The sequence below is a fragment of the Sandarakinorhabdus glacialis genome (assembly GCF_014643455.1).
Lineage (GTDB): Bacteria > Pseudomonadota > Alphaproteobacteria > Sphingomonadales > Sphingomonadaceae > Sandarakinorhabdus > Sandarakinorhabdus glacialis.
In genome coordinates this window covers 1-55251 of the sequence record NZ_BMJM01000014.1, presented here as the reverse complement: position 1 = coordinate 55251, position 55251 = coordinate 1, and the positions used below count along the sequence as shown (strand labels likewise).

General features: G+C 65.1%; 59 protein-coding genes, 1 tRNA gene and 3 pseudogenes. 26 read left to right on the top strand and 37 right to left on the bottom strand.

Annotation, left to right across the window (positions count from 1 at the left end):
* Positions 1–163: 163 nt before the first annotated feature.
* The 9 genes from IEW98_RS14675 to mnmA all read right to left on the bottom strand — a co-directional run bounded on the left by IEW98_RS14675 (position 164) and on the right by mnmA (position 9564).
* Entirely contained in the window at positions 164–2035 is a 1872-nt protein-coding gene (locus tag IEW98_RS14675) for a hypothetical protein (RefSeq protein ID WP_188764026.1), read from the bottom strand.
* The gene (locus tag IEW98_RS14670) at positions 2032–2382 is read right to left on the bottom strand and encodes a hypothetical protein (RefSeq protein WP_188764025.1); all 351 of its coding nucleotides are present in this window, start codon (positions 2380–2382) and stop codon (positions 2032–2034) included. Before IEW98_RS14670 ends, IEW98_RS14675 begins: the two co-directional genes overlap by 4 nt.
* A complete protein-coding gene (locus IEW98_RS14665) occupies positions 2379–3701 on the bottom strand; it encodes a FliI/YscN family ATPase (RefSeq protein ID WP_243450800.1) in 1323 nt (440 codons plus the stop codon). Before IEW98_RS14665 ends, IEW98_RS14670 begins: the two co-directional genes overlap by 4 nt.
* Positions 3698–4156, bottom strand: a complete 459-nt coding sequence (locus IEW98_RS14660) for a FliH/SctL family protein (protein ID WP_188764023.1) — start codon at positions 4154–4156, stop codon at positions 3698–3700. Before IEW98_RS14660 ends, IEW98_RS14665 begins: the two co-directional genes overlap by 4 nt.
* 43 nt (positions 4157–4199) lie before the next feature.
* On the bottom strand, positions 4200–5192 hold the full coding sequence (locus IEW98_RS14655; RefSeq protein WP_188764021.1) for a flagellar motor switch protein FliG: 993 nt from the start codon (positions 5190–5192) through the stop codon (positions 4200–4202).
* Positions 5189–6751, bottom strand: coding sequence for a flagellar basal-body MS-ring/collar protein FliF (gene fliF / locus IEW98_RS14650; protein WP_188764019.1), 1563 nt, complete (start codon positions 6749–6751; stop codon positions 5189–5191). The genes IEW98_RS14655 and fliF overlap by 4 nt, the downstream gene beginning before the upstream one ends.
* A 13-nt stretch (positions 6752–6764) precedes the next feature.
* The gene (gene fliE, locus IEW98_RS14645; protein WP_188764017.1) at positions 6765–7094 is read right to left on the bottom strand and encodes a flagellar hook-basal body complex protein FliE; all 330 of its coding nucleotides are present in this window, start codon (positions 7092–7094) and stop codon (positions 6765–6767) included.
* Positions 7095–8318, bottom strand: coding sequence for a sigma-54 interaction domain-containing protein (locus IEW98_RS14640; protein WP_188764015.1), 1224 nt, complete (start codon positions 8316–8318; stop codon positions 7095–7097). It lies immediately after the preceding gene.
* A 145-nt stretch (positions 8319–8463) separates the two neighbouring features.
* Complete coding sequence (gene mnmA / locus IEW98_RS14635) at positions 8464–9564, bottom strand: tRNA 2-thiouridine(34) synthase MnmA (protein ID WP_279380381.1); 1101 nt, start codon at positions 9562–9564, stop codon at positions 8464–8466.
* Between the two features lie 168 nt (positions 9565–9732).
* On the opposite strand from mnmA, the gene IEW98_RS14630 reads away from it, so the two are divergent.
* Complete coding sequence (locus tag IEW98_RS14630; RefSeq protein ID WP_243450799.1) at positions 9733–10023, top strand: DUF1153 domain-containing protein; 291 nt, start codon at positions 9733–9735, stop codon at positions 10021–10023.
* A 161-nt stretch (positions 10024–10184) separates the two neighbouring features.
* Entirely contained in the window at positions 10185–10889 is a 705-nt protein-coding gene (locus tag IEW98_RS14625) for a response regulator transcription factor (protein WP_188764062.1), read from the top strand.
* Positions 10890–10954: 65 nt separating this feature from the next.
* On the opposite strand, the gene IEW98_RS14620 is transcribed toward IEW98_RS14625, so the two are convergent.
* The 9 genes from IEW98_RS14620 to murI all read right to left on the bottom strand — a co-directional run bounded on the left by IEW98_RS14620 (position 10955) and on the right by murI (position 17793).
* Positions 10955–11689 carry an RNA methyltransferase gene (locus IEW98_RS14620; protein WP_188764013.1) on the bottom strand — a complete coding sequence of 245 codons (735 nt, stop codon included), beginning with the start codon at positions 11687–11689 and terminating at the stop codon, positions 10955–10957.
* A complete protein-coding gene (gene nrdR, locus IEW98_RS14615) occupies positions 11686–12186 on the bottom strand; it encodes a transcriptional regulator NrdR (RefSeq protein ID WP_188764011.1) in 501 nt (166 codons plus the stop codon). Before nrdR ends, IEW98_RS14620 begins: the two co-directional genes overlap by 4 nt.
* Positions 12187–12615, bottom strand: a complete 429-nt coding sequence (locus tag IEW98_RS14610) for a hypothetical protein (protein WP_188764072.1) — start codon at positions 12613–12615, stop codon at positions 12187–12189.
* A 20-nt stretch (positions 12616–12635) separates the two neighbouring features.
* Positions 12636–13949 carry a serine hydroxymethyltransferase gene (gene glyA, locus IEW98_RS14605; RefSeq protein WP_188764009.1) on the bottom strand — a complete coding sequence of 438 codons (1314 nt, stop codon included), beginning with the start codon at positions 13947–13949 and terminating at the stop codon, positions 12636–12638.
* Complete coding sequence (gene rpiB, locus IEW98_RS14600; protein ID WP_188764007.1) at positions 13946–14404, bottom strand: ribose 5-phosphate isomerase B; 459 nt, start codon at positions 14402–14404, stop codon at positions 13946–13948. The genes glyA and rpiB overlap by 4 nt, the downstream gene beginning before the upstream one ends.
* 154 nt (positions 14405–14558) lie before the next feature.
* Entirely contained in the window at positions 14559–15116 is a 558-nt protein-coding gene (locus IEW98_RS14595; RefSeq protein WP_188764005.1) for a PEPxxWA-CTERM sorting domain-containing protein, read from the bottom strand.
* A gap of 350 nt (positions 15117–15466) precedes the next feature.
* Entirely contained in the window at positions 15467–16528 is a 1062-nt protein-coding gene (locus IEW98_RS14590) for an enoyl-CoA hydratase/isomerase family protein (RefSeq protein WP_243450798.1), read from the bottom strand.
* Positions 16525–16971, bottom strand: coding sequence for a PaaI family thioesterase (locus IEW98_RS14585; protein WP_243450797.1), 447 nt, complete (start codon positions 16969–16971; stop codon positions 16525–16527). The genes IEW98_RS14590 and IEW98_RS14585 overlap by 4 nt, the downstream gene beginning before the upstream one ends.
* Positions 16972–16977: 6 nt before the next feature.
* On the bottom strand, positions 16978–17793 hold the full coding sequence (gene murI, locus IEW98_RS14580; protein ID WP_188764001.1) for a glutamate racemase: 816 nt from the start codon (positions 17791–17793) through the stop codon (positions 16978–16980).
* A gap of 294 nt (positions 17794–18087) precedes the next feature.
* Between murI and IEW98_RS16580 the strand changes: the two genes are divergently transcribed.
* The 7 genes from IEW98_RS16580 (at position 18088) to IEW98_RS14545 (ending at position 24419) form a co-directional block, all read left to right on the top strand.
* Positions 18088–18924, top strand: a complete 837-nt coding sequence (locus IEW98_RS16580) for a PEPxxWA-CTERM sorting domain-containing protein (RefSeq protein ID WP_188763999.1) — start codon at positions 18088–18090, stop codon at positions 18922–18924.
* Between the two features lie 126 nt (positions 18925–19050).
* Entirely contained in the window at positions 19051–20043 is a 993-nt protein-coding gene (hemB, locus tag IEW98_RS14570; protein WP_188763997.1) for a porphobilinogen synthase, read from the top strand.
* A gap of 39 nt (positions 20044–20082) precedes the next feature.
* Entirely contained in the window at positions 20083–21363 is a 1281-nt protein-coding gene (locus IEW98_RS14565) for an acetamidase/formamidase family protein (protein WP_188763995.1), read from the top strand.
* 39 nt (positions 21364–21402) lie between these two features.
* A complete protein-coding gene (argC, locus tag IEW98_RS14560; RefSeq protein ID WP_188763992.1) occupies positions 21403–22440 on the top strand; it encodes an N-acetyl-gamma-glutamyl-phosphate reductase in 1038 nt (345 codons plus the stop codon).
* A complete protein-coding gene (locus tag IEW98_RS14555) occupies positions 22437–22970 on the top strand; it encodes a GNAT family N-acetyltransferase (RefSeq protein ID WP_188763991.1) in 534 nt (177 codons plus the stop codon). The genes argC and IEW98_RS14555 overlap by 4 nt, the downstream gene beginning before the upstream one ends.
* Complete coding sequence (locus IEW98_RS14550; RefSeq protein WP_188763989.1) at positions 22967–23485, top strand: gamma carbonic anhydrase family protein; 519 nt, start codon at positions 22967–22969, stop codon at positions 23483–23485. Before IEW98_RS14555 ends, IEW98_RS14550 begins: the two co-directional genes overlap by 4 nt.
* A gap of 148 nt (positions 23486–23633) precedes the next feature.
* Positions 23634–24419, top strand: coding sequence for an SDR family NAD(P)-dependent oxidoreductase (locus IEW98_RS14545; RefSeq protein WP_188763987.1), 786 nt, complete (start codon positions 23634–23636; stop codon positions 24417–24419).
* A gap of 125 nt (positions 24420–24544) precedes the next feature.
* On the opposite strand, the gene IEW98_RS14540 is transcribed toward IEW98_RS14545, so the two are convergent.
* The 6 genes from IEW98_RS14540 to prsK form a co-directional block, all read right to left on the bottom strand.
* Entirely contained in the window at positions 24545–25078 is a 534-nt protein-coding gene (locus tag IEW98_RS14540; RefSeq protein ID WP_188763985.1) for a hypothetical protein, read from the bottom strand.
* Positions 25075–25383: a hypothetical protein gene (locus tag IEW98_RS14535; RefSeq protein WP_188763984.1), complete on the bottom strand. Its 309-nt coding sequence runs from the start codon at positions 25381–25383 to the stop codon at positions 25075–25077. The genes IEW98_RS14540 and IEW98_RS14535 overlap by 4 nt, the downstream gene beginning before the upstream one ends.
* Positions 25380–25925: a glycoside hydrolase family 108 protein gene (locus IEW98_RS14530; protein ID WP_188763982.1), complete on the bottom strand. Its 546-nt coding sequence runs from the start codon at positions 25923–25925 to the stop codon at positions 25380–25382. The genes IEW98_RS14535 and IEW98_RS14530 overlap by 4 nt, the downstream gene beginning before the upstream one ends.
* 208 nt (positions 25926–26133) lie before the next feature.
* Positions 26134–26210, bottom strand: a tRNA-Pro gene (locus IEW98_RS14525).
* A 54-nt stretch (positions 26211–26264) separates the two neighbouring features.
* Complete coding sequence (gene prsR, locus IEW98_RS14520) at positions 26265–27629, bottom strand: PEP-CTERM-box response regulator transcription factor (protein ID WP_188763980.1); 1365 nt, start codon at positions 27627–27629, stop codon at positions 26265–26267.
* Entirely contained in the window at positions 27626–29746 is a 2121-nt protein-coding gene (gene prsK / locus IEW98_RS14515; RefSeq protein ID WP_188763978.1) for an XrtA/PEP-CTERM system histidine kinase PrsK, read from the bottom strand. Before prsK ends, prsR begins: the two co-directional genes overlap by 4 nt.
* A gap of 265 nt (positions 29747–30011) precedes the next feature.
* Here prsK and IEW98_RS14510 point away from each other — a divergent pair, with 265 nt between their 5' ends.
* The 3 genes from IEW98_RS14510 (at position 30012) to IEW98_RS14500 (ending at position 33295) form a co-directional block, all read left to right on the top strand.
* Complete coding sequence (locus tag IEW98_RS14510) at positions 30012–30494, top strand: MarR family winged helix-turn-helix transcriptional regulator (protein ID WP_188763975.1); 483 nt, start codon at positions 30012–30014, stop codon at positions 30492–30494.
* Entirely contained in the window at positions 30494–31531 is a 1038-nt protein-coding gene (locus IEW98_RS14505) for an HlyD family secretion protein (RefSeq protein ID WP_188763973.1), read from the top strand. The genes IEW98_RS14510 and IEW98_RS14505 overlap by 1 nt, the downstream gene beginning before the upstream one ends.
* A gap of 240 nt (positions 31532–31771) precedes the next feature.
* A complete protein-coding gene (locus IEW98_RS14500) occupies positions 31772–33295 on the top strand; it encodes a DHA2 family efflux MFS transporter permease subunit (RefSeq protein WP_188764058.1) in 1524 nt (507 codons plus the stop codon).
* A 137-nt stretch (positions 33296–33432) separates the two neighbouring features.
* Here IEW98_RS14500 and IEW98_RS14495 read toward each other — a convergent pair whose 3' ends face one another.
* Positions 33433–34164: a Crp/Fnr family transcriptional regulator gene (locus IEW98_RS14495; protein WP_188763971.1), complete on the bottom strand. Its 732-nt coding sequence runs from the start codon at positions 34162–34164 to the stop codon at positions 33433–33435.
* A 285-nt stretch (positions 34165–34449) separates the two neighbouring features.
* Between IEW98_RS14495 and IEW98_RS14490 the strand changes: the two genes are divergently transcribed.
* Both IEW98_RS14490 and mce read left to right on the top strand, forming a co-directional pair.
* Positions 34450–34770, top strand: a complete 321-nt coding sequence (locus IEW98_RS14490; RefSeq protein WP_188763969.1) for a hypothetical protein — start codon at positions 34450–34452, stop codon at positions 34768–34770.
* 73 nt (positions 34771–34843) lie between these two features.
* Positions 34844–35293 (top strand): methylmalonyl-CoA epimerase, encoded by a 450-nt coding sequence (mce, locus tag IEW98_RS14485; RefSeq protein WP_243450796.1) that lies wholly within the window; start codon positions 34844–34846, stop codon positions 35291–35293.
* A gap of 98 nt (positions 35294–35391) precedes the next feature.
* Here mce and IEW98_RS14480 read toward each other — a convergent pair whose 3' ends face one another.
* Together IEW98_RS14480 and arfB are read right to left on the bottom strand one after the other, a co-directional pair.
* Positions 35392–35763, bottom strand: a complete 372-nt coding sequence (locus IEW98_RS14480) for an ElaB/YgaM/YqjD family protein (RefSeq protein ID WP_188763967.1) — start codon at positions 35761–35763, stop codon at positions 35392–35394.
* 110 nt (positions 35764–35873) lie between these two features.
* On the bottom strand, positions 35874–36281 hold the full coding sequence (gene arfB / locus IEW98_RS14475; protein ID WP_188763965.1) for an alternative ribosome rescue aminoacyl-tRNA hydrolase ArfB: 408 nt from the start codon (positions 36279–36281) through the stop codon (positions 35874–35876).
* A gap of 73 nt (positions 36282–36354) precedes the next feature.
* Here arfB and IEW98_RS14470 point away from each other — a divergent pair, with 73 nt between their 5' ends.
* Positions 36355–36984, top strand: a complete 630-nt coding sequence (locus IEW98_RS14470) for a glutathione S-transferase family protein (protein ID WP_188763963.1) — start codon at positions 36355–36357, stop codon at positions 36982–36984.
* Here IEW98_RS14470 and IEW98_RS14465 read toward each other — a convergent pair.
* Both IEW98_RS14465 and IEW98_RS14460 read right to left on the bottom strand, forming a co-directional pair.
* Positions 36981–37886: an EamA family transporter gene (locus IEW98_RS14465; protein WP_188763961.1), complete on the bottom strand. Its 906-nt coding sequence runs from the start codon at positions 37884–37886 to the stop codon at positions 36981–36983. The genes IEW98_RS14470 and IEW98_RS14465 overlap by 4 nt on opposite strands.
* Positions 37883–39097 (bottom strand): multidrug effflux MFS transporter, encoded by a 1215-nt coding sequence (locus IEW98_RS14460; RefSeq protein WP_243450795.1) that lies wholly within the window; start codon positions 39095–39097, stop codon positions 37883–37885. The genes IEW98_RS14465 and IEW98_RS14460 overlap by 4 nt, the downstream gene beginning before the upstream one ends.
* Before the next feature lie 158 nt (positions 39098–39255).
* Here IEW98_RS14460 and IEW98_RS14455 point away from each other — a divergent pair, with 158 nt between their 5' ends.
* The 5 genes from IEW98_RS14455 to IEW98_RS14435 all read left to right on the top strand — a co-directional run bounded on the left by IEW98_RS14455 (position 39256) and on the right by IEW98_RS14435 (position 43411).
* Positions 39256–39750: a glycine zipper 2TM domain-containing protein gene (locus tag IEW98_RS14455; protein ID WP_188763959.1), complete on the top strand. Its 495-nt coding sequence runs from the start codon at positions 39256–39258 to the stop codon at positions 39748–39750.
* 683 nt (positions 39751–40433) lie between these two features.
* On the top strand, positions 40434–41144 hold the full coding sequence (locus IEW98_RS14450) for a superoxide dismutase (protein WP_188763958.1): 711 nt from the start codon (positions 40434–40436) through the stop codon (positions 41142–41144).
* A gap of 10 nt (positions 41145–41154) precedes the next feature.
* Positions 41155–41553 (top strand): hypothetical protein, encoded by a 399-nt coding sequence (locus IEW98_RS14445; RefSeq protein ID WP_188763956.1) that lies wholly within the window; start codon positions 41155–41157, stop codon positions 41551–41553.
* 71 nt (positions 41554–41624) lie between these two features.
* On the top strand, positions 41625–42068 hold the full coding sequence (locus tag IEW98_RS14440; protein WP_188763953.1) for a DUF305 domain-containing protein: 444 nt from the start codon (positions 41625–41627) through the stop codon (positions 42066–42068).
* Between the two features lie 131 nt (positions 42069–42199).
* Positions 42200–43411: an MFS transporter gene (locus tag IEW98_RS14435; RefSeq protein ID WP_188763952.1), complete on the top strand. Its 1212-nt coding sequence runs from the start codon at positions 42200–42202 to the stop codon at positions 43409–43411.
* 747 nt (positions 43412–44158) lie between these two features.
* Here the strand turns inward: IEW98_RS14435 and IEW98_RS14430 are convergent.
* From IEW98_RS14430 to IEW98_RS14415, 4 genes and pseudogenes are all read right to left on the bottom strand, one after another.
* A pseudogene (locus tag IEW98_RS14430) lies at positions 44159–44281 on the bottom strand (IS5 family transposase); the annotation flags it as partial.
* A 123-nt stretch (positions 44282–44404) separates the two neighbouring features.
* The gene (locus tag IEW98_RS14425) at positions 44405–46570 is read right to left on the bottom strand and encodes a TonB-dependent receptor (RefSeq protein ID WP_243450794.1); all 2166 of its coding nucleotides are present in this window, start codon (positions 46568–46570) and stop codon (positions 44405–44407) included.
* A gap of 266 nt (positions 46571–46836) precedes the next feature.
* Positions 46837–47839: pseudogene (locus IEW98_RS14420) on the bottom strand (IS701 family transposase).
* A gap of 115 nt (positions 47840–47954) precedes the next feature.
* Positions 47955–48116, bottom strand: coding sequence for a hypothetical protein (locus tag IEW98_RS14415; protein WP_188763950.1), 162 nt, complete (start codon positions 48114–48116; stop codon positions 47955–47957).
* A 159-nt stretch (positions 48117–48275) separates the two neighbouring features.
* On the opposite strand from IEW98_RS14415, the gene IEW98_RS14410 reads away from it, so the two are divergent.
* The 5 genes and pseudogenes from IEW98_RS14410 to IEW98_RS16575 all read left to right on the top strand — a co-directional run.
* Entirely contained in the window at positions 48276–49715 is a 1440-nt protein-coding gene (locus IEW98_RS14410) for a dihydrolipoyl dehydrogenase family protein (RefSeq protein WP_308785509.1), read from the top strand.
* On the top strand, positions 49712–50662 hold the full coding sequence (locus IEW98_RS14405; protein WP_188763947.1) for a radical SAM protein: 951 nt from the start codon (positions 49712–49714) through the stop codon (positions 50660–50662). Before IEW98_RS14410 ends, IEW98_RS14405 begins: the two co-directional genes overlap by 4 nt.
* On the top strand, positions 50659–50988 hold the full coding sequence (locus IEW98_RS14400; RefSeq protein ID WP_243450793.1) for a hypothetical protein: 330 nt from the start codon (positions 50659–50661) through the stop codon (positions 50986–50988). The genes IEW98_RS14405 and IEW98_RS14400 overlap by 4 nt, the downstream gene beginning before the upstream one ends.
* Positions 50985–51746 carry a sterol desaturase family protein gene (locus IEW98_RS14395; RefSeq protein ID WP_188763945.1) on the top strand — a complete coding sequence of 254 codons (762 nt, stop codon included), beginning with the start codon at positions 50985–50987 and terminating at the stop codon, positions 51744–51746. Before IEW98_RS14400 ends, IEW98_RS14395 begins: the two co-directional genes overlap by 4 nt.
* Positions 51746–52405: pseudogene (locus IEW98_RS16575) on the top strand (SDR family oxidoreductase); the annotation flags it as partial. The gene IEW98_RS14395 and the pseudogene IEW98_RS16575, both read left to right, overlap by 1 nt.
* Positions 52406–52732: 327 nt before the next feature.
* On the opposite strand, the gene IEW98_RS14385 reads toward IEW98_RS16575, so the two are convergent.
* Genes IEW98_RS14385 through IEW98_RS14370 form a run of 4 tightly spaced genes read right to left on the bottom strand, consistent with a single transcriptional unit; the run spans position 52733 to position 54810 of the window.
* Positions 52733–53500, bottom strand: a complete 768-nt coding sequence (locus IEW98_RS14385; protein WP_243450792.1) for a glycosyltransferase — start codon at positions 53498–53500, stop codon at positions 52733–52735.
* Entirely contained in the window at positions 53485–54036 is a 552-nt protein-coding gene (locus IEW98_RS14380) for a TIGR04282 family arsenosugar biosynthesis glycosyltransferase (protein ID WP_243450791.1), read from the bottom strand. The genes IEW98_RS14385 and IEW98_RS14380 overlap by 16 nt, the downstream gene beginning before the upstream one ends.
* 5 nt (positions 54037–54041) lie before the next feature.
* Positions 54042–54485, bottom strand: a complete 444-nt coding sequence (locus IEW98_RS14375; RefSeq protein ID WP_188763941.1) for a Rieske (2Fe-2S) protein — start codon at positions 54483–54485, stop codon at positions 54042–54044.
* 10 nt (positions 54486–54495) lie between these two features.
* Complete coding sequence (locus IEW98_RS14370; protein ID WP_188763939.1) at positions 54496–54810, bottom strand: hypothetical protein; 315 nt, start codon at positions 54808–54810, stop codon at positions 54496–54498.
* Between the two features lie 135 nt (positions 54811–54945).
* On the opposite strand from IEW98_RS14370, the gene IEW98_RS14365 reads away from it, so the two are divergent.
* A partial coding sequence (locus tag IEW98_RS14365) for a transposase (protein ID WP_243450790.1) occupies positions 54946–55251 on the top strand: 306 nt, incomplete at its 3' end.

The following is a 55251-nucleotide window of genomic DNA, read 5'->3' as shown; positions in this document are numbered from 1 at the left end:
AGAGGCGAGAGACGCCCAATTTCGTCACCCCGGCGAAGGCCGGGGCCGATTTCCCGGACAGAGGCGGGTGATGTTCAATTTCGTCACCCCGGCGAAGGCCGGGGCCCATCTCCCGCTCTCCCAGAAATCAGCACCAGGCCCGATCTGCCAAGCATTCCCCCGCTCAAGCATAACGATCCGCCCCCCGCGCCCGCAGCACAGCCGGCATCGAAGCGATCGCATCGACAGCAGGTGCGCTGGCCGACACGCGCTGCCCACCATCCCGCATCGATCCACCGGCCGCCCCCCCGCCTGCACCCCCGCCCGCACCCCCGCCTGTCTGGCCGCTCGCCACCCCGCCGCCAAACCCGGCTCCGCCCCCGCCGCCAGACGCAGCGCCCGAACCGCCAGCCGACCCATCGCGAAAATCAGCCCGCACCCCGCCGATATCGAGCGACTGCAACCGCAGTCCCGCCGCCGCCAGTTCGGCCGCCAGCCGCGGCGCCTCCCCCGCCAGCAAACCCGCCGCCGCTGCCGAAGCCGACACCGAAACCCGCAAGTCCCGCGGCCCGCCTTCCAACCCGATCGCCACGTCGCCCAAAGCCTCGGTCGCCACCAGTACCGGCGCGCTCTCGGCCCCGCTCGCGCCGAGGCTTACCCCAGCCGAAAAATTGCCTGCGGCACCCGCCGCCAAAACCGCCGCCGACCCGAACACTGGCAATCCCCGTGGCCCCGCATCCACCGATCCTGGTGCCGCATCGCCAAAACCGCTCAGCCCGGCCAATTCCAGTTCCAGACCAGGCGCCGCGCCGTCCGCAGCTTGCGCCCCCGGTCCGGCAAAGCCACGGCCGCCGGCCCCCGCACCGCCACTCGCGCCACCACCGCCGGCGACCTCGATCCGGCCCGCAACCCCGCCAACGACCGTGCCCCCACTGCTGGCCGCGCCATCGCCGGAAGCCACCCCCACAGCCGGCTTCGCGGCGATCTCGCCACCTTCCTCATAAGAAACCGAAATGCGTCCAATCCCAGCCCCAGTCGGCGCTGCAAATCCAGTCGGCGCTGCAAATCCAGTCGGCGCTGCAAACCCGGTCGGCGCAGCCGCCGCACTCCCAGGCATTCCACTGTCAGCGCCGGTCCGCGGCGCTTCGCGAACGCTCTCAAGCGTGCCACCGCGTGCCGCACCGCCGCCCGAAATCCCCGCACTAATCGGCCCAGAGCCGGCAACGCCACGACCCTCACCCCCAACCGGAATCCCACCCAGAAACCCCGACCCACCGAGCCCAAACCCAAGCCCCCCACCCGCATCGGCAGAACCGGTCCCGTCTCGCCCCTGCACCCCGGCACCCGCCGAAAGCGCCCCCGCCCCGACAACGATCTTTGCACCCGATACGACGCCCCCGCGCCCGTCACGCCCCCGCGCCAAAGTCAGGCTCAGATCCGCACGATCCTCAATCGCCCATTCACTCAAAACCGGGCGCGAACCGCCAGTCTCCCCGACAATACCCGCCCCGGGATCACTGCCGCCCTTCTGCGCCAACAACGGCGTCTTCGCCGACAACGCCGTCTTCACCAACAAAGGCGTCCTTGCCGACAAACCCATCCTCGCCAACAAAGCCGGCTCCGCCGACAAACCTACCTCCCTCAAGCCGCCCGCGCCTGCCAGGTCACCCACCCCAACCGCCGCCGCCCCACTTTCCCCGTCACCCCGGCGAAGGCCGGGGCCCATCTCCCGCCCGACCAATAAAGCGCCACCCCCCGGAATCGACCCCGCCACGAACTCCATCCCGCTCGCACCCACGCCGACACCCTCCCCCGACACACCCGAACCAATCACGTCCTCGTCATCGTCTCCCGCACCCGCCAAAGACGGCCCATCAATCACCCGCCACAGCATCGCCGCTGCCACTGCCCGCCCCTCGGCGGGCTCCTCCCGCGCCGTCGCCATCGCTAGGGAAAATCCCGCACCGCTCCCGGCACCGCCCGGCGCGCGCACCGCCGCCGGCACGGCAACCGCCACCGCCACCCCCCCGCCCGGCAACCCCAGCATATCGCTCACAATTCATCTCCCGAACCAGACCGCCGCGCCACCGCCGCATCGACCGCCGCCCGCGCCCGCGCCAACCCCTGCGCCAGTCGCTGCTGGTCCTCCCGCGTCACCGCCAGCCGCTGCCCGACATCGTCCGCCAACCTCCCCAGCACCGCATCGGCCCGCGCCCGCGCCGAAGCCGCATCGGCCGCCATCAATCCTGCTGCCACGCCGCCGAGCAACGACCCGACCCGTGCCAGCAACGCCGCCTCCGCGACCTGCCGCGACTGGACCCGCCCCAGCGCCGCCAGCGCCAACCGCTCCCGTACCCGCCGCACCCGGATCACCCGGTCCATCATCTCCTCGCGCCTGCTCATGCGACGAGCTGCACCAGCGCATCCCGCGCCGCCTCAAAGCCGATCCGATCGGCACGCGGCTGCACGAGGTAGCGCTCAAGGGGGCCAGCCAACGCCAGCGCCGCATCGAGCTCGGCATCGGCGCCGGGCGAATAGGCCCCCATCAGAACCAGGTCGCGATTGTCCTCGACAAGCGAAGCCAGCCGCCGAAACCGCGCCGCCGCCGCCAGATGCTCGGGCGTACAGACGTCGGCCATCACCCGGCTCGCCGAGGCCCCCAGGTCGATCGCCGGAAACTGCCCCCGCCCCGCCAGCCGCCGGCTGAGCAATATATGCCCGTCGAGAACCCCGCGCGCCGCGTCGACGACCGGGTCATTGCCGCCATCCTCCGACAAAACCGTCACGATCGCGGTAATGGCCCCGCCGCTGCGCCGGTCACCCCCGGCACGCTCCGCAAGCGCCGCGATCAACGCCAGCGCCGACGGCGGATAGCCGCGCGCCCCGCCATTCTCGCCGCGCGCCAGCGCCACCTCGCGCGCGCCGTGAACGACCCGGCTCAAGCTGTCGAGGATCAGCAGCACATGCTTGCCCTCGTCGCGAAACCCTTCGGCAATGGCGAACGCCCGCTCGGCGCCGCGCACCCGCAGCAGCGGCGCATCCGCCGCCGGCACCGCCACCGTCACCGTCCGCGCCCGTGCCGGACCCGACAGTTCGGTCTCGATGAAATCGGTGATCTCGCGGCCGCGCTCGCCAATCAGCGCCATCACCACGACATCGGCCGCGGCCCAGCGCGCGACCTGGCCGAGCAGCACTGATTTGCCCACACCTGTCCCCGCCATGATGCCGACCCGTTGCCCGCGACCCAGCGTCAGCAGGCCATCGATGGCACGAACCCCGGTCGCCAGAACCTCACTGACCCTGGAACGCTCCCCAGGTCCCATCTGCGGGCGCGAAACACCCCGCCGCATACCCGGAACCGCCCCCGAACCGACCGGCCCCAACCCATCCAAAGGCCGCCCAAGCCCGTCGATCACCCGCCCCAGCAGCGCCGAACCAACCGCCACTTCATCCAGTCGGCTATCGGTTAGGACGATCGCCCCCGGCACGATGCCGGCCAATGGCGAAAGCCCCATCAACAACGCCCGCCCATCACGAAACCCAATAATCTCGGCGGCTTGGCGATCCTGGCCGACAATCGCGCGCCCCCCGACGAGCGCCTCGATCCCGACCGCCTCGATTGTCGTCCCGTCGAACGCGACAACCCGCCCTCCACGCCGAACCGGCAGGTCGGGCACCACCAGGCTATCCAGCACCGAAGCCATAGCCGCCGACACGCTCATGACATTTCCTCCATGATTTCAGCCAGTCGCGCCGAAAGCCCAACCTCGATCACGAAGTCCGTCCCCGTCACCACCACAGCATCGAGCGCCATCCCCGCATCTGCCTCGGTCGCGATCGCCAGCACCCCCAACCCCGCCAAAGTCACCGGATGCACCCGCAAAACCGCCCCTTCCCCCGGCCGCACAGCTTCAAGCGCAGAGTCAACCAGTCGATCCATCACGCTATCATTCAACGATAATTCTCGCTGCAGAACAGCCTCGACCAAGCGTCGGACCAGCCCCAAGACCACCGGCCGCACCCGATCGACATCGACCCGGCACGCCGCCTCCAGCCCCTCCACCGCCGCCGCCATCCGCTCTCGCACCGGCGCCAACCCAGCCTCGGCCCGCGCCTCCCCAGCCGCAAAACCGTCCGCCCAGCCCCCGGCCCGAATGGCCTCAAGATCCACCGGCATCTCTGCCACCGGTTGCAAGGCACTCAAAAGTCCAGCCAATCCCTCAGACATACGCGCCCACCGCCCCCGGCAGCATCAGCGCCCCGCTATCGCCCAGCCGCCGCACCAGCCCGCAGATCTCGGCTTGTGCCGCCTCAACCTCGGCGCGCTTCATCGGCCCACGCTCGGCCAGGTCATCCTGCAACTGCGTCGCCGCCCGGCTCGACATCGCCGAGAATATCAACGCCCGCAGTTCGGCATCGGCACCCTTCAATGCCGCCGCCAAACCCTGCGGATCGGCCTCGCGCAACACGAGTTGAACATCCTTGAGCGATAGCAATATCATGTCGCCAAAGACGAATTGCTGCGCCGCGATCTCACCCGCCAGCGTCTCATCCATTTCTGCAAGCGCTGCTAGCAAACCCTTCTTATTAGCTGATAGTTTTACCATCCGGGCCGTAAAGCCGGGCCCCGCCAACGACGCGTTGTTGACAGGCTGGTCCTGCGCCAAAAGCTTGGCGTCCAGGTCAGCCTCAAGCCCGGCGATCACCGCCGGCGCCACCGGCTTCAACGTCGCCAGCCGCAACACCAGGTCGCCCTGCATCGCCTCGGGCAACCCATCCAGTACCGCGGCCGCGACGGTCTCGGGCAGATGCGCCAGCACCACCGCCACCGCCTGCGGATGCTCGTCCGCCAGCAACGCCGCGATCGTCCCCGCGTCGAGCCAGTCGAGCCCCGCAAACCGCCGCGCCGCAGCTGGCGGACCGATATGGTCGATCACGCGCTCCGCCCGCGGTGTTCCCAGCGCACGCGACAACACTGCCCGCACCTGCCGCCCCTGGCTGTCGAGTGCCGAGACGCCGCGCGTCCGCTCGATGAACTCGCCCAGGACCGCATCGATTGCCGCCGGCTCGATCTCAGCCACCGACAGCATCGCCTCGCCGACCGCCCGTACCTCGGCAGCATCCATCCGCCGCAGCATGTCCGCCGCTTGCGGCTCCTCGAGCAACAGAACCAGGATCGCACATTTCTGTGCGCCCGAAAGAACCCCCGTCACGTCGCCGCCGCCAGCATCTGCCGCGCCACCGCCGTCGCCCGGTCGGCATCGTCGTGAACCAGTCCGCGCGTGGTGCCCAGCTTGACCGAATAATCGATTGCCTGGTCCGCCACCGGCGCGAGATCGCCGCCGTCGACGATCGCGGGCACGATCGCCGCCGCAGCCAACCTGCGCCGCCGCATCACGACAAATGCCGCGATACCGCCAACCAGCACGACGATCGCCACCACACCCCAGGGCGCATAGTCCCGCACTGCCGGAGCCTCATACCAGGCCGGCGCCGGCTCGGCCGCCGGGACCGCAAAGCGCCGGGTCTGCACCTCGACGACATCGCCCCGCGCCGCATCATATCCCACCGCCCCGCGCACGATCCGTGTCAATGCCGCCAAGTCCTGCGCCCCGCCCAGGGCCCCTTTGTCGATCACCACGGCCACCGACAGCCGCCGCAACCGCGGTACCGTCCCCCGCGTCACCGACACGTCCTTGCCGATCTCCCAGGCGCGGTTCGTCGTCTCGCTGGTCACGACCGGCGCCGACGCAGCCACTGCCGCCGTCTGCGCAACAGGCGGCGTCGCCGTCAACTGCGCCGCCGCCGGTGCCGTGTTGGACAGCGCTCCGGGAATTCCCCGCGCCGGCGCCGGGCTCGAATCCAGTGCCCGACTGGCGGCCTCGCTACGCAGCACCGCGCCATCGCGCGCATAGCGCTCCGACGACGCCTCGCTCTGGCTATAATCAACGTCCGCAGCAACTTCTGCGGTAAACTTGCCACCACCAATGAGCGGCGTCAGCAGCTTGAACAGCCGCTCGCGCACCATCGATTCCAGCTTTACCTGATACCCCAGCTGCTGCGCCTCACCGGCGCTGGTCCCCGCCGACAGCAGCGCTCCAGACTGGTCGACGACGCTGACCTTGTCCGCCGCCAGTCCCGCCACCGACGAACTCACCAGCCACACAATTGCTCGCACCTGCGCCTCGCCCAGCACCCGCCCCGGCGCCAGCGTCACGAACACCGACGCACTCGCCGGCGCCTTGTCCCGCACGAACACGCTCGGCTCGGGCAACGCGATGTGCACGGTCGCCCGCTTGACGCCGTCGATCGCCTCGATCGACGCCGCCAGTTCGCTCGACGCGGCATTCTTCAAACGCGCCGCCTCGACCGCTCGGCTCAGGCCCAATGGCATGTCACCAACCGGGTCTATCGCCATGGCGGACTTGGGCAATCCCTGCCCGGCAAGCAGGATCCGTGCCGCCGCGACATCGCCTGCCGCAACCTCGACGCTACCGGTATCGGGGTCGATGCGAGCCGCATAATTGCCCCCCTGGAGCGCCGCCAGCACCGCAGATTTATCGCCGTCCGACATTTCGCCATACAGTGGCCGCCAGTCGGGCGACCGCAGCATCATGCCCACCGCCAGCACCGCGATGATCGCCGCCGCCACCAGGATCGCCGGCCGCGCCCGCACCACCGCCGGGCTTGCAACCAACGCTCGCGCCCGATCCGGCCACGACGCGCCGGCATCGCGCACCAGCGCCGGCAAGAGCGCAATCTGCTCGTTCATGATACGCCGCCGATCACAGCGGCATGCTCATCACGTCCTTGTAGGCGCCTAGCAGCCGATTGCGGACCTGCAGCGTCGCCTCGAACGCGATCGACGCCTTTTGCCGCGCGATCATCACGCTGGCCAGGTCATGGCTGTCGCCGCGTTCATATGCCGTCGCCGCGCCACCCGCCTTCTCCTGGATATTGCTGACCGCCTTCAGGGCATCGCCCATCGCCGTATCGAACCGCGCCGGCGCATCGACGCGCGCGGCGTTTCCAGCGACTTGCGACAGGGTGCTGCTACGCTCGAGTATCTGCGCGCGTAGCGCCAGCACCGACCGCGTATCGACCGGCGGCAACATTTACTGGACCGTGTTCTGCGCGCCCGATTGACCGGCGTGCTGGACGATCGGCCGCCCTGCCCCCATCGCCGCAATCTTATACCGCAGGGTCCGCTCGCTGATCCCCAGCCGCTCCGCCGCCGCACGCCGGCTCCGCGTCTCCGCCAGCACGTCGCGGATCACCCGCGCCTCATGATGCCGCACCAGCCCCGGCAACGCCGCAGAATCTTCATCGGGCAGCGCAAGCCGATCGAAGATCAGGTGCGAGACCTCGATCCGGTCGCCGTCGCACAGCACCAATGCCCGGTCGAGCACATTCCCGAGCTCGCGAACATTCCCCGGCCAGGGGTGCGCCGACAGGCGCGCCAACGCAGCTGCAGTTGGCCAGCACACCGTATCGGCAGCGGCCTTCAGCAACCAATGCGCGGCAATCGCGACGACATCCTGAGGCCGCTCGGCGAGCGTCTGCGTCCGCAGCGGAAACACCGCCAGCCGATAAAAAAGATCTGCGCGGAACCGCCCGGCCGCGACTTCGCCGGCCAAATCGCGGTTCGCACACGCGATGATCCGCACATCGACCTTCTCGGGCTTGACCGCGCCGATCGGCAGCACTTCACGTTCCTGCAACGCCCTCAACAACTTCGCCTGCAATGCCAACGGGATCTCGCTGACTTCATCGAGCAGCAACGTCCCGCCGTCAGCAGCGCGGAACAGGCCGCGACCACCGCCGACAGCACCGGTAAAGGCGCCGCGCTCGTGTCCGAACAATGCTGCTTCCAACATCGCTTCGGGGAGCGCGGCGCAGTTGACCGCGACAAAGGGTGAGTCGCGGCGAGGGGACAAGTCATGGACAAGGCGGGACAACCCCTCCTTGCCGGTGCCGGTGGCACCTTCGATCAGGATCGAGATGTCGCGGGGTGCGACGCGCGCCGCCAGCGCCAGCAGGTCGCGGCTCGACTGCGCCGCTGCCGTCGGTGCCTCGCCGCGGGCGATAAACGCGGCGATCAACGCCAGCGCAAATTCATGGTCGCCCGGGGCCACCCGGAGGTCGAGCCGGTTATGCTGGACGACAGCCCGCGACCGCGCCGCTGGCGCCAGGGCGACATGTCGCCACCCCGGCTGCGACCCGTCGCAAACCAGCAGCGTATCCCCAAGATCGATCGCCGAGAGTCCCGGAAGCCAATCGACGCTGGCACTCCGGCCTGTCGGCTTCGGAATAATCTTGGCGGCGGATGAGTTGTTCATACCCCCTGCCTAGCAAGGTGCGTGCCAACCGGCCGTTACCCCGATACGCGCAGGAGAAACGCTTGACCGGCCCAACCAGGTGTCAATAAACCGACACCCCGTCCGTCAAAATTCTGACGAACCCGTGTCAAGAAATTGACGCAAGCTACAGCATTGAAACAGGAATCGTCTTGCCAATCGTCGCACCGCCGATGACCCGGCTGCCGCGGTACGCCACTGCCGCCTGCCCCGGCGCAACGCCCAGCAATGGCATTGCAAAGGTCAGCATGTCTCCCTCCCAGCGCGCCGCCGCCGGAGCCGCCAGCGACCGCACCTTGACCATCACCTCGCCGTCCAGCGATCCGAGCGGATTGGCGCCCTCGAGCCGCGCCGCCGCCACGGCCAAGGCGCTCCGCGGCCCGGCAATCACCCGGTTCGCCGCGGCATCAAGCCCGATCACATATAGCGGCTCGGCATGCCCGCCGATATCGAGCCCGCGCCGCTGCCCGACCGTAAACCGGTGAACACCGTTGTGCCCGCCCAGCCGCCGCCCGGCCTGGTCGACGATATCGCCCGGCATCGCCAGCTCGGGGCGCAATTTCTCGACGATCGCCGCATAATCGCCGCCGCCCACAAAACAGATATCCTGGCTGTCGGGCTTGGCTGCCACCGACAGCCCGAAGCGCTCGGCCTCGCGCCGCACTGCCGCCTTCGCCAGCCCGCCTAGTGGGAATCGCAGGTAATCGAGCTGCGCGCGCGTCGTCGTCCACAGGAAATAGCTCTGGTCCTTCGCCGGATCGAGGCCCCGGTGCAGTTCGGCACCGCCAGGCCCCATGATCCGCTGCACATAATGGCCGGTCAGCAACGCCTCGGCACCCAGCCCTTGCGCCAGTTCGAGCAGGTCAGTGAACTTCACTGTCTTGTTGCATTCGACACACGGCACCGGCGTCTGCCCCCGCGCATAACTGTCGGCAAAAGCCTCGATCACTGCCTTGCGAAACCGCGCCTCCATGTCGACGACATAATGCGCGATCCCCAGCCGCGCCGCGACCGCCCTGGCATCGCGAATATCGGCGCCTGCACAACAGGCTCCCGGCCGCGCTGCCGTAGCGCCACTGTCGTACAACTGGAGCGTAACGCCGACGACATCGCAGCCGGCCTCAGCCGCGAGCGCCGCGACCACCGAAGAATCGACGCCGCCCGACATCGCCACGGCAACACGTCGGCCGGCCAATGCCGTAAAGTCGAAGGTGGCTGCATCGTTCACACCGCAGGCGCTGCCACCTCAAAGGCATCGCGGTCAAGTCCTCGCCCATATCTAAGGTCGGCCTCTGCAGCCGTTAACCAATCCCAAGGCTTAGTGACGCGGGCCGAACGCCGTCAACATCTGCAGGGACGCCGAAACTTCGGCAGTGTTGAACGAGAGGGACCAGACATGGCAAGCAGGCCAGGAACACCGGCTGAATTCGCCGAGATCATGCCGGCTGCGTTGTTCGACGACCTGCCCTCTCCGAATACCACGCGCTGGGTCGCCAGCCGCAAAGCCCAAATCCTTGCTGCGATCAACGATGGGCGAATTTCCCGGGCCCATGCCTGTGCGCGTTATCGCATCAGCGAGGCCGAACTCCGGCTATGGGAACGCGCTGTCGAATGCGCTGGCGTGCCGGGCCTTCGCGTCACCCGGGTGCAGATCTACCGTTCGGTGTTCGAAGGCCGCGAACGATGAACGCACCCTTTCCAACCGGGTCATACTCATTTCAACATACAATCGAAAGTTTCCGTCGCAGGCCGCTTTACCTTTACGAACAAAAGGGGTTGAATGATTTCGGGACTGGCGAGGTCGGTTGTGCGATCGACTTCAGTACGGGATCCCCGGAGACTGGTGCGATGCGTGTTTTGCTGATCGAGGATGACAGGGCCATGGCCCGTTCCGTCGAGTTGATGCTCGATGAAGCGGGTTTCGAGCATGAAACCGCCGCCACGGGTGAAACGGCGCTGGAATATGCGCGTACATATGAATTCGATGTCGTCATGCTCGACTTGACGCTCCCCGATCTACATGGCCACGAAGTCTTGAAAAGATTGCGGATGCTTCGCATCAATACGCCGGTCCTGATCCTCTCGGGCGACAGCGAGACCGGCACCAAGGTGACGGGTTTTGGCGCCGGTGCCGACGATTACGTCACCAAGCCCTTCGACAAATCCGAATTGATGGCACGCATCCATGCGCTCGTCCGGCGCAGCCAGGGCCATGCCCAGTCGCTGATCGTTACTGGTCCTGTCTCGATCGACCTCGCCGCGCGCACCGTCGAAGTCGAAGGTCGCCGCGTCGGCCTGACTGGCAAGGAATATGCCATTCTGGAAATGCTTTCGCTCCGCAAGGGCATGACCCTGACCAAGGAAATGTTTCTTACCCATTTGTATGGCGGCCGCGACGAGCCCGAACTGAAGATCATCGACGTCTTCATCTGCAAGCTCCGCAAAAAGCTTCACCTCGCCGGCGCGCCAGCCAGCGGCTGCATTGAAACCGTCTGGGGCCGTGGCTACTCACTCCGCGACCCGCAACCGGAGCGCGTCGTAGAAGTCGCCTGAGTTCCCTCCTCCCCCCTCGGGGGAGGACAGTCACGCCTTCGGGGATGGCACGCTCCAGCCAGCCGCTACCCCCGCCGCGGTTTCGCCAACCCCCGCACGATTCCCCGCAACGTCCGCACCTCGCCCGCCGAATACTGCGGCCGCGTGAACAAGTTCCGCATGACCAGCCGGGCCGCCGCAGCGCGTCCCGCCACCGGATTATAATAGCCGTTCCCGACAAGTTGCGCGTCGACTGCGGTGATCAGCCCCTCGAGTTCCTCGTGCGGCGCCGGCCCCTCGTGATTGACCAGCACCGCCTCCGCCGCATCGCTGCCCTGCCGGAACCATTCATAAGCCGTCACCAGCACGGCCTGCGCCAAATTCAGCGACCCGAAATCCGGATTGACCGGTATCGTCACGATCGCATGCGCCACCGCCAGATCCTCAGTCTCCAGCCCCGTCCGCTCCGGCCCGAATATCAGGCCGCCCGCACCCGGCAGGCCGTGAAACTCGGCCGCCGCCTGCGCCGGCGTGACCACCCTCCGCACCAGCTCACGCCCGCGGATCGTCGTCGCAAACACCAGCCCGAGCCCCGCACAAGCCTGCGCCACGGTGTCGAATACCTGCGCGTGTTGGAGCACTATGTCGGCGCCGCTCGCCGCCGGCCCCGCATCGGCATTCGGCCAGCCGTCGCGCGGACTGACCAGCCGCAGATCGGTCAGCCCGAAATTGAGCATCGCTCGCGCACACGCCCCGATATTCACCCCCAGCTGCGGCCTGACCAGGATGACCGCCGGCGCGGGACCGATCGGCCGCGTCACTCCTTCACGCCACCAGGGTCGCTATCCTTGCCGACCGCTGCCAGCCCAGCCTCCGACAGCCCACCAACGAACATCTCGAAATCGCGCGCTTCGCGAAAATCGCGATAGACACTGGCGAACCGGATATACGCCACCGGATCGAGCGCCTGCAGCCCCTCCATCACCATCTCGCCGACCTTGCCGACGTCGATCTCGGCCTCTCCCGCCGATTCCAGACGCCGCACGACCCCGTTTACCATGCGATCGATCCGCTCGGGCTCGATCGGCCGCTTCCGGCAGGCGATCTCGATCGACTTGGCCAGTTTGTCGCGATCGAACACCTCGCGCTTGCCCGATTTCTTGACAATGGTCAGCTCGCGCAGCTGGATCCGCTCGAACGTCGTGAAGCGGCCACCACACGCCGGACACTGCCGCCGTCGGCGGATAGCACTGCCATCCTCGGTCGGCCGCGAATCCTTTACCTGGCTGTCTTCATTGCTGCAGAACGGACACCGCACTCAGCTGTCCCGCTTCTTGGCACGATACCAGGCGATCCCGGCGCCCGCCACCGCGCCCAGTATCGGGCCGATCAGCGGCAGCGGTATGGCAATAACCGCTCCGATCGCCGCGCCGACCGCCATTTCCTTGCCCATCTTCGTCGTGATGGCACCCTTGCCGGCGTCCACCGCATCGCCCGCGAATTTCACCGCGCTCTTGCCGGTCTCGCTGGCCAGCGCGCGCCGGCTGGCGGCAATCGCTTCCTCGGCAAGCTGGCGCGCGTCCTTGGCGATGTCGGTTTCCATCGCTTCCTTGCCGACTGCCTTGGCCTTGCCGAGGAATTCGGCCAACGGGTCGGCCACGATCGGCGCCGCAGTCACGTCGGCACCGCATACCGGGCAGATACGCGCATCGCCGGAAATATCGGCGGCACAGGCATGGCACTTCATAACAGTTTCCCCTCGGTCGCTCAGCCGTTCGGATAGATCGGGAAGCGCGCGCACAGTGCCCGCACCCGCACATTGACGGCAGCCTCGACCGCCGCATTGCCGTGCTCGCCATTTGCCGCCAGCCCGTCGAGCACATCGGCGATCATGTCGCCGATCGCCGCAAACTCGCTTTGCCCGAAACCGCGCGTCGTTCCCGCCGGCGAGCCCACGCGAATGCCACTGGTCTTGGTCGGCGGCAACGGGTCGAACGGCACGCCATTCTTGTTGCAGGTGATGCCGGCCCGCTCCAGCGCCTCGTCGGCATCCTTGCCCGTCAAGCCCTTGGGCGTCAGGTCGATCAGTGCCAGGTGCGTGTCGGTGCCGCCGGCCACCACGGCACAACCCCGCGCCACCAGCCTGGCCGCCAGCGTCTGGGCGTTGGCTACCACCCGCACCGAATAATCCTTGAATTCCGGCTGCAGGGCCTCGCCGAACGCCACCGCCTTGGCTGCGATGACGTGCATCAACGGCCCGCCCTGCATGCCCGGAAACACCGCCGAGTTGAACTTCTTGCCCAGCGCTTCGTCGTTCGAGAGGATCATCCCGCCGCGCGGCCCGCGCAGTGTCTTGTGCGTCGTCGTCGTCACCACATCGGCATGCGGCAGCGGCGACGGATGGATCCCGGCCGCGACCAGCCCGGAAAAATGCGCCATGTCGACCATGAACTTCGCGCCGACAGCATCGGCAATCGCCCGAAACCGCGCAAAATCGATGATCCGCGGATACGCCGACCCACCAGCGATGATCAGCACCGGCTTGTGCTCGCGCGCCAGCCGCTCGACCTCGTCATAGTCGATCAGATGATCCTCGCGCCGCACCCCGTACTGGACCGCGTTGAACCATTTACCCGACATCGACGGCGCCGCGCCGTGCGTCAGGTGCCCACCCGCATCGAGGCTCATCCCCAGGATCGTCTCGCCCGGCTTGACCAGCGCCAGCATCACCGCACCATTGGCCTGCGCTCCCGAATGCGGCTGCACATTGGCATAGGCGCAGCCGAACAGCTGCTTCGCCCGCTCGATCGCCAGCGTCTCGACAGCGTCGGACGGTGCACAGCCCTGGTAATAGCGCTTGCCCGGATAACCTTCGGCATATTTGTTGGTGAACACCGACCCCTGCGCCTCGAGCACCGCCCGCGAGACGATATTCTCCGATGCGATCAGCTCGATCTGGTTCTGCTGGCGATCGAGTTCCGACGCCACTGCCGCCGCGACGGCAGCATCACCGACCTGCAGATGCGCCTCGAAAAACCCGGTCGGCAGGGTCTCGGTCACGGCGCTGGGCTGGCTGCTCATTCTACGACATCCTCTTGGTATCCGGGTGTCAGCTTGGCGACCCGCCCGGCATGGCGGCCACCGGCAAAGCTGGCGGCCAGAAACTGTGTCAAACAATCGCGCGCTGTGTCGGGGCCAACGATCCGGCTGCCCAGCGCCAGCACATTGGCGTCGTTATGCTGCCGTGCGAGCCGCGCCATCAACCCCGACGTGCACAGCGCCGCGCGCACCGCCGGATTGCGGTTGGCAGCGATCGAGATGCCGATGCCCGACCCGCAGATCGCGACGCCCAGCCGCGCCCGCCCGTCGGCGATCGCCTGCCCGAGCTTTTCGCCATAATCGGGATAGTCGACCGACGCCTCGCTGCTCGGTCCCAGGTCGACAACCGCGTGGCCAAGGCCGCGCACCTCGTCGATCAGCATCGCCTTCATGGCAACGCCGGCATGGTCCGAGGCGAACGCAATGGTGAATGTCATGGGGGCTTTCGATGTTCCGGACCCCGTATCTAGCTGCGGCGACCGGTCAGGGCAACCGGATCGGGAATAAATGGCCACAGAAAAGGCGCCGTCTCCTCGCGGAAACGAGGCCTTCTGGTGCACGGCGCCCTTCGGCGTCGGCGACAATCATGCTTCAGGCGGTCGCAGCCGTCCGGCGGCGACGCGCGGCCGCGCCGACCAGGCCGAACCCGGCGATCAGCATGACCCAGCTTTGCGGTTCGGGAACTGTCCCGACCGATCCGAGCGTGATGTCGCCCGGGCCGCTGATCGTCAGTTCATAGGCGCCGAAATCGGTGTTGGCGAAGCCGCTGGCGACCACGAAATAACTGGTACCCGTCGTCAGGCCATAGTCGAAACCTGAAAGACCGATCGTTGGAAAATCATCGCTGGCAATCAAGACGCCCGAAAACTGGTCGAGCGGGTTGAATGTGCCTTGGTAAAGATGGAGGAAATTGTCGTATTCGGCCTTCGCCAGGAAATCATACGAACCCGAAACCGAAACCGTGAAGGCCGAGACTTCATACGGCACGTCGGTTCCCACGCCCGACAGGCCCACGGGCGGCGCTCCCGAGAGCGTTCGGTTCCAGGTCGGACCTCCGGTCGTATCACCGTTGATGACCAAAACGCCGGCCGAAGCCGCAGTCGAAAGCATCGTGGCCGCAAACAAGGCTGGTGCAAACATACGCAACATGGACAGTCACCCTTTCTTGGCCGCCCCTCCGCGGACTTCCGGCATGGATCGCCAATCTTGACGGTGCAAACTTCATGCCAGATCTTAACAAGCTGAAATTGCTGTCACACGATCGATACAATTACACAAAATTGTAAAATAACCCGACACTTGTAGTTAGCAGTCAGTTAAGCTGATACTTTGGGGCCAGAGCGAAACAAACACTTCCCAGCCAGACCGTGGCGGCAGATCTGATCATTACTGCTGTCAGATATCATCCACCAGTCTTACCAATATATTACCATCCAAAAAAAATCAGACATCGTTTCTCGCCTGATTTTACGAACGAACAATGACCAAGATCGGCAATTCTATTCGAATGTCAGATCGCCGCTTTCGGGCTCCTGCAAATACCGGGTCATGTCTTCTTCGGACACCCCGGCGAGGCTTGCCGGCGACCACAATGGCTTGCGGTCCTTGTCGATCAACTGCGCCCGCACGCCTTCGAAAAAATCATGGCCGTTACGGATCTCGCAGACCATCCGATATTCGGTGACCAGTGCGTCCTCGATCGCTGCATCGGCACCCATGCGCAGCCCGAGCAAGGTCAGCTTGCACGATGTCGGCGACATCGTCCGGATCGCCGCCGCCTGCGCCTGGGCCCAATCATCGCCGTCGTCGAGGCTCGCCAGTATCTCCTCGACGCTGTCATGGGCAAAATGAAAATCGATGCCATCCTGCAGTGCTTCAAGCGAACTTTCCCCCGCCGGCGCATCGAGCGTCGAAAGAATTTCGCCGACATCTTCCTCGCCGGTCGCCAGCAGGTCGCGCAGCACCGCCAGGCGCTCCGCCGGCACGAAATGCGTCGCGATTCCGGCATGGACGCAGTCGGCTGCCTGCAAGCGCGCCCCCGTCAGTGCCAGCCAGGTGCCGATCTCGCCGGGCAAACGCGACAGCGCATGGGTACCGCCGACGTCGGGGATCAGCCCGATCCCCGTTTCCGGCATCGCGAACAACGTCCGCTCGGTCGCCACGCGGTACGGCCCATGGATAGACAGCCCGACACCGCCGCCCATCGTGACGCCATCCAGGATCGCCACATACGGCGTCACCAGCCGCGCGATGGCCTGGTTCATCCGGTACTCGTCGTGGAAAAATCCTTCGAACAGCACCTTGTCCTCACGCCCGCGCCGCGCCAGCAGTGCCACGTCGCCGCCCGCGCAGAAGGCCCGCTCGCCGGCGCCTTCGATGACGATCCGCTCGACATCGGGGTCGGCGGCAGCGTCGAACAGCGCCCGGTGAATGGCCAACACCATCGGCCGGTTCAGCGCGTTGAGCGCCGAAGGACGGTTAAGCGTCAGCCACAGCGCCCGCCCGCGGCGTTCGACGAGAACCTCCGGGACCATTTCGGGATCGGTCAGGATTTCGGTCATTTGCGTTCCACCAGATTGGCGTTGGGGTTCAGCGCGATCGGCACCGCGCTCGTCGTCAGTCGCGCCAGCAGATTTCCGGCCGCGTCGGTCAGGTCGGCCTCCATGAAGGCGATGCGCTTGCCCAGCTTGATGCACCGTCCCTCGGCATACAGCGGTACGCCTGCGGGTGTCGGCGCAAAAAAGCTGGCCTTCAACTCGATCGTCGGGATGCCGATCCGCTCGCCCGACTTGACGATCGCGGCGAACGCCGCCGCATCGTCGAGCATGGCGACGACGATGCCGCCCTGGACATTGCCCATCGGGTTGCAGCACGCCGCGACCGGTTGAAACCGCATCTTTACCCGTCCCGCGGCGCTGTCGATCTCGAGGATCTCCTGCCCCAGCAATTCGGCCGTCGGCGGCACGAACCTGTTCATCCGCTCAAGCAGTTCGCTATCGGTCATCGCCACTTACAATATCTCCGTGGTCATCAACCCAAAGCTCTGGAGCGCCCCGGCCAGCGCGTCAACATGCGCGTCGGCACGGGTGAATACCGCTCGCCCCGATCCCGGCTGCCCTGCCCCCGCACCCGCCCCTCCCAACAGGTGCGCCACCCGCCGCGCGATCCCCGCACCGCCATCGACCATGCCGAGCGGACCTAGGCCCGACAGCGTCCGTGCCTCCACCAGTTCCGCCGCCAGTAACGGAAAATGCGTGCACGCCAGCACCATCATGTCCATCCGCTCGCCGCCCGGCTGGCCGGTCAGCCCGACCAATTCGGGCGCCACGTCCGCCGCCGTCACCGTCTCGCCCGCCAGCTTGGCCTCCGCCAGAATCACCAGTCGCGCCGAGCCGTGGCGCAGCACCGTGCAATCCACCGCAAACTCGCCTGCCAACCGGTCGACATAGGCTTGCCGCACAGTGGCCATGGTTCCCAGCACCCCGATCACCCGGCTTCTCGATCCTTCCGCCGCCGGCTTGATCGCCGGCACCGTGCCCACCACCGGCACATCGAGCGCCGCGCGCACATGCGCCAGCGCGATCGTCGACGCCGTGTTGCAGGCAATTACCGCGAGCTGTGGCCGATAGCGTTCCACCAGCCGCCCGAGCAGCGCCGGCACCCGCGCTGCAATCTCCGCCTCGCTGCGAATCCCATAAGGAAAGCCGGCGTTGTCGGCGGCGTAGACAATGCTCACCCCCGGCATCAGTGCTCGGATCGGTCCCAGCACGGACAAACCTCCAACCCCGGAATCGAAAATCAACACGGGCGGGGCGGCAATATTCATCGCCAGCCCTTACCCTGCCAACAGCGATCCGTCAGTCTTTCTGCTCCTGAACGCGCCTGTTGCGATTTCCCCACCATTTCCCGTATATGATAGAAAGATAAAGACTTTTTATCCATCTATGCTGACGAAAATGTAAGCTCCGCTACAAATTTTCGCTAGCCTTCAACATGGTCGACTGGTAGTGCCCCGAAACGGGCCAAATTGTCACATGTAAAAGTTTTGGCACGGACCTTGCTCCCAATATCTCAATTTGGAGCGCCTTTCCCTGTCACTCGTTGAAATCAAAGAACTTTTATGAATATCAGCCTTTCGAGCGTCCTGTTGTCGGCCGCGCTGCTTTGCCAGCCGGTCGTTGCCTCGGCCGCCAGCACGATCTCCACCAGTGCCTACGGGATTACCAGCGACGTCAAAGTGGTGGGTACCGTCGGCGTCACCGTGACGCCGAAGGCCGCCGTCAGCGCCACCGGAACCCCGGCCATGAACGTCAACGGCGGCCTGGTCAGTCTGAAAACCTCGGTCGACCTCGGCGACCTGTTGAGCCTCCGTCTCGGCACCGGCATCATCACGACCGGTGCCAAGGCCGATAATGCGTCGCTCGGTGTCGACACACTCAATATGGGCAGCTCGACCGTCAACGACCTGGGAATCAACCTGGGCACGGTGCTGCCGCTCATCGGCCTCAACGCGACCACCGTCACGTCGGTCACGTCGATCAAGCTCATCAACAACATTGCGACGCTCACCGGCAAGTCGGTGCTCAGCAATCTTGCCCTCAGCCTGCTCGGCCCCGTGCCGATCTTCACCCTGGGCGCTAATGCCGAGGTCGCCCCCAACTTCGTCGCCTACGATTTTCTCGGCGTGAAATTGATCCTCAACGAGCAGATCGCGACCCGGTCGGGCAACACCCTCGGCCTGACCACCAACGCCCTTCGCCTGCAACTCAGCAACTATGCCGTCGGTGCCAAGCTGCTGACCGGTAGCGTGACGGTCGGCCAGTCGCATGCCGAAGTCTTCATCGACACCCTTGGTCCCATTCCCGAACCGGCCGTCTGGTTGCAGATGATCGCCGGCTTCGGGCTCACAGGTCTCGTCGTGCGTCGCCGCCGCACCACAATGCTGTTGGCTGCGTAGGATCGAGCCAGGGCGCTACCGGAGGCCCCCTCCCCCTCGGTGGCGCCCACACCAACCGGCGGTCGACAGCGATGGCCTCGCGTGACGACAAGTGACTCCGGCGTCCTGCCGCGCTAACGCCCTCGCATGACCCCGACCTTCCCCGCCACCCGCCTCCGCCGCACCCGTGTCGCCCCCTGGAGCCGCGCGCTCCACGCAGAAAACACGCTGTCGCCCGCCGACCTGATCTGGCCGATGTTCGTCACCGAAGGCCGCGGCGTCACCGATCCCGTCGGCACCATGCCCGGCGTCGACCGCCTCTCGGTCGATCGCCTCGCCGCCACGGCCCATGAAGCCGTCGCCCTCGGCATCCCCTGCGTCGCGCTGTTCCCCTTCACCCAAGGCCATTTGCGCACCGAGGACGGCAAGGAAGCCCTCAACCCCGACAACCTCGTCTGCCAGGCCATCATGGCCTTGAAGGACGCCGAACCCGGCCTCGGCGTGCTCGTCGACGTCGCGCTCGATCCCTACACCAGCCACGGCCACGACGGCCTGATGCACGACGACGGCCGCATCCTCAACGACGCCACTGTCGACGTCCTCGTCGGCCAGGCGCTCAACCATGCCCGCGCCGGCGCCGACGTCATCGCCCCGTCCGACATGATGGACGGCCGCGTCGCCGCCATCCGCGCCGGCCTTGAGGGTGAAGGCTTCCACGAAGTCCAGATCATGGCCTATGCCGCCAAATACGCCTCGGCCTTCTACGGCCCGTTCCGCGACGCCGTCGGCAGCGGCGGCTATCTCAAGGGCGACAAGAAAACCTACCAGATGGACCCCGCCAACAGCCGCGAGGCGATCCGCGAAGTCGCCATGGACATCGCTGAAGGCGCGGACTCGGTCATGGTAAAGCCCGGCATGCCCTATCTCGACATCGTCCGCCTCGTCCGCGACCGCTTCGATATCCCCGTCTTCGCCTATCAAGTCTCCGGCGAATACGCGATGATGGAAGCCGCCATCGCCGCCGGCGTACTCGATCGCGACCGTGCCGTCCTCGAAACCCTCCTCGGCTTCAAGCGCGCCGGCTGCGCGGGCGTCCTCACCTACTACGCCCCGCTGGCAGCGAAACTCCTGACCCGGTAAAAACTTGTCACGACTGATTACGCATGTAATCAGTCGTGAATGAAATCCACCGTCCTCATCGCCCTGCTCTTCGCCAGCCCCGCGCTGGCCAGCGAAACCTGGATCGTCCGCACCGACCTCTGGGGCAACCCCGCCTTCTCCACTCTCACCCTCGACCGCCAGCAAAGCCGCTTGATCGGCAACCTCGATGGCGACAGCGTCACCGGCACCCTCACCGACAAGCGCATGACCCTCACCGCCACCGACAGCGACGCCCGCACCTCGCACTACACAGCGACCCTCACCGCCAACCGCGCCGCCAGCACCGTCGACGCTCCCGACACCAACAATCCCAAGGCCCGCGCCGCCCATACATTCACCGCCGTCCGCCTCCCCGAAAAACCCGCCGGCGGCCCCCGCACCCTCGACTTCCGCCCCACCGGCTATTCCAACAGCTTCAACGCCGACCGCCCCCCGGTCCTCATCCTCTGGCCCGGCGACACAATCCACACCACCACCCTCGATTCCGGCGGCGTCGACGAAAACGGCGTCACCCGCGCGCTCTTCGGCAACCCGCAAACCGGCCCCTTCTTCATCGCCGGCGCCGCCCCCGGCGACACGCTGGTCGTCCACCTCAAGCGCGTCGCCCTCAACCGCGACTACGCCGACAGCCTCGACCAGATCGTCGATCGCGCCCTCACCCCCACCACCCCGACCCCCGCCAAACCCATCCGCTGGCACCTCGACCGCACCACCAATCGCGCTCGCCCCGAAGGCGCCACCGGAGCCCTCGCCAACTTCTCCGTCCCCGTCCGCCCCATGCTCGGCGGCCTCGCCGTCGCCCCCGGCTTCGGCATGCCCCCCATTTCCACCGGCGACACCGGCCGCTTCGGCGGCAACATGGACTTCAACGAGGTCATCGAGGGCAACACAATCTACCTCCCCGTCCAGCAGCCCGGCGCCTTGCTCTATCTCGGCGACGCCCACGCCCTCCAGGGCGACGGCGAAACATCGCAATACGCCCTCGAAACCTCGATGGACGTCACCTTCACCGTCGACCTCATCAAGGCTCAAGCCATCCGCACCCCCCGCGTCGAGTCCCCCACCCAAATCATGGTCCTCGGCCAGGCCGGCTCCCTCGACGATGCCACGAAAGCCGCCACCGCCGGCCTCGTCGCATGGCTGCAAAAGGACTACGATCTCGACCAATCCCAATCCGCCCAGATCCTCGGCAGCGCGGTCAAGTACAGCATCGCCAACCTCGCCGGCCGCAGCGTCGGCGTTGCCGCCAAATTCGACAAATCCTTGCTCCCGCCCAGCAAAGCGATCGTCGCCCGCTAAACCTTGCCCCACCCCATCGTTTTCGATACCCAACCCGGCATGACCAAGCCCATCCGCATCGCAGTCCTCGGCGCCTCCGGCTACACCGGCGCCGACCTCGTGCGTCTGGCGCTCACCCACCCCAACATCGAGATCGCCGCCCTCTCCGCCAACTCCAAGGCCGGCCTCACCATGGCCGAGATCTGGCCCCACTTCGCCCCCTACCCCGGCCTCCCGCGCCTGATCACGTCGGAGGCCGTCGACTACGCCAGCATCGACGCCGTCTTCGGCTGCCTCCCCCACGCCGCCTCCGCCAGCCTGCTCAGCACGCTAGCTGGCCCCAAAATCATCGACCTCTCCGCCGATTTCCGCCTCAAGGACTCCGCCACCTACGCCGACTGGTACGGCGGCGCCCACCCCGCCCCGGCGCTCCTCCCCGGCGCCATCTACGGCCTCACTGAATACGCCCGCGACAGCCTCCCCGGCGCCGCATTGGTCGCCTGCCCCGGCTGCTACCCCACCGCCGTCCTCCTCGCCCTCCTCCCTCTCATGGCAGCAAACGCCATCGGCCCCGACCGCATTACCATCAACGCCATCTCCGGCGTCTCCGGCTCGGGCCGCAGCCTCAAGGAAGCCAATCTCTTCCCCGAAATCGCCGAGGCCGTCGCCCCCTATGCCGTCGGTCGCCACCGCCACATGCCCGAAATGGAGCAGGAGCTTTCCGCCGCCGCCAACCAGCCGGTGATCCTCAGCTTCACGCCCCATCTCGTCCCGATGAATCGCGGCGAGCTCGTCACCTGCATCGTCGAAACCACCCGGCCGGTCGCCGATCTGCGCGCCATCCTCCAGGCCCGCTACGCCGCCGAGCCCTTCGTCCACCTCCTCCCCGAAGGCACCCCGCCGGCCACCCGCATGGTCCGCGGCTCGAACCACGCTGTCCTCAACGTGTTCGCCGATCGCGTCCCCGGCCGCGCCATCGTCATCGCCGCCATCGACAATCTCGTCAAAGGCAGCTCGGGCCAGGCCATCCAGAACTTCAACCTGATGTTCGGCCTGCCCGAAACCACCGGCCTCCAGGCCGCGCCGCTGTTTCCGTGATAAAATCCGACCGCCTCACTCTGCGCAACTGGCACGACAGCGACCGCATTCCCTTCAACGCCATGGGCCGCGACCCCGCCGTCATGGAGCATCTCGGCCCGCTCCAAAGCCAGGCCGATACCGACGCCGGCATCGCCCGCCTGTCCGCCATCGCTGCCGAACACGGCCACACTTTCTGGGCCATCGAGCGCCGCGATGACCAGCAGTTCCTCGGCTTCTGCGGCCTCAAGATCGCACCCGAAAACATCCCCGACATCGAGGGCGCCATCGAGATCGGCTGGCGCCTGCGCGCCGACGCCTGGGGCAAGGGCTATGCCGGCGAAGCCGCCCGCGCCAGCCTCGACTGGGGCTGGGCCAACCTCGCCGCCGACCGCATCATCGCCATCACTATCCCCGCCAACATCCGCAGCCAGGCCCTCATGCTGCGCCTCGGCATGGTCCGCCGCCACGACCTCGATTTCGACCACCCGGCGCTCGTCCCCGGCGATCCGCTCCGCCCGCATGTCACCTTCGAGATCCGCCGCGTATGAGCATCCATCCCTTCGGCGACAAGCACCCCCTCATCGCCCCAACCGCCTTCATCGCACCCGGCGCCCGCGTCATCGGCGACGTCACCATCGGCGACGAAGCCTCGATCTGGTACAATGTCGTCCTGCGCGGCGACGTCGAGCGCATTACCATCGGTGTCCGCACCAACATCCAGGACGGCAGCGTCGTCCACGTCACCACAAACCGCTACGCCACGCTGATCGGCGACGACGTCCTCATCGGCCACCTCGCCATGATCCACGGCTGCGTCCTCGAAAACCACGCCTTCATCGGCCTCGGCGCTATCGTCATGGATGATTGCGTCGTCGAAACCGACGCCATGCTCGCCGCCGGCGCCTTGCTCACCCCCGGCAAACGCATCGGCAGCCGCGAACTCTGGGCCGGCCGCCCCGCCAAGCTCCTGCGCATGCTGTCGGACGAGGACGTCGCCCGCAACCGCAGCGCCGCCGCCGGCTACGTCGCCCTCGCCAAGCTGCACCGCGCCAGCCTGGCATAACTTCCCCCCTCCCTCCTTCGAGGGAGGGGTCGGGGGAGGGTTTCTTCCTCGCCCCCAAGCAAAACCCCGCCGCTACGCCCTTGTTATCCCGCCCCGGGACACAAACCTCGCTCCCAAGCGAAACCCCGCTCCCCAACAAGGCACCCCCATGGACCTCAAGCTCAGCGGCAAGACCGCCCTCGTCACCGGCTCGACCGCCGGCATCGGCCTCGCCATCGCCGAACGCCTCGCCGCCGAAGGCGTCGAGGTCGTCATCACCGGCCGCTCGCAGGCCAAGCTCGACGAAGCCGCCGCCCAGGTCGCCAAATCGGGTAAGGTCACCGCCGTCCTCGCCGACCCCGGCACCGCCGAGGGCGCCGCCACGCTCATCGGCGCCGTCCCGGCCACCGATATCCTCGTCAACAACCTCGGCATCTACGAAGCCAAGGCCTTCTCCGACATCACCGACGCCGACTGGCACCGCTTTTTCGAAATCAACGTCGTCAGCGGCGCGCGCCTCGCCCGCCATTATTTCCCCAGGATGCTGGAGAACAACTGGGGCCGCATCATCTTCATCGCCAGCGAAAGCGCCCTCGTCATCCCCGCCGAGATGGTTCACTACGGCATGACCAAGACCGCCCAGCTGGCGATCTCGCGCGGCCTCGCCGAACAGACCCGCGGCACCGGCGTCACCGTCAATTCGGTCCTCCCCGGCCCAACCCGCTCCGAAGGCATCGCCGATTTCATCCGCTCGGTGGTCGAAAACAAGGACGCCGGCGAAGCCGAGCGCGAAGCCGAATTCTTCGCAAAACTCCGCCCGCTGTCGCTCATCCGCCGCCTCATCGACGCCGACGAGATCGCCACCATGGTAACCTACCTCGCCAGCCCCTTGTCGGCCGCCACCAACGGCGCCGCCCTCCGCGCCGAAGGCGGCATCCTCCCCACAATCGCCTGACAGCGCGTCCTCTAACGCCCCTCCCTTCTTCAAGGGAGGGGCTGGGGGTGGGTGACTCTCAATTCCCTCCCTACTTCCAAGAAGGAGTCGGGGGACCTACCCTCCCAACCCCAACCCCACCCCCCTCACTCGACCCATTCCCGCTCCTGCGCCCCCACCCAGGCAATCCACGCATCATCCTTCGCAATCGCTAGGTCGGCGGCCTCTGCGGCGGCCGCGGCAATGTCGAAAGATACCCACCCGCCGGCCGTGCAAGCCTTGTCGTCAACGCCGCCGGCGGCACCGGAAACGGCAGTTGCTCCACGCGTGCCGGCATCACGCCGATACGCGGCCCAGCGCAGCCGCAGATCGTCATAGCCGCGATCCAGATCATCGCTCCGTTGCGCAAGCGCATCCCCTGCCCCTTTCGAAATTTCCGATTGCCGGACCGCCAGCTTCGCCGCCACTGCCGCCTGTGCACTGGCCGCTGCCGCACCTGCCGCGGCGAACCGCTGCGTATCGGCAGCAAGTTGCGCCCGCCCTCCCGCCGCAAAGGCCGCGCTGATTTGGCTGCCATGCCAGCGCCAGACCAGCGCAGCCGCCAGCACCCCGCCGAGCAGGTAAAGCAACGGCCGCGGCAGCCCGCGCACCAGCCCTACCAAAGCCCCCAGCGGCATCATTGCGGGTCATCCCCGCCTGAAGCGCTGAAATCAGCCCCCATGAAGCGCGCCGACACCTGCCGCAGCGCAACCGTCATGCTCAGCCCGGTCAGCACCACGCCGATCAGGCCGAGCACCGCATACAGCGCCCCGCCGACGATATTGAGCCGCGCGGCGGCCAGCGCCGCCGGCCATGGCGCATTGAGCACGTTCCACGCCAGCCACACCGACATCAGGGTCAGCGCGATCCCGGCGCCGGCGAACACGAGTGCCAACACGGTGCGCCGCCAATCGGGCGCCAGCCAGCCCTGCGAACGACGCATCAAGCCGTCCGGTTCGCGAGCCAGCCGAACAGGAAGCTCTCGTTGGCCGCCCGGCTTTCAGCGAGCTCGATGTAACGCGCGCCCTGCAACGCATCGAGCGCCTTGACCAGCACCGCCTCGCCCTCACCGCCGCGCACCGCCAGCAAGCGCCGCAGCGCCGCCAGCGTTGCCGCGCCGATCCCGCGATCGACGACGATGTCGGGCCAGTCGCGCTGCTGACGATTGAGCGCATTGAGGCTGCGCTGGAGGAACCCGGTCGCCGTCCCCGGCCCCATGTTCACCCCGGTATCGAACAGCTCCGCCGCCACCTTCGGGGCCATAACGGATACCGCATCGAACCCCGGCCCCGACCAATAGCGCCGGCGGTAAATGGCCACCGCAAATTCGCGCGGCAGCTCGCGCATCGTGCCGGCCCAGCCGGCGGCCCGCGCCACCGCAATCGTGATGCCGAAATGCGTCGCCCCGCCCCGGTCATCGGGATGATCGACGAACCCGCCTTCCTTCTCCAGCAACGCATCGAGCAGCAAGCCGGCGATCTCGGTCATCAGCATCCCTTTCACGGTGATGCCGAATTACTAGCCTATTTGGTTCGTTTTGTCAATCTGACGAACCAGATGCCCGGAACATACCGGCCAAGTCCGGTCCAAGGGCGCAAACCACCCGCCGACAGGCTTGGAACAGACCCGGCAACAGCCGTCCACCGGCTGCAGAAGCACCCGAAAACACCGCGAATATCCGTATCAGGGGGAAGGCTGGTCGGAGCGACAGGATTCGAACCTGCGACCCCTTCACCCCCAGCGAAGTGCGCTACCAGACTGCGCCACGCTCCGACCGAAGCGCGCACGTAGGACAGTCAAGCCGGCGATGCAAGCAAGCTTCCGAATTCAGGCCGTTTCCAGCCCATATTGCTTGATCAGATCATACAGCGTCGGTCGACTGACGCCCAGAATCTTTGCCGCGCTCGACATGTTATTCTCGGTTCTTGCCAATACCTTACGGATAGCGATCCGATCCGCCGCCTCCCGCGCCGCCTTCAGCGACAGCGTCGAATCATCGGCCATCCCGCCCAGGTCGAGGTCCACCGCCGTCAACCGCGACGACTCTGCCATGATCACCGCCCGCTTCAACCGATTTTCGAGTTCCCGAACGTTACCCGGCCACGGCCAATCGCTGATCGCCGCAATCGCATCCGGCATGAACCCCTTGAAAGTGCGACCATTTTCCCGTGCAAACCGGCCTAGAAAATGATGCGCCAGCAACACCGCATCGCCATGCCGCTCCGCCAGCGACGGGATCCTGACAACGATTTCCGCCAGCCGATAATAAAGATCCTCGCGGAACCGCCCCGCCGCAATCATCGCCTCGAGATTCTGGTGGGTCGCACAGACAATCCGCACATCGACCGGGATTGCCTTGCGTCCCCCAATCCGCTCGATTACCCTTTCCTGCAGGAATCGCAACAACTTGACCTGCAACGGCAACGGAATATCACCCACCTCGTCGAGGAACAGCGTCCCTCCCTCGGCCAGTTCGATCTTGCCCTCCTGGGTCTTTACAGCGCCGGTAAAGGCGCCTTTTTCATAGCCAAACAGCTCGGATTCCAGCAGATTCTCTGGGATGGCCGCACAGTTGATCGCGATGAACGATTTCCCAGCCCGCAGCGACGCATTATGCAGCCCGCGCGCCAGCAACTCCTTGCCGGTACCGCTTGCCCCAAGCAACATCACCGATACCTGTGCGGTCGCCACCCGCTCTATCATCCTGGCAACCTTCAACATTTCTGGCGCGCCGGTTACAATCCCGCCGAGCACATCACCGCCCGACGACCGGGCCGAATCCGCCAGCCGACGATTTTCAGTTTCCAGGTCGGCTACGTGATACGCCCGCCGAACGATCATCCCGAGTTCGTCGATATCGATCGGCTTCTGGTAAAAATCGAAAGCTCCCGAGGCAATCGCCCGCCGCGCGCTTTCCCGGGCACCGTGCCCGGACGCCACGATCACCTTGGTCGAAGGTCGAATTCGCAAAATTTCGTCAAGCGTTGCAAAGCCTTCGGTGACTCCGTCCGGATCCGGCGGCAGCCCCAGGTCGAGCGTCACCACATCGGGTTCGTGCTGCCGCAACGCGGCCACAGCGGCGTCGCGGTCGCCGGCGATGATGACCTCATAGTCTTCGTACGACCATCGCAGTTGACGCTGCAGCCCTTCGTCATCTTCGACGACCAACAGTTTTCGCTGTGCGACGGTCATTGTGCAGCGACCTGCATAATCGTTCGGCCGGGTTCGCCGGCTGCCGGTAAGGCTATGGTAAATATGGTGCCTTCTCCCTCGCGGCTTACCACGTCGAGGCGCCCGCCGTGGGCGCGGGCAATCTCCCGGACTTCATATGCGCCGATGCCGAAGCCCCCCGGCTTTGTCGATCGGAAGGGCTGAAACAGTTCCTGCCGGATGAAACGCGATGACATGCCTCTCCCTCGGTCCTCGATCCGGACGACTATGTCGCCGGCTTCCGTCGTCGCCACTACGGCGATCGGGGCGTCCGATGCCGATGCGTCGATGGCGTTCTGGACGAGGTGCAAAAACAATTGTTCGATCTGTCCGCCGTCACCTGCAACACATTGTGCCGGTTCGCTTTCAACCGCGGTGGTGTCGAGTGTCAACGGTTGATGCGCCTGCTGCTTGACGGCAATGACTTGTGCCAGCAGCAGCGGTATGTCGACAAGGTGCCATTTGGGATCGGGGCGACCACCCTGGTGTTGCGACAGTCTTGCGAGCAAGTCGTTCATTTTGCCCACTGAATTTTGCAGGGTCTTGACCATGTCGGCGCGATAGGCCGGGTTGTCGGCGTGGCGTTGGGCATTGCGTGCCACCAGGGACAACTGACTGACTAGATTCTTGATGTCGTGCATGATGAAGGCGAAACGGCGGTTGAATTCGTCGAACTTAGCAGCTTCGTCGAGCGCCATTTGTGTCGATGATTCAGCAATATAGCTTGCAGCCTGGCGCCCGAGCGTGCGCAACAAGTCATAGTCTTCCCAGTTGAGAACGCGCCGCGCCACGGTGCGTTCGAGGATGATGAAGCCGGCGAGGCTATCAAGGTGGAATAATGGGACGCCGAGCCAGACGCGGGGGTTTAGCTGGGCCCAATCGGGCGCGATTATAGTTTGATAGTCTCCTTGACCGGCTCGGAGTTCATCGAAATCAATAATACGTTGGCGTGCTTCGATAAACTGTACAAGATTCGACTTGCGCGGGATCGATTCCGCCTTCGTGCCATTAACATTCCATTCGGCAATCGGGGCAAGATTATCGTCTTCTGGAATAAATAGAACGCCGCCGGGGGAATCGAGCACCATGCAGACCGCCTGGATGACGCGTTCGTGGAGGGCGCCAGCGCGTTCGTTGCTGCCGGTGCGCGATACCGTGGAAATAAAGCGTAACCATTCCAGGCGGTAATCATATTTGTAAGTGAAGAAGTTTTTGGCGATCTGCACCCGGAGCGCGGCACGGAAGCGCGGCGAGACGGCGACGATGGTGCCCATCGTCGCAGTGCCGAAAAGGAAGGTGATCTGCAGCAGGCGGCCCCAGTCGCCGCTCACCAGTCGCAGGCCATAAGCCAGCATTGCCATGGCGATAAGGTAGAAGCCGATCATCGAAAACGACAGGGTGTGGAAGACGACCTGGCGGGAGACCTGGATGCGAGCGACCCAGGCTTCACGTGCTGAAAAAAGCAGTAATGGAACAGTAATCGTGTTGACAGCGCCGCGGATGTTGAAGAGGTCGGATGATGGCGGCGGCAACAGAAATGCCAAGGTGTAGAAGTTCAGGTCATAGACGAATAGTCCGCCGAGGCCGATGGCAAGCAGGCGGACGCCGCCGCGGCTCTGGACGTCGGTATTCTGGTAGAGATTATGGACGAGGACTAGCCCCGAAACGGCGACGGAAAGTCGCATGATCAGAAACAGTTGGCCGGTCATCGAGCGGTCGCCGGCTAGGACGCCGGCGCTGGCGCCGAGGAGGTCGAGAGCGAGTTGCAGGGCGATGACGAAACCCATGCCACCGGCGATCACGAAGGACGAACGCAGGCGATCGTCGAGCTGCCAGGTCGGGCGCAGGACAGCGACCAGAAACGCTATCCAGGCGGCTGAACGTATTGTTTCTGCTGGAGAAAGCCAGAAACTCCAGGTGTAGGGGTCACGGATGACCATGACGAAAACAAGTGCCCATGCGGCAGTTGTCGCCGACGCGACGGTCAGGCAAAGTAATGATGTCGTCTTTTGTTGGCGCCAGAGTGCTGCGACGGCGAGTGCTGCGAAGCCGGCGGCGGCGAGCAGGTGACTGAGCAGGCCGACATCGGTCAACTGCATGATAAACTTGGCGCCCCGTGTTTTTCGTTGGCGGCATCGTAACGATACCGCGGTGCGGGCGCTAGCGTCGAAGGACGGATATTTGCGGGGTTTGGGGGTATGTGGCGGTCAGGTTCGGGCCTGAGGCCGGACGTTTGGCAGTAGTCTGCCGGCCTGTTTGGGGCTGGGATCGGGACTTGCCGGGTACGCGGGCGGACACAGACATTCTGAAAACGTCGTCTTGGCGTACGTTGTATATAATAAGCATGCTTGTTATATTGATTGGATGTCGGACAGCCTTGGTATCCTGATCAGTGATTCGGCGCGGCTTTTGCGTCGCCGCTTCGATTGCCGCGCGCGCAGCTTGGGGGTCAGCCGCGCGCAGTGGCAGGTGCTGTTCGCGCTGTCGCGCAACGAGGGTGTCAACCAGGCCGGGCTGGCCGAAGCGCTCGATGTCGAGACGATCACCGTTGGCCGCATGGTCGACCGGCTCGCCGACGCCGGGCTGGTCGAGCGCCGCGCCGACCCGGCCGACCGGCGGGCATGGCGGCTGCACCTGATGCCGCGCGCGCATCCGATCCTCGAAGCGCTGCGCGAAGTTGCCGAGGCGGTGATGGCGGAAACCTTCGATGGGCTGGGGTTCAACGAAAAGCAGGTCCTTCACGACCTGCTCAGCAAGGTGCGGGGCAATCTGCAGAAACCGCCGCAGGCGCCAAAGGGCACGGAAACAAAATCGGCCATCGCCGTTCCTGTCGCGGGAGCATTGTGATGCACGCTGTCGTCGATCGCGAGACATTGGCCGAAACCCGGCCCAGGCGGCGCTGGAGGCGGCTGGTGCTGATGCTGCTGGTGCCGGTTATATTGCTGGCAGTCGGCGGTTATGTCTGGCTGACCGGCGGGCAATCGGTGCGCACTGACAATGCCTATGTCCAGCAGGACAAGGTGTCGATCAGCAGCGACGTGACCGGCCGGGTCGTCAAGGTCGGGCCAGGCGAGAGCGATGTCGTCAAGCGCGGCGATATTCTTGTCGAGATCGCGCAGCGGCCGTTCGAGATCGCGCTGGCCGAAGCCGAGGCCAATTTGGCATCGGCGCGGCTGCAGGTTTCGGGGCTGCGATCGGAGACGTCCGGCAAGGCTGCCGACGTGGCGGGCAAGCGCGAGGCTGTGGCGTTCGCGCGGATCGAACTCGAGCGGCAGCAGAAATTGTTCGAGGACGGCTTCACGACGCGGGCGCGGGTGCAGGCGGCCGAGTTCATGATCGCGACCGCGCAGAGCGAGATGTCGTCGGCGATGGCCGATGCGGCGATGGCGCAATCGGCGGCGAACAGCGCCGGGCGAGGTATGCACCCGCTGGTGCTGGCGGCGATGGCGGCGCGCGACAAGGCGGCGTTCGAACTGTCGCGCACCATCATACGGGCGCCGGCCGATGGCATTGCCAGCCAGACCGACAAGGTGTTGCCGGGACAGGTCATCGTGTCGGGCGTGCCGACGATGTCGCTACTGATGAGCGGGCGGCGCTGGGTCGAGGCCAATTTCAAGGAAACCGATCTCGAGCATATGCGCGTCGGGCAGCGCGCCGTGGTGACGCTCGATGCGTTTCCGGGGCAAGAGATTGTCGGCAGCGTCGCCAGTATCGGTGCGGGGACGGGATCGGAATTTTCGGTGCTGCCGGCGCAGAATGCGACGGGCAACTGGGTCAAGGTCGTGCAGCGGGTGCCGGTGCGGATTGCGCTGCCGGCGGCGACCGATGTGCCGTTGATCGCGGGGTTGTCGGCGACGGTCGAGGTCGAGACGCCGACGCCGTGAGGTTTGAGATGGGCTTTTTCGGGGGGTGCGGGCTACCCTCACCTCCCGCGCAAGAGGCGAGAGTCGCCTCTCCCTTGAAGGGAGAGGGGCAGAAGAAGAGCACCCTCACCCGGGCCGCGCGAAGCGGCGCGTCTCTCCCCTCTAGGGGGAGGTAAGTGAAGACACCCTCACCCGGGCCGCGCCAAGTGGCGCGTCTCTCGCCTCTCCCGCGGGCGGGAGAGGGGGGCTTTGGTGGCTAGTATGGCCCCTGTCCTGCCTGACCGCGCGCCGGCTTCGCCGCTCGTCATTACTGTTGTCGTCATGCTTGGCACGTTCATGACGATTCTCGATTCGACGATCGCCAATGTGGCGTTGCCGCATATGCAGCCGTCGCTGGGGGCGGCGAGCGATACGATTGCGTGGGTGCTGACGAGCTATATCGTCGCCACGGCGATCGCGACGCCGTTGACCGGGTGGCTGGCGAGCAAGCTCGGGCGACGGCAGTTGTTCCTCTATTCGGTGGCGGGATTCACCGTCGCGTCGATGGCGTGCGGGCTGGCGCAGTCGCTCGAGCAGATGGTCGTGTTTCGCATGATCCAGGGGGCGGCAGGGGCGTTCCTGGCGCCGCTTGGGCAATCCTATGTGCTCGATGTCTGGCCGCAATCGAAACACGGCAAGGCGATGGCGTGGTGGGGGGTCGGCATCATGGTCGGGCCGATCCTGGGGCCGGTGATCGGCGGTTACCTGACCGAGAGCTTCAACTGGCGCTGGGTGTTCTTCATCAACCTGCCGGTCGGCATCATGACGCTGTTCTTCGCCGCCGCGGTGCTGCCGCAGGCCGAGACCAGCGCGCGGCGCTTCGACCTGCTCGGCTTTGGACTGCTCGCGGTTGGTGTCGGGGCGATGCAGATGTGCCTCGATCGCGGCCAGCAGCTCGACTGGTTCGCCAGCTGGGAAGTCTGCCTCGAGGCCGGGGTCGCGATCGGCGCCTTATGGGCCTTCGGCGTCCATGTCATGACCAGCGACGAGGCGCTGATCGACCGGCGGATGCTGAGGGATCGCAACGTGATGACCGGGTTCGCCTTCATCACGCTGGTCGGCCTGCTGATGGTCGGCACCACGGCGTTGCTGCCGACAATGCTGCAATCGCTGTTCGGATACCCGGTGATCGGGGCGGGCGTGCTGCAGATGCCGCGCGGCATCGGCATGATGATGGCGATGATGGGCGCCGGGCAGATCATCGGCAAGGTCGATGCACGCCTCATGATCGGCGCCGGGCTGATGTTATCGTCTCTCTCGATGTGGATGATGACGCAGTTTTCGCCGATCATGGATTCGTCGCCGTTCGCGCTGTCTGGGTTCCTGCAGGGCGCCGGGCTCGGGCTGGTGTTCGTGCCGCTTAATACCTTGGCCTTTGCGACCTTGCCGCCCGACCTGCGCACCGATGCGGCGGGGTTCTATATGCTGCTGCGCAATTTGGGCGGGTCGATCGGGATCAGCCTGACGGTCGGGGTGCTGGCGCGGCAATCGCAGGTCGCCCATGCCGATATCGCCGGTAATCTGAGCGCGTCGTCGATGCCCTGGGCGGATGGCGCCATCGGCCAGGCGCTTGGGGCGGATGCGGTGATTGCCATGCTCGACGGGGCGGTCAACAAGCAGGCGGCGATGATCGCCTATCTCGATGTATTCATGATGATGCTCTGGATCACGCTGGCGATGATGCCGTTGCTGCTGCTGTTGCGGAAACCGAGGGTGGCGGGGCCGGTGGTCCATCTGGCAGATTGAACTGTGGTGGTAGAGAGCTGGGGTGTCTGCAGTGTTCTGGTCGACCGCGGTAAAAACTGGGTCCCGGGCCAAGCCCGGGATGACAATTTTTGGGAAGCGGTGGCCTGCAGCCCTCAAAAGAAATTCAAGGCGGCAGGTCAGTTGGTCGCGTCGCCGGGACTAAGGGTGAAGGCGCGGCGGTAGGCGGCTTCGGGGGTGCCGTAGCTGTCGCCGGCGAGTTCCTCGAGGCCGGTTCGGTCGAGGATGCCGACGCGGCCGCGGTGGGTGCTGATATAGCCGAGGCGGACGATCGATTGCAGCGCGGTGGTGACGCCGGCGCGGCGGACGCCGAGCATGAGCGAAAGAAATTCATGCGTGATGACGATGTCGTCGGTGCGCGAGCGGTCGTGGGTCATCAGCAGCCAGCGGGCGAGGCGCTCGACGACGTTATAGGCCGAATAGGCGAGCGCCGAATGCGAGACCTGGATGAGGAAGCTGTGGGCGTAGCGCAAATGGACGGCGCGGAAATCGGCATTTGATTCCATGGCTGCGGTAAAGCTGCGGACCGGCAGTTGCAGCGCGTCGCCGGGGACCTGGGTAAAACAGTCGATCGGCGAATGATTTTCGCCAAAGACCGCGGCGATGCCGACCAGGCCCTCCACGCCGACGAGGCCGACTTCGGCCTGGCGACCTTCGGCCGTAGTCGCGACGACCGAAACGACGCAGGTTTCGGGATAGGTGACGACTTCGATCGACTCGCCGGGGGACAGCAACAACGTGCGCAGGGCGAAGTTGCGCGTTTTGAAATCGCCGCTGACCAACGCAAAACTTTCTGCCGATAATGATCTCAGCAGGATGTTCTGGATTTTCCGTCGAGAAATGTCCGTCATGATGCCACTCGTATCAGGGCCAGAGAAGAACGATTTCCCTGCGCCTTCACCCACATGCCTGAAGCCGCTGCCTATGATGTGATCAAATAGTTTCTGAATACAAGCCAGAAACGGTTCAATATGAAAACGCACCAATTCTGGATGATCGTGACACTGTGACACTGGCGTGACATCGCGGCACCTCGTCATAACGGTACGCTTGCGAACAGACGAACGGGTTTTTTGCGAGAATAGTGATCATGTGGGAGTGCTTGTATGGTCCGGTCCAGAACTTTGCCTACAGGCGTGACACTCTTGATTCGGGACCGGACGTTGCTGGTGGGAACGCCCAGAGACGGCTGGAGAACTTATATCGACCTGGCGCAGATGCACCCCGAGTCGACGGTGACTGCCGGAAATACCGAGGACGCGATGTGGATGCTGGCGGTCGATCCGCGGGTCAAGACTGTCGTGGTGGATTCCGGGACGGCGCCCGGAACGGTGGCGGCTATCGCGCGCTGGTCGCGGAATGGCGGGCCGACGGTCGCTGTGGCGGGCTTCGAAGGCGGCGCGAACGGGACCGTGGTGGCGGGTATCGCCGGACTGCTGACACTGAGCCTGAACTGATCATTGCCCGGGTTGGTTTTTGGGCAGGCGGCGCTAATCAGGGGCAAGTTTCGCCATTGAGGACGCCGCGCCGATGACTGTATCCGAACTGCCGCCGCTGTTGCTGGGCCGCCTCAACCATGTCGGCATTGCCTGTGTGTCGATCGATGCGACCGTGGCCATGTACGCGCGGTTGTTCGGCGCGACGGTGAGTGTGCCGGCGTTCGACCTGCCGGCCCAGGGCGTGCGGGTGGCTTTTATCGACGTGGCGAACAGCCAGCTCGAACTGATCGAGCCGTTGGGGGCGGATTCGCCGATCCACGGGTTTTTGAAGAAGAACCCGGCGGGGGGGCAGCACCATGTCTGCTTCGAAGTGAAGGATATCATTGCGGCGCGTGATGCGATGCGCGCGCGCGGAGCGACGGTGCTGGGGACCGGGGAGCCGCGGATCGGGGCGCACGGCGTGCCGGTGATCTTTGTGCATCCGCGGGATGCGGGCGGGGTGCTGATCGAGTTGATGGAAGAGCCGGAGGGGCAGCATTAGCAAAAAAGGTAACGGGGCGGCAGGAGTCCCTGCCGCCCCGCCATCCGGTCTAGCGCGAACCCGCACGCAGCAATCGCTGCGCGCGGCCGCACTTCGACCTAGTTCTTCCGGCCGCTGAGCAGCCAGCCGATGACGAAACCGAGCGCGATGCCGCCGGCGAGGACGGTGACGGGCTGCTCCTGGACGGTCTGGCGGACCTTTGCGGTCGATTCCTCGGCGAGACGGCTTGCCTTTTCGCGGGCCTCGCGGGCAGCTTCGGGCGCGTTGTCGGCCCATTCGCGGGCCTTTTCGCTGGCCTTGGCGTAAGTGTCCTTGGCCTTGCCCAAAACCTGTTCGGCCTTGCCCTTCAGCTCGGTGATCTTGCCTTCGGCCTGCGTCTTGGAATCACCGAATGCACTGCCGACCGCGCCTTCGACCTTGCCGCCGAACTCGTTTACCGTGCCTTCGAAATTATCCTGATTGATGGCCATGATGTTTCCTTTCGGGGGCTGAACGACATCGCAGAGATAGTGGGACCTGCGACGTTTTGGAAGAGGAACCGATAGAACGCTTTGGTGCGGCAGCGGTTCAATCATTCGGTTCAATCGTCGCCGCGGACTTTTGTGCGGCCCTGCTTGACGCCCGAGCGGACCGCCTTGCCGGTGAGGCGGCGTTCGCGGGCGCCGGTGCTGGGGCGGGTGGGGCGGCGTTTTACGGGGCGGACCTCGGCCTGGGCGATCATCGCGTGGAGGCGCTCGCGGGCGTCGCTGCGGTTGCGGTCCTGGCTGCGGAAGCTGTCGGCGGTGATGATGAGCACGCCGTCCCGCGTCATGCGGCTGCCGGCGAGCCGTATCAGGCGCACGGCGACGTCGTCGGGCAGGCTGGGCGAGGCGCGGACGTCGAAGCGGAGCTGGACCGCGGTGGAGACCTTGTTGACGTTCTGGCCGCCGGGACCCGAGGCGCGGATGAAGCTCTCGATGAGCTCGGTTTCGGGGATGGTGATGGCCATGACGCTGCTGCTTTAGGTGGTTTATCGGCGCCGGGGAATGCGGCTAGGAGGGGTGTGCCTTTAGGAGAATGCCATGATCGTCGTTCATCACCTCAATAACAGCCGGTCGCAGCGCATCCTGTGGCTGCTCGAGGAACTGGGGCTGCCGTATGAGATCAAGGCGTATTCGCGCGATGCGGTGACCAATCTGGCGCCGCCGGAGCTGAAGACGGTGCATCCGCTGGGCAAGTCGCCGGTGATAAGCGATGGCGAAAAGGTGATTTCGGAGTCGGGCGCGATTACCGATTATATCATTCGCAAGCATGGCGGCGGGCGGTTGGCCCCTGCCCCGGGTTCGGATGCGCATGAGGAATATCTGCAGTGGCTGCATTTTGCCGAGGGGTCGGCGATGACGCCGTTTTTGCTGGCGCTTTATACGGCGCGGCTGGGCGAGGCGGCGGCGCCGTTGACGCCGCGGATCCAGGAGCAGATCGGCGCGCATGTGGCGTATTTTGCGGGCGCGCTGGGGGAGAATGACTGGCTGGTCGGGAATGAACTGTCAGGGGCGGATATCATGATGAGCTTTATTGCCGAGATTGCGGTGGCGCAGGGACTGGGGACGCATTTCCCCAATCTGGCGGCGTATGTGCAGCGGTTGCAGGCGCGGCCGGCGTGGGTGACGGCAGCGGGGAAGACCGAGGCTTATTCGTTCGACAAGCGTTAGGCGCCGGCGACAGGGGGGACGCGGCGGGCGAGGAGGCGGGGGCCGAAGAGGTTGACCGCGAGGCCGCCGATGATGAGGGCGGCGGCGAGGAGCTTCCAGGCGGGGAGCGGCTCGCCGAGCCAGAGGGCGGCGCTGCCCATGCCGAAGACGGGCACGAGCAGCGCCATCGGGGCGACCGAGGCGGCGGGGTAGCGGGCGAGGAGCCAGCCCCAGGCGCCGTAGCCGAACATGGTGTTGCCGACCGCCTGCCAGGCGACGGCGGCCCAGACGATGGGGGTGGCGCCGGCGACGGCGGTGACGATGCGATCGGGGCCTTCGAACAGCAGCGCGAGCGCGAACAGCGGCGGCACGGCGAAGGCCGACGACCAGATGACGAAGGCGAGCATGTCGATGCGGCCGACGCGGCGTTGGACCATGTTGCCGAGCGACCAGGATAGCGAGGCGCCAAGGACGAGGGCGACGCCGAGGGGGGTGTTCGTGCCCCCTACATGGGTGAAGATGATGGCGATTCCGGCGACGGCGAGGGCGAGCGCGACATATTGGGCGGGGACGAGCCGTTCACCCGTGCCGCGCATGACGAAGGCAATGGTGAAGACGACCTGGGTCTGGACGACGAGGCTGGCGAGGCCGGGGGCGATGAAGCCATCGATGGCGATGAACAACAAGCCGAACTGGCCGACGCCGATGAAGATGCCGAAGGCGGCGAGGTCCTTCCATGGCACGGCGGGGCGCTTGATGAACAAGAGCGCGGGGACGATGACGAGGGTGAAGCGCAAGGCCGCAAACAGCAGCGGCGGCAGGCTGTCGAGGCCGATGCGGATGACGACGAAATTGGTGCCCCAGACAGCGACGACTGCGAGTGCGAGCAGGAAGGCGCGCAGGCCGAAGGCGCTTTCGGTCATTGGGCGGTATGGCCGCGCGGGCGAGCGAGGGTGAAATAGGCGGCGCAACCGGCGATGAGGCTAAAGCAGATCGTCATCGCGACGGGGACCGCGGTACCGTCGTGGAGGACGGCGGCGAAGGCCGAGGCGACGGCGCCGAAGGCGAAGTTGGCGGCACCGAAGACGCCCGCCGTGGTGCCGGCGCGGAGCGGATCGACGTTGAGGGCGCCGGCGAGGGCGTTGGCGGCGATGAAGCCGTTGGAGGTGAGGACGGCGAACAGCCCGGCCATGATGACCCATTTCGAGGCACCGGCCAGCGCGGCGGCAAGGAGGGCGGCGCCGCAGACGACGGCGACGAGGCAGGCGATGGCGAGGATGCGATCGGGTGAAAAGCGCAGCAGCAGGTAGCGATTGACCTGGCTCGAGCCGATGACGCCGACGGCGATGCCGGCGAAGATGATGCCGAACTGGCCTTGGGTGAAGCCCCAGATGTCGATGACAAGATCGGGCGCGGTGGCGATATAGCTGAACAGCGTCGCACCGTTGAAGGCCGAGACCAGCGTGTAGCCGATGAGGCGGCGGTGGCCGAGCAGGTCCAGATAGGCGCCGAGCACCGATTCGCCGTGCGCCTTGGCAGCGGTTTCCGGGGAGCGGCTTTCATCGAGGCGGAACCAGACGATGGTGCCGACGACGGCACCGAACAGCGTCAGCGCGATGAATACGGCGCGCCACGAGAACAGCATCGCGAGCCACGCGCCGACCGTGGGCGCAATCAATGGCGCGACGGCGAGGACGAGGACAAGCAGCGAGAAGATGCGCGCCGAGTCGCGGTGCTCGTAGCGGTCGCGGACGACGGCGCGGACGACGACGACGCCGGCGCAGCAGCCGAGCGCCTGGGCAAAGCGCCCGGCGATAAGCCATTCGATGCTGGGCGCGAAGGCGCAGGCGATGCTGGCGACGACATAGACGGCGCAGCCGGTGAGGATAGCGGGGCGGCGGCCGACGCGGTCGCTGACCGGGCCATAGACCAGCTGCCCGAGCGCCATGCCGATGAAAAAGGCGGTGAAGGTCAGCTGGACGGTGGCGGCGGAAACCGAGAATTCGCGGGCGATGCTGGGCAATGTCGGCAAATAGAGATCGATGGTCAGCGCGCCGAACGCGGTCAGCGTGCCAAGCAGGAGGATCTCGCCGCGAGTGGGGACACGTGGCGGCGGGGGGGATAAGGCGTCCATGTTGCATTGCGGCTTAGGCGAGCGCGCCGGCCGGGTCGAGAAGTTTGGGATCCATGCTCGCCAGAGACCCCCGGAAAGACCCTGCGAATGTATTGCAGGCGGAACATTCGGGCCGGTTGACCGTTTGCCAGATACAACAATGACAACGGGAAGCCCCAATGCGTATCGCAATCCTGACTGCCCTGACGCTTGCCGTCGCCATTCCATCATTGCCCGTCAGTGCCGATCCGCCGCCCTGGTCGAATGCCGGTGGCAAGAAGCAGGGCAAGCACGACAAGCACGACAAGCGCGGCGACCGCGACGATTACCGGCGCGATGGCCGATCGAACCATGCCGATTATCGACGCTATGATTATAACCGTCCCGATCCTCGCTATGGCAGCTATCAGGCCGATCGCTATTATGTCGCCGACAACCGGTACCAGCCGCGCCGGCTGGGCGCCAACGACCGCGTCTATCGCGGGCAGGACAACCGCTATTATTGCCGCCGCAGCGACGGTACGACCGGCCTGATCATTGGCGGCCTCGGCGGCGGCGTGCTCGGCAACCTGATCGCGCCGAACGGGTCGAAGTTGCTGGGCTCGCTGCTGGGCGGTGGGCTTGGGGCGGTGCTTGGCAATTCGATCGATCGGAAGAATGTCACCTGCCGATAAACGGCAGAGTGAGGCAAGCTAGTGGATTGATCGGGACGGAGGAGTCCTGTTTGGGATTCCCGCCGGCGGTTGGACGTGCGAAGTTGGGGGATGCGCACTGGTATCAGGATTGCAAGTCATTATCGGTTTGGAATGGGCGTGTCGCTCGCAAGGCACAGCGCCGAGATGGCGGGCGCCAGGCCGTTCGTGACGTAAACATGTCGGGAGTGGTGCCCCGGACGTGACAAAACTGGGCACTCTAATCATTGGGAAATTTCAGTCCCCCTGCCTTACTTCGCCGCTTGTCAGCGATGCACGCCGTCAGGCAATCCTGACAAACAGCTTATGTACCGTTGTCGCCGGTCGCCCCCCATTTAATCAAACCAGTCATTTTTTCGAGCTCCTATGGCGCAGACTGGAATGTCGGAAACTGGGACTTATCCGTCATTCGACTTGCCTCGGCTAAGCGGCGGCTTTTGTCAGAAGCGACCATCTCCGGGTAATCCAGCGTTGGACGGCTTATGCATATGACTGACCGTTTCTGAACAATCAGCTTTTGGCAATCCAATCACAAAAGGCTGCGCTTCGCGTGACTTGACCACTATGATACTGATCCTCGGTCACCTGTGCCATCATGGTCGCCATCGCGATTTGACCTGGGGGCACAGAACCGACAAGCGCAATCAGTATCAGGAGCTATTTCCATGAGCCAGAAAGCGATCGATCGACGTGGCGTGCTCAAGGCGGGCGGTCTGGCTTCGGCAAGCGCTCTGCTGGCGGCTCCAGCAGGAGCCGCAATTGGTGGACAAGCGCCCATTGCCATGAAACTCTTCTCGGCGCAGCCCTTACCATTCGACCCGAAGACCATCGTTGGACTGTCGGAGAAGCTGCTGCTCAGCCACCACGCTAACAACTACACAGGCGCAGTGAAGCGGCTTGGCGTAATCCAGGCGGAATTTGCCGGGCTCGATCCGGCAGCGGCGGCGGGCTTCATGATCAATGGATTGAAGCGTGAAGAACTTCTCGCCTGGAACTCGATGATCCTGCATGAGCTATATTTTGCCGGGCTTGGCGCTGGCAACCGGCCGGACAGGCCGTTGGCGGCGGCGATCGAGCGGGATTTCGGGAGTGACGCGCGCTGGCGGGCGGAGTTCAGCGCAATGGGCAAGGCACTCGGCGGCGGGTCCGGGTGGGTGTTGCTGACGTACAGCCACCGCGACAACCGCCTCGTCAACCAGTGGGCGAATGACCACAGCATGACGCTGGCAGGGGCAACGCCAATCCTAGCCCTCGATATGTACGAACATGCATATGCAATTGACTATGGTGCCAAGGCCGCCGCCTATGTGGACGCCTTCATAGGCGCAGTTAACTGGACCGCGGCGGACCGGGTGTACGCGAAGGTCGCAGGCTGACCGAGGCCGGATGCTTTGCGCCGGCACCGTTGCTGTGTTAACGAACTTGCGTGCGCCGTATCGTCCTCATCCTGATCTGTGCCTTGATGGCCATGGCAGCAAAGCAGCTTATCGCGGCGAAAAACTGACCCGCAAGGTCTGGGCCGAGATCCTGGGCGGTGGCTATGTCGCGCAAGCCTATGCGCCGCCGAGCAGCCGCATGGTCGTCCACAATGGTGCACCATCCGCGTTCAAGCTCGATATCAGAATCTACACCTATGCCGGCGCAACGCTGCTCGCGGTCGCCCGCCTTTACCAAGGCCAGACCACCAATATGCGAACGCCCGGTGGAGGCTTTGCGCCTGTTATTGAAATGGCGGGCATCGGTCCTGTTCCGACAACCGGGGCGGATACGCACAATGCGACCTGACATCACGACCGGAAGGAACCCTGTGCAGCCATCACCCCGGTGCCTGGCTGCAGCAACTGGAAGGCAATTCGATGAAGAACCCCTATCTGAATCTCGGAGCGCAGACTGCTATCGGCGGCGCGATCATGTACCTGGTCATGTTCGTCATGATCGATCGCCTCAGCAGTTTCTACAATAACCTCAATATGTTGTACATGACCCTGATGATGGTTGCACCCATGGTGGTGCTGATGATCCTGGCCATGCGCGACATGTTTCCGTCAAAACTGCTGAATTCTGGCCTGCTTATCGGGTCGGTGGTCATTTTTGTTGGTTGTTTCGGCCTCATTCGCACGCAAACAACCATCAACGATGCAGCGTTCCTGCGATCAATGATACCCCATCATTCCGGCGCGATCTTGATGTGCGAACAGGCGTCGTTGAAGGATGCTCAGCTTGTCATGCTGTGCGAAGGTATCATCAAGTCGCAGCGGGATGAAATTGCGCAGATGAAAGCGATTCTCGCGCGGCGTTGAGCCACCACCAGAGGCCGGAGCCGGGAAGTCGTTGCGGGTGGCAAGGCTGGGTCGTCGAGAATATCATCCGCCACTATTTCCTTCCAAGGGTCGAACCGTGACGCTGGCTGTCGCCTCTATTAAGGTTTTCTATGCCTGAAGGTCCGCTGAAATCGGGGCTGGCGGCCGTTCCGCGCGGTGTATGGGCGCTCGGCTTTGTCTCGATGTTCATGGATATCTCGTCGGAGATGATTCACAGCCTGTTGCCGGTGTTCCTTGTCGCGAACCTTGGGACCAGCGTTGCCCTTGTCGGATTGATCGAGGGGGTGGCCGAAGCCACGGCATCGATTACCAAGGTGTTTTCGGGATGGCTGAGCGACCGGCTCGGCAAGCGCAAGTTGCTGGCGGTCATCGGTTATGGGCTTGGCGCTTTGACCAAGCCGGTGTTTCCATTGGCGGTGACGCCGTTCGAAGTTTTTGGGGCGCGCTTTGTCGATCGCGTCGGCAAAGGCATCCGCGGTGCTCCACGCGACGCGCTGGTGGCCGACATAACGCCGCCCGCGATTCGCGGCGCGGCTTTCGGGTTGCGCCAATCGCTAGACACGGTCGGTGCCTTTACCGGGCCACTCATCGCCGTGGCGCTGATGATCATCCTGGCGGGCGACATTCGGGGCGTGTTCGCCTGGGCTATCGTTCCGGCAATCATTGCCGTGTTGCTGCTTGTCGTCGGTGTCGAGGAGCCGCCTGTTTCGGCGACCGGCAAGGCCGTTCGCCCACCCGTCCAATGGTCAGATGTCCGCTCTTTCGGCAAACCATTCTGGGGAGTGGTTGCGCTGGGTGTTGTCTTTACGATGGCACGGTTCAGCGAAGCCTTTCTGGTCTTGCGCGCCAGCGATGTCGGCCTGCGCGCCGCCCTCATCCCTCTGGTGCTCGTTGTAATGAACGTTGTTTATGCCTTGGTGTCGGCGCCGGCGGGGAGCCTGTCCGATCGCGTTGACCGCAGGCTCGTACTTCTTGCCGGCCTCGTCGTTCTGGTCATCGCCGATCTTGTGATGGCGTGGTCGCAGGAGATTTTCGGGGTGCTACTCGGCGTTGGCCTGTGGGGTCTGCACATGGGTCTGACTCAGGGGCTGCTGGCTGCGCTCGTGGTCGACGCGGCCCCCGCAAACCTGCGCGGCACGGCCTTCGGTCTGTTCAACCTCGCAAGCGGCGTCACATTGCTTGCGGCGAGCAGCGTGGCTGGCGTAATTTGGTCAAACCAAGGGGCCGCTGCAACGTTCCTTGCTGGCGCCGTCTTTGCAGCGATCGCTTCGATATTTCTGGCGGTCATGCTGATGCGATCAGGCTTACAGAAACCTTCATGATCGAGATCAAGTTAAAAGAACCGACGCGATTCTGGGATCGTCGTTTACCAATCGGTTCCAGCGAAGGGTAAGCGGCAATTCCGCTTTCAGGCTTTAAAGAAAATCAGCCGTATATCCGATACTGGGGCACCTTGCAGGCCAACGGCTTGGAAGGAATCAAACGGCCGCTTCGGGCGGAAGCTGCCGTTCGACCGTGGTCGTGAGATCGTCCGCAACTGGGTCGGAAGCGGCCGTGCTGCCAGTGTCCGCAAGGGGACCCCTTCGGCAAGCCCGGCGCCGTTCAGATCAACGATCTCGCGATCTATGCTAGGATCTCGCTGTGTCAGTCACGCGGGTCTGAGCGTATTCCCACGGCCTCGCCACTCTCGCTCCGAGATGCCGAACAAAACATTTCGAATAAGCTACATTCGGTGCCCCGGACGTGACAAAACTGGGCAACGTAATCATAGGATGATTTCAGTTCCCCTTGCCTGCCCCGACCGACTCTCCGAGCTGTAGACTGTCGAAGCCGTTTATGACCGCTACGTACAAAGCGGCGAGATTGACGACGAATACGACGAGGACGGAGTGCTGGTCTCCAGCGCTCGCCACCAGTTGCGGTGGGACGCTATGCAAAAGTCGATGGCGCAGACTGTCGTTCGGCAGGCCTTCGTCACCAGCATATTCCATCTGTGAGAGTACTCGGCCCGATATTGGACGGGCAATCAGGTTGCCGATTTCCGTGAGTTGAAGCGCATGGTCAGGGCGCTAGGAGACGTTGACAAATTCACGCATCCACAGCCGGATTGAGACGAGGTGGATAAAGCCAAGATGGCTACCTGCGGTGTTGTCGTATCGCGTTGCAAGGCGGCGGGCATTCTTGAGCTTGTTGAGCATCGCCCGAGCCCGTTCAAACAAACCGAGCCACCTCTGCCCTCCCACCGGACGGACTGCCCACTGCTATCCTCGATTGGAGGCGCTCCTGCCAATCAACAAAGCTTACCCCGATCATGTTCAGAACCGCGCCGTCAAGCCGGCCTTGAACGCGGTTGGTGAACCGGGCGTGATGTTGTTGTTGTTATTCGCGTACAGAAAATAATGCGTGTTAAGGACGTTCTCGACATTGACCTGCAAGGTAAGGCGCTCGCTCAAGTCGCAGAGCGCAGCGGCATCGACGCGGGTGTAGCCCGGCATGGAAACAAAATTGTCGGTGCTTGCGAAGCGGCGTCCCTGGCGGATCACGCCGATCGCGCCGCTTAATCCTGCACCGGAATTGAACCGCGTCCAAAGCGATCCGCTATGCTTTGGCACATTGGCCAGCTGGTTCCCGGCGACCACCGTACCCGATACGGTGTCGCGGAACTTGGCGTCGGAATAAGTATAGGCACCCACGACGCTCAACTGGTCGGTAATTGATCCCTGCGCGCTCAGCTCGACACCTTCGGTACGCTGGCGACCGATCGGGATGGTTCGCGAGGCGGCGTTGTTCGGATCGCTTAACGCCAGCACGTTGCTGCGATCGAGCCGGAACACGGCGGCAGTGACGTTGAAGCCGGGGTTGATATCCCACTTCACCCCGACTTCGTAGTTCTGGTATTTTTCGGGGTCGAGACTCTGATTGGCAATCGAAAGACCGGCTAACTGATCGCCGCCGCGCGGCAGATAAGTCCGCGAATAAGCTGCGTAGATCGATGCATTCTCGGCCGGCTTGAAGATCAACCCGGCGCGCGGTGACCATAGATTGTCGGTCACGTCGAATTCGCGCTGCTGGGTTGCGGGCACAAACGCTGCCGAACGCCGGTCGGTTACCCTAGTGTTGAGATATTCGTAGCGAATTCCCAGAATGAGCTGGAACATGGACGACAATGCGATCTGGTCCTGGACATACCCCGCTGCAATCTCCAGCACGCCGGCGTTGTTGCCGCTGTTGGCAGCGGGACGATAGATTAGATCGGAACGACGGATGTTCGATGCCGTGATCGGCACGAGGATCGACGATGTGCCCACGCTGTCGACACTGCTCATCGGGAAAAAGCCTTCGTTACGGAGGTTTTCGGTTTCTTGCCGTCCCAGTTCCGCGCCGACAAGCAGCGTGTGAGTGATCGGACCGGTCGAAAATTCGGCATTCAGGTCGGTCTGGTTGATCAGGTTCCGCCGCTGGGTTGCATGCTCATAAGCCAGAATCGTGACGCTGGTGCCGGCAGCGTTCGCTGCACCTGGGAAGACGTTGCGGTAGAATTTGTCATAATCGGCGTAGCGGGTGCGGTTGCGCAACGTGAGGGTATTGCTGAAGCGGTGCTCGATATAGAGTGTCCCCGCATCGGTGTTCGTGAAGGTCGGGCTGCCGACCGGATCGCCGAAGAACTGGCCGCGCGGTGTATCGAGCGGCCCGACGACGTTGGTCGCGGAGCCCCCGAACCGTGCCGGGACACCGCGATCGGCGATGCGATCGTCCTGGAAGTGTTCATAGCCAAGCGTCACTGTCGTATTCGCGCCTAAACGAAACGACGCGGTCGGGTTGAAGCCCCAACGGTTGAAGTTCACGTCATCCCGGTAGTTGTCGCTGTTCTGGTACACGCCGGTCACCCGGACCGCTGCGCTCTGAGAGAGCGGCATGTCCAGGTCGAATTGGGCGCGCGTGTTGTTGAAGCTTCCACCCTCCAGCCGAAACTCGCGGACCGCATTCCAATTGGCTACCTTGGTTACCCGGTTGACAAGCCCCCCGATGCCGCCGCGTCCAAAGATCATCGCATTGGGGCCCTTGTAAATCTCAAGCCGCTCGATGTTGTAGAGATCGCGATAGGTCTGGACGTCATCACGCACGCCATCGACAAAAAAATCGCCGGTCGTCGAATTGCCGCGGAACACCAGTGTTTCGCGGTTGCCCTCGCCCTGGGCGGCAAACACACCGGGGACGTAGCGGACGGCTTCGCCGATGCTGTTGGCCGCTTGGTCCTGGATCTGCTTGACGGTGACGATATTGACCGCCTGCGGAACATCGACCAGCGGCGTATCGGTACGCATCGCACCCGTTATTCCCGTTACCTTATAGGTTCCTTGGCTCTCCGCCGTGGCATCGATCGCGGTGCCATAGACGGTTGCCCCCTGGATTCGCACTGGCTCCCGGGCAGCGTTGCCTCGGGGCGTCTCCTGCGCCTGGGCTGTGGCGGACAAGGCCAACGCGGTTGTAGCACTTCCAAGATATATAAGGCGGCTGATCGATGGCACAGAAGGATCCTTGATAATAGTAATCAGTCGCAAGTGCTTTGCGCGACTGGGGAGGAATTGTCTAGTCCTGCATGCTCTGCAAATTTCGCCGGATCCATAGCATTACAGTTGCGTTCTGCGGTTTATATGAGCTTGTTTGGCGTCGGCTTGATGGGCGCGTCGTTAGGTTGACCAGGCTATGATGTGGGCGGGCGGGATGCGGCGTTGGGCCCAGAGGATCAGCGGCGACAGGGTGGTGTCCGCATTCTTTTTGGGTGCGGTGTCTGGTTCGCCCGGCGACGGATCGCGGCCATCATCGCAAAGGATAGCATGACGAGCGACACGTGCCGATGCCAGCCATGCCAGGATCGGGTTTCGTTATGGTCGAGCCTGAGTTCGTTCTTGGTGGTCTCGAAGCTGTCCTCGATCGCCCAGCGATGCCCTTCGACCGACACGAGGGCATGGATCGTCGTTCCAGCCGGACACCAAGTGGTAAAGAACGCCAAATCGCCGTCGGCTATGTTACGGCGGATCAACAGCCCGCGCGTCCATAAACCGGATCCCGCCTCGTCGTATTCGGCAGCATCAAGATCGGCGAGCTCGAGATAGGCCCAGTCATGCAGCCAAGCGCCCTTGGTTCCCTCACCCGCCGACAGCCGCTGCCAAGCGGCCGGATCCAGGCTGCGGGCGATCTCGTCGGCGGTGCCCGAGACGGCGGGTTTACCGGCCCAGGAGCCGAAGTGATGATTGGCGTTGACGCCGAGAACATAGCCATTGCTCGCGCGGCGAAGGGCCTGCTCGATGTCACCGACGCCATAGACACTGTCGGCCGCTACCCACGAGAACAGGACATCAGCAACGATCGCGCGGCCGATCATCTGAACCGAAAGCGCCGGCTTGGTCGCAAACACCGTGCCCACGGGCACATGGCTCGCCGCCATCCGAGCCGGGCTGCCCGTCCAGGCCTTAAGCAGATACAAGGCGCGGTCGACGAAGGCGTGGCCATGGCGCGACACGTACGCCGCGAACACGCCGATAGCAGTTCGTGATCTTGCCCGCCGAGCCGGTATATTGGCGACCAACGCCGCACGACGCCTTGCCCTGCTTCAGGAACCCGGTCTCGTCGATGACCAGCACGGCGTCGTCGGCGCCGAGTGTCTCGATCACATAATCGCGCACGATGTCGCTCAGCGTGTCCGCAACGCGGTCCCGCGTGAACAGGCCACGCATCCTCGCCTTCACACCCCGAAGCGATGATGCCTAAAGTTCCAGCGTCGTCTCGATCGATGCACCCGTCATCTATGACTTCCCATCCATGATAAAGTCGTTGGTTCAAAGCTGTAGAGCAACTGTAATGCTAGGTCATCATATCGGCACGCTTGAACGAATCGATATTGGCGCGGTAGTCGATCGGGTCGGGTGACAACCGGTGGCCGCTGCCGTGGCGCGGCACGAAGCGCACCAGCAGGCCTTCATGGTCAGCGAAGAGCACCGCGTCGGACCGGGGTGCAGGGGCCACTCGACCCCGGAAAGGCCGGACAGGACTACAAGCCCAAACCGCCGACGGTGCCCCAATACGGTCTTCACGATATTTCTTCCTGCGTGCCGGCGCGACTATAAGCAGCGCCGACGGTTCGGCCATGGACCAGCGACGGTAACCACTGTAGCTTGAAACTGCATTCGACCTGAACACCCGAGCGCGGCGTCAAGAGGCGATAACCTGTATACGCACGATCTCATCGTCATCGGCGCGGGTGCGGGCGGGTTAACCGCCAGCGGCGGCTGCGCGCGGCTGGGCCTGCGTGTCGCTTTGATCGAGCGCGGGGCGATGGGTGGCGACTGCCTGAACACTGGCTGCGTGCCTTCGAAGGCGTTGATCGCCGCGGCACGACGCGCGCACGACCTGCGCACCGGTGCGCGGCTCGGGATCGCTGCTGCCGACCCGGAGATCGATTTTGCCGCGGTCCACGCCCATGTTCACCGCGCCATCGCGAGAATCGCGCCTGTCGACAGCGTCGAGCATATGACCGAACTCGGCTGCGAAGTGATCCGGGGCGAAGCAGTACTGACCGGACGTTCGCACGTGACCGTCGGCGGGCTTGCCCTGTCCGCGCCCCGGATAGTGCTGGCGGTCGGGTCGCGACCGCTGGTGCCGCCGATTGAGGGGATCGCGGCGATCCCCTACCTGACTAACGAGACGATCTTCGGCCTGACGGAGCGGCCCGAGCACCTCGTCATCGTCGGCAACGGCCCGGTCGGAGTTGAACTGGCGCAGGCATTCCGACGGCTCGGCAGCCGAGTCACCGTGATCGCACCGGGATCGGCATTGCCGAAGGACGATGCCGATGCCACGGCGGTTGCGGTCGCGGTGCTGCGGGCTGAGGGCGTGGCGTTCGTCACCGGCGAGGTCGTGCGCGCCGAGGCGGGCGTGACGGTCCATATCAAGGACGGCTCCTCCATTGCGGGAAGCCACCTATTGCTGGCGGCCGGACGCAGCGTCGATTTTGCGGCACTCGGACTGGCGGCGGCAGGCATACGGCACGACGCGCACGGCATCGCCACCGACGCGCGACGGCGGACATCGAACCCGCGTATCTACGCAATCGGAGACTGTCGTCCGGGGCCGCATTTTACCCATGTCTCGGGCTATGAAGGGTCGAACATCGTCGTCGAGATCGGCTTCGGCTTGCCGGCGAAGGCCGACTATCGCGCCCTCCCGTGGGTGACGTACACCGACCCCGAGGTTGCTCAAGTCGGGCTGACCGAGGCCGAGGCCCGCATACGGTACGGCGGCAAGATCAACGTCTGGCGCGAGGACTTCGCCGACAACGACCGCGCCATCGCCGAGGGCGACGCGACCGGCTTCGTCAAGCTGATTAAGCACGGTCGGAAACTGGTCGGCGCGACCATTGTCGGCCCCCATGCAGGCGACCTGATCCTGCCCGCGGCAATGATGGTCGCGGGCAAAGCCAGCCTTCTCGGCGTCGCCAACCTGATCGTGCCGTACCCCAACCGCGCCGAGCACCTGAAGAAAGCGGCCTTCGCCAGCCAAGACGCGTTGGTCTTCAACCGCTGGACACGCGGCTGGGCGCAGCTGCTGGCAAGATCGCGCCGATGATCTCGCCGTTTGTTTCCCCAGGGCCGGCGCTCGACCCGGCGAAGTTCCGCGACCCGAGGCGGACCGCGACCGGCGAAACGCGCGCCGTTGTCGCTCCGACCGGCCTGATCACATTGTGGTTCAACACCGGCACGCTGTGCAATCTCGCATGCCGCACCTGCTATATCGAGAGCTCGCCGGTGAACGACTCACTGGTCTTTCTCGGGCTCGAGGACGTACGCCTATATCTCGACGAGATCGCGCAGGGCCGGCTGCCGACACAGCAGATCGGCTTTACAGGTGGCGAGCCGTTTGTGAACCGCGACCTGCCCGCGATGCTCGAACTGTGCCTGGATCGCGGCTTCGACGTGCTCGTCCTGACCAACGCAATGCGACCCATGCGGCGGTCGGAGGCGGCGCTGCTGGCGATGCCGCGTCGCGACCGCCTGACGTTTCGGGTCAGCCTCGACCACCACACAGCCGAGGTCCACGAAGCCGAGCGCGGACCGCGCAGCTGGATTCCAGCGCTGGATGGATTGCAATGGCTGTCGCGAGCCGGATTCAAGATAGCGGTCGCCGGACGCTCGTTGCCCGGTGAGACCGATGCCGCGGCGCGTGCAGGCTATGCGGCGCTGTTCAAAAGTCTCGGCGTCGCCATCGACGCTGCGGATCTCACCGAGTTGGCGCTGTTCCCGGAGATGGACGCAAGCCGCGACGTGCCGGAGATCAGCGCCGCCTGCTGGACGATCCTGAACGTCACGCCGGCAAGCATCATGTGCGCGTCGAGCCGGATGGTAGTGAAGCGCCGCGGCGAACCCGCCCCGCGCGTCGCCGCGTGCACGCTTCTGCCCCGCGACCCGCGCTTCGACATGGGCGCGACGCTGGCCGAGGCCGCGGTTCCGGTGGCACTCAACCATCCGCACTGCGCGCGCTTCTGCGTCCTCGGCGGCGCGAGCTGCGCGGCATGATGTACGCGGCGCGCGCCGGTCTCGACCAAGTGCTGGCGCTCGGCGCGCGTTACGGCGTGGCCCCGTTGTTCTTTGCGGCGATCTATATCGGAGTGATTCCTTTCTTCCTGCTGTTCTTTGGGCTCGCGGTCAGACGGCTGCGCGCTGCGAAGCCGGCCGTACTATGGATCGTCGCGGCGGGTCTGTGCTTCGTCTCGGCGTACCTCTATCTCGCGGTCGCCGGGCGCGGCATCCCGGCCTTAGTGTGGGTGCTTCTGGCCGTGCTAGCAGGTTATGGGGCATTTAACGTGGTGCGCTCGGCACGACGCAAGCTGGGCGGACGATGAGCAAAACCGGGACCGTCCTGCTGCTCGCAGCTATCACGGCCATCGCGCTGGGCGAGCGCCGGCGGCCACTGCGCCGCACCACTCGGCCGGTCCGCCCCCGCATCGCGCGCAACCTCGTCATGGGCGCGATGTGCGCAGGCGTCGTCTTGCTGGCCGAAGCACCGGCGACGCAGGCCATCGCCCGCGCCAACGTGCGCGACCGGCGCGGCCTCGCCGGTTGGCTGCCGGGCGCGCTTGGGCCGGTCGCGGCTTTTGTGGCGATGGACTATGGCTTCTATCGCTGGCACGTCGCAACCCACCGGGTGCCGCTGCTGTGGCGGCTGCACCGGGTCCACCACGTCGACCCCGACCTCGACATGTCGACGGCGCTGCGTTTCCACTTCGTCGACATGGCGGTGTCGCTGCCGTGGCAGGCGGCGCAGGTTCGGCTGAGCGGCATCGGCCCGCGGACACTGGCGGCGTGGAAGCAGTTCTTCCTCCTGTCCATCCTGTTCCACCATTCCAACCTACGCCTGCCGGCACGCTGGGATGCGTGGGCCTCGCTAGTGCTGACGACGCCGCGGATGCACGGCATCCACCATTCGCAATGCCTCGCCGAGCGCGAGAGCAACTGGTCAAGCGGGCTCAGCCTGTGGGACCGCCTGCACGGCACTTTCGTCGCCGGTGTCGAGCCAGCGCGCATTCTTATCGGGGTCGACGACGCGGCAGCCGGCGCAGACGTCGCGCTCGGGCGTGCTCTCGCGGCGCCGTTCGCCTGATGCACGTCGTCGTCACCGGGGCGGCCGGGCTGATCGGCGGCGAGGTCGTGCGCCGCCTGGCCGATGCCGGCCACGCCGTCACCGCACTGGTCCATCGCACGCAACGCATCGTCGCCAACGACGGCCGCGTCATTCCGAGCCGCCCTTGGGAAGGGCCGCCGGCACCGGGGGCGGTCGCAACGCTCGCCGCCGACGTGCGGGCAGTGGGCCTCGGGCTCGCGGTCGATCCGCGCCCCGACCTGATCGTCCATGCCGCGGCGATTACCGCTTTCGATGCGCCGCCCGAGACCTATCGCGCGGTTAACGTCGATGGCACCGCCAATATCGTCGCCCTCGCGGAGCGGCGGGGCACGCCACTGCTTCAGATCAGCACCGCGTACGTCTGCGGGACACGCGACGGGTTTATCGGCGAGGGCGAGCGCGGCACTGCCTTCACCAACGTCTATGAGGCAAGCAAGGCAGCCGCGGAAGCGCTAGTCGCGGCGGCGGCGGGGCGCGGGCTGCCGGTGGTCGTCGCGCGGCCCTCCATCGTCGTCGGCGACAGCCGCGACGGCGCGCTGCGCGAGTTCGGCAACATCTATGCGGTGTTCCGCCTGATCGCCGAGCGGCGGCTGCAGACGCTGCCCGGTGCCGCGGGCGCGGCGCTTGACCTCGTGCCGATCGACCATGTCGCCCGCGGCATCGTCGCGCTGGCGCAGGGGTTCGAAGGTGCGCGGGGCCGCACTGTACATCTCGTCGCGGCAGCGGCGACCCCGCTCGCAGCGCTTGGCGATGCGATCGCGTCCGTGCCGGGGCTCGGCCGGCCAATCTTCGTGCCTCCCGAAGCGTTCGATGTAAGCGCGCTGGCACTGCCGGAGCGGCGCTGGCACGCTGCTGCGGCTGCGCTCTATACCGCCTATCTTCTGCGCGCGCCGCGCTTCGACACGACGAACGCCGAACTGTTGGTGCCGCCCTGTCCCCCGACCGATGCGGCGTGGTTGCGCCGGTTAGTCGCGGCATGCGTCGCGCGCGGCTTTGTCACCGCACATCGGGATAGTGCTTCCCCAGCGACCGGGGATGTTCAGGCCCCACATAACGCCGACCTTCAAATAGACCCAGTTGGCGCGCCATTCGCCCCAGCGGGCAACACGGCGATCGGACGTCAGGACGATACGGTTGACCAGTCGCGCCCGACCCAGCCGCGCCATGCGGACGCAGAGGTCGGCCTCCTCCATCACCATCATCCGCGCGTCGAACCCGCCGACGGCGTCGAAGTCGGCGCGGCGAAAGAACATCGCGTGATCGCCGAACAGCAGCCGCCCGCCGCGCAGGAACAAATGCGGGCGAAATATCAGCGGCGCGTACCAGGTCTTGATCCAGTTGTGGAACGAGGTCACCCAGCGCACCTTGTCCGGCCCCGACAGGATCGCGGTAAACCCACCGAGGTTGATGCGCGGGTCGGCAAACGTGCGCAGGATCACGTCGACAGCGTCGTCGGGCAGCCAGGTGTCGACGTGAAGGACGCATACGACCGGCGCGCTCGTCGCCGCGATACCCGCGTTGCACTGCGCCGCGCGCCCGCGCGGCCCCTCGATGACGGTCAACCCGCCGGCCCGCGCGACCGCGACGGAGGCGTCGCTGCTGCCGCCGTCGACGACGACGATCTCAGACGGTGCCGGATAGAGCGCAGCGAGACAGCGCAGCAGTCGTGGCAACACGGCTGCCTCGTCGAGCATCGGCACAACGATGGCGACCGCCGTCACAGCGCCGGCCACTTCGCGAGATCGTCGGGCCGGTCGAGATCGGCAAGCGTCTCCAGCGTGACCGGGGGCACGGCAAGCTTCGCGACCGTGTCCGCAAACACCGTCGAAGTGCCCCAAGCCACGCCCTCGAACAGCGGCGGCATCGGCGCGGCGAGACCGAGCAGCCAGTAGCCGCCGTCCTCCGCCGGGCCGATCACCACCGGCGCATCAGCCAGCGCGGCGGCTGCGCGGCGCAGGTGCCCGGCGGTCAGGTCAGGGATATCGGCACCGACGAGGACCACCGGCGCGGTCGCCGCTGCGCGCGCCAGCCGGGCACCGAGGTCGCCATCGCCCTGTTCGACCAGCAGCAAATGCTCGCCGAGCCACGCCGCGAAGTCCGCCAGCGGCGCCCCGGTAACCCAGACCTCGACCTTTAGGCCGGAGGCACAGCAGGCAGCGACGGCGCGCTCGGTCAAGCGGCGGTGCAGCGCTGCAGCGCCGTCTGCCCCGAGTGCCGGGATCAGCCGTGTCTTGGCGCGTCCTGGTTCGGGCCAGCGAGTGAACAACACGACCCTCACGCGCGGCGCGCGACGACGATGCCGTTCTCGATCCCGATCGCCGGAGCGGGTGCCAGCCGAATCCCACGCCCGTCGGCGCTGCGCCCAGTCGCGACATCGAAACAGTAGCCATGCCACGGACAGCGGATACGCCCGTTCTCGACGACCGCTTCGTCAAGCGGCCCGAGCCAGTGCAAGCAGCTAACGCTGTGCGCGACGAGCCTGCCGTCGAGATCGACCAGCCGGAAGCGTCCCGGCCCGAACGCGAACACGAGCGGCAACGCCAGGGCGGCAGCCGGGCCAACCTCGACGCACTCAGGTATCGGAGTTCGCTCGGCGGGCACCAGCGCCGCTTCGCGGAGGCGCATCATTGTCTCATCCTCGTCCCATAGGGTCTTGTAGACCACCCCGATCATCGCGCGCCGTCCGGGATCGGCAACGGACACATAGTATTCGACCACGACGCCGGTTTCATAGTGCCCGTTCGGTGCAAGCGCGACGCGGATTTTCGCTCGACAGGCGAGGGCCGGCTTCGGTCGTCACACGATAGCCATGCTGCGCCTTGTCGACATCGAGGCGCAACACCTGCGCCGCGCGAGCATCGCCCGGCTGCGGCGTCAGCCGGATACGCCAGCCGCCGGCACCGGCATCGATCAGTTCAACTGCGGCGAAACTGCCTGCGTGGAGTACAGGCAGATGCTCCCAATCGAGGACATTCTCCCATATACGTTCGAGACTGGCGCCAACGCGGCGCCAGTAGGTTCCCGCAAGAAAAGCGTTGGTCACAACTTCTAATGCCACGGAAAGGGCGAGCGATAAAGCCCGACCGACGTGCTAGAGGTGGCTCGGCTAATCTGCACATTCGGCTAAGTGGAGTTTCTGCCTGAAGGCGGCCAGGATGGCTGCCGAACAGGAGACCAGATGACGAAGCGAACACGCCGGAACCATAGTCCGGCTTTCAAGGCGAAGGTGGCACTGGCTGCCGTGAAGGGCGAGAAGACGCTGGCTGAGTTGGCACAGCAGTTTGACGTTCACCCGAACCAGATCACGACTTGGCGCGGGCAGTTGCTGGAAGGTGCTGCCGGGGTTTTCGGCTCTGACAGCCACGCTGAGCCGGCGGAACCGGCGATCGACGTGAAGACCTTGCACGCCAAGATCGGCGAGCTGACGAAGGCGCACGATTTTTTGTCCGGGGCGCTCGGCAAGGCGGGACTGTTGCCGAGCGCA

What these genes read in the sequence shown, in the direction of transcription:
- IEW98_RS14670 (WP_188764025.1), bottom strand. Translation starts at nt 2,382, where the DNA reads ATGAGCAGGCGCGAGGAGATGATGGACCGGGTGATCCGGGTGCGGCGG.
- IEW98_RS14665 (WP_243450800.1), bottom strand. Translation starts at nt 3,701, where the DNA reads ATGAGCGTGTCGGCGGCTATGGCTTCGGTGCTGGATAGCCTGGTGGTG.
- IEW98_RS14660 (WP_188764023.1), bottom strand. Translation starts at nt 4,156, where the DNA reads ATGCCGGTGGATCTTGAGGCCATTCGGGCCGGGGGCTGGGCGGACGGT.
- fliF (WP_188764019.1), bottom strand. Translation starts at nt 6,751, where the DNA reads ATGAACGAGCAGATTGCGCTCTTGCCGGCGCTGGTGCGCGATGCCGGC.
- fliE (WP_188764017.1), bottom strand. Translation starts at nt 7,094, where the DNA reads ATGTTGCCGCCGGTCGATACGCGGTCGGTGCTGGCGCTACGCGCGCAG.
- IEW98_RS14640 (WP_188764015.1), bottom strand. Translation starts at nt 8,318, where the DNA reads ATGAACAACTCATCCGCCGCCAAGATTATTCCGAAGCCGACAGGCCGG.
- IEW98_RS14630 (WP_243450799.1), top strand. Translation starts at nt 9,733, where the DNA reads ATGGCAAGCAGGCCAGGAACACCGGCTGAATTCGCCGAGATCATGCCG.
- IEW98_RS14625 (WP_188764062.1), top strand. Translation starts at nt 10,185, where the DNA reads ATGCGTGTTTTGCTGATCGAGGATGACAGGGCCATGGCCCGTTCCGTC.
- IEW98_RS14610 (WP_188764072.1), bottom strand. Translation starts at nt 12,615, where the DNA reads ATGAAGTGCCATGCCTGTGCCGCCGATATTTCCGGCGATGCGCGTATC.
- glyA (WP_188764009.1), bottom strand. Translation starts at nt 13,949, where the DNA reads ATGAGCAGCCAGCCCAGCGCCGTGACCGAGACCCTGCCGACCGGGTTT.
- rpiB (WP_188764007.1), bottom strand. Translation starts at nt 14,404, where the DNA reads ATGACATTCACCATTGCGTTCGCCTCGGACCATGCCGGCGTTGCCATG.
- IEW98_RS14595 (WP_188764005.1), bottom strand. Translation starts at nt 15,116, where the DNA reads ATGTTGCGTATGTTTGCACCAGCCTTGTTTGCGGCCACGATGCTTTCG.
- IEW98_RS14590 (WP_243450798.1), bottom strand. Translation starts at nt 16,528, where the DNA reads ATGACCGAAATCCTGACCGATCCCGAAATGGTCCCGGAGGTTCTCGTC.
- IEW98_RS14585 (WP_243450797.1), bottom strand. Translation starts at nt 16,971, where the DNA reads ATGACCGATAGCGAACTGCTTGAGCGGATGAACAGGTTCGTGCCGCCG.
- murI (WP_188764001.1), bottom strand. Translation starts at nt 17,793, where the DNA reads ATGAATATTGCCGCCCCGCCCGTGTTGATTTTCGATTCCGGGGTTGGA.
- IEW98_RS16580 (WP_188763999.1), top strand. Translation starts at nt 18,088, where the DNA reads ATGAATATCAGCCTTTCGAGCGTCCTGTTGTCGGCCGCGCTGCTTTGC.
- hemB (WP_188763997.1), top strand. Translation starts at nt 19,051, where the DNA reads ATGACCCCGACCTTCCCCGCCACCCGCCTCCGCCGCACCCGTGTCGCC.
- IEW98_RS14565 (WP_188763995.1), top strand. Translation starts at nt 20,083, where the DNA reads ATGAAATCCACCGTCCTCATCGCCCTGCTCTTCGCCAGCCCCGCGCTG.
- argC (WP_188763992.1), top strand. Translation starts at nt 21,403, where the DNA reads ATGACCAAGCCCATCCGCATCGCAGTCCTCGGCGCCTCCGGCTACACC.
- IEW98_RS14550 (WP_188763989.1), top strand. Translation starts at nt 22,967, where the DNA reads ATGAGCATCCATCCCTTCGGCGACAAGCACCCCCTCATCGCCCCAACC.
- IEW98_RS14545 (WP_188763987.1), top strand. Translation starts at nt 23,634, where the DNA reads ATGGACCTCAAGCTCAGCGGCAAGACCGCCCTCGTCACCGGCTCGACC.
- IEW98_RS14540 (WP_188763985.1), bottom strand. Translation starts at nt 25,078, where the DNA reads ATGATGCCGCTGGGGGCTTTGGTAGGGCTGGTGCGCGGGCTGCCGCGG.
- IEW98_RS14530 (WP_188763982.1), bottom strand. Translation starts at nt 25,925, where the DNA reads ATGACCGAGATCGCCGGCTTGCTGCTCGATGCGTTGCTGGAGAAGGAA.
- prsR (WP_188763980.1), bottom strand. Translation starts at nt 27,629, where the DNA reads ATGACCGTCGCACAGCGAAAACTGTTGGTCGTCGAAGATGACGAAGGG.
- prsK (WP_188763978.1), bottom strand. Translation starts at nt 29,746, where the DNA reads ATGCAGTTGACCGATGTCGGCCTGCTCAGTCACCTGCTCGCCGCCGCC.
- IEW98_RS14510 (WP_188763975.1), top strand. Translation starts at nt 30,012, where the DNA reads ATGTCGGACAGCCTTGGTATCCTGATCAGTGATTCGGCGCGGCTTTTG.
- IEW98_RS14505 (WP_188763973.1), top strand. Translation starts at nt 30,494, where the DNA reads ATGCACGCTGTCGTCGATCGCGAGACATTGGCCGAAACCCGGCCCAGG.
- IEW98_RS14500 (WP_188764058.1), top strand. Translation starts at nt 31,772, where the DNA reads ATGGCCCCTGTCCTGCCTGACCGCGCGCCGGCTTCGCCGCTCGTCATT.
- IEW98_RS14495 (WP_188763971.1), bottom strand. Translation starts at nt 34,164, where the DNA reads ATGACGGACATTTCTCGACGGAAAATCCAGAACATCCTGCTGAGATCA.
- mce (WP_243450796.1), top strand. Translation starts at nt 34,844, where the DNA reads ATGACTGTATCCGAACTGCCGCCGCTGTTGCTGGGCCGCCTCAACCAT.
- IEW98_RS14480 (WP_188763967.1), bottom strand. Translation starts at nt 35,763, where the DNA reads ATGGCCATCAATCAGGATAATTTCGAAGGCACGGTAAACGAGTTCGGC.
- arfB (WP_188763965.1), bottom strand. Translation starts at nt 36,281, where the DNA reads ATGGCCATCACCATCCCCGAAACCGAGCTCATCGAGAGCTTCATCCGC.
- IEW98_RS14470 (WP_188763963.1), top strand. Translation starts at nt 36,355, where the DNA reads ATGATCGTCGTTCATCACCTCAATAACAGCCGGTCGCAGCGCATCCTG.
- IEW98_RS14465 (WP_188763961.1), bottom strand. Translation starts at nt 37,886, where the DNA reads ATGACCGAAAGCGCCTTCGGCCTGCGCGCCTTCCTGCTCGCACTCGCA.
- IEW98_RS14460 (WP_243450795.1), bottom strand. Translation starts at nt 39,097, where the DNA reads ATGGACGCCTTATCCCCCCCGCCGCCACGTGTCCCCACTCGCGGCGAG.
- IEW98_RS14455 (WP_188763959.1), top strand. Translation starts at nt 39,256, where the DNA reads ATGCGTATCGCAATCCTGACTGCCCTGACGCTTGCCGTCGCCATTCCA.
- IEW98_RS14450 (WP_188763958.1), top strand. Translation starts at nt 40,434, where the DNA reads ATGAGCCAGAAAGCGATCGATCGACGTGGCGTGCTCAAGGCGGGCGGT.
- IEW98_RS14445 (WP_188763956.1), top strand. Translation starts at nt 41,155, where the DNA reads ATGCTTTGCGCCGGCACCGTTGCTGTGTTAACGAACTTGCGTGCGCCG.
- IEW98_RS14440 (WP_188763953.1), top strand. Translation starts at nt 41,625, where the DNA reads ATGAAGAACCCCTATCTGAATCTCGGAGCGCAGACTGCTATCGGCGGC.
- IEW98_RS14435 (WP_188763952.1), top strand. Translation starts at nt 42,200, where the DNA reads ATGCCTGAAGGTCCGCTGAAATCGGGGCTGGCGGCCGTTCCGCGCGGT.
- IEW98_RS14405 (WP_188763947.1), top strand. Translation starts at nt 49,712, where the DNA reads ATGATCTCGCCGTTTGTTTCCCCAGGGCCGGCGCTCGACCCGGCGAAG.
- IEW98_RS14400 (WP_243450793.1), top strand. Translation starts at nt 50,659, where the DNA reads ATGATGTACGCGGCGCGCGCCGGTCTCGACCAAGTGCTGGCGCTCGGC.
- IEW98_RS14395 (WP_188763945.1), top strand. Translation starts at nt 50,985, where the DNA reads ATGAGCAAAACCGGGACCGTCCTGCTGCTCGCAGCTATCACGGCCATC.